The 57,671-nt window shown below is 40.0% G+C and carries 51 protein-coding genes, 1 tRNA gene and 1 pseudogene (1 of these 53 running past the window's edge); 15 read left to right on the top strand and 38 right to left on the bottom strand.

Annotated features, from left to right (window positions below):
* The 5 genes from AN389_RS04600 to AN389_RS04620 all read right to left on the bottom strand — a co-directional run bounded on the left by AN389_RS04600 (window position 1) and on the right by AN389_RS04620 (window position 4,325).
* Window positions 1-87, bottom strand: a tRNA-Ser gene (locus AN389_RS04600).
* A gap of 128 nt (window positions 88-215) precedes the next feature.
* Window positions 216-593, bottom strand: a complete 378-nt coding sequence (locus AN389_RS04605) for a hypothetical protein (RefSeq protein ID WP_055016461.1) — start codon at window positions 591-593, stop codon at window positions 216-218.
* A 204-nt stretch (window positions 594-797) separates the two neighbouring features.
* A complete protein-coding gene (locus tag AN389_RS04610) occupies window positions 798-1,346 on the bottom strand; it encodes an NAD(P)H nitroreductase (protein ID WP_055016460.1) in 549 nt (182 codons plus the stop codon).
* 243 nt (window positions 1,347-1,589) lie between these two features.
* Window positions 1,590-2,273, bottom strand: coding sequence for a DoxX family protein (locus tag AN389_RS04615; protein ID WP_055016459.1), 684 nt, complete (start codon window positions 2,271-2,273; stop codon window positions 1,590-1,592).
* Window positions 2,274-2,363: 90 nt separating this feature from the next.
* Window positions 2,364-4,325: an FAD-dependent oxidoreductase gene (locus tag AN389_RS04620; RefSeq protein ID WP_055019346.1), complete on the bottom strand. Its 1,962-nt coding sequence runs from the start codon at window positions 4,323-4,325 to the stop codon at window positions 2,364-2,366.
* A 219-nt stretch (window positions 4,326-4,544) separates the two neighbouring features.
* On the opposite strand from AN389_RS04620, the gene sppA reads away from it, so the two are divergent.
* Window positions 4,545-6,410: a signal peptide peptidase SppA gene (sppA, locus tag AN389_RS04625; protein ID WP_055019347.1), complete on the top strand. Its 1,866-nt coding sequence runs from the start codon at window positions 4,545-4,547 to the stop codon at window positions 6,408-6,410.
* Between the two features lie 81 nt (window positions 6,411-6,491).
* Window positions 6,492-7,502, top strand: coding sequence for an asparaginase (gene ansA / locus AN389_RS04630; protein ID WP_024034079.1), 1,011 nt, complete (start codon window positions 6,492-6,494; stop codon window positions 7,500-7,502).
* 66 nt (window positions 7,503-7,568) lie between these two features.
* On the opposite strand, the gene gndA is transcribed toward ansA, so the two are convergent.
* Window positions 7,569-8,942 carry an NADP-dependent phosphogluconate dehydrogenase gene (gndA, locus tag AN389_RS04635; protein WP_055019348.1) on the bottom strand — a complete coding sequence of 458 codons (1,374 nt, stop codon included), beginning with the start codon at window positions 8,940-8,942 and terminating at the stop codon, window positions 7,569-7,571.
* A 384-nt stretch (window positions 8,943-9,326) separates the two neighbouring features.
* Between gndA and pyk the strand changes: the two genes are divergently transcribed.
* Window positions 9,327-10,763, top strand: coding sequence for a pyruvate kinase (gene pyk / locus AN389_RS04640; protein WP_055018643.1), 1,437 nt, complete (start codon window positions 9,327-9,329; stop codon window positions 10,761-10,763).
* A 62-nt stretch (window positions 10,764-10,825) separates the two neighbouring features.
* Here pyk and AN389_RS04645 read toward each other — a convergent pair whose 3' ends face one another.
* The 10 genes from AN389_RS04645 to thrS all read right to left on the bottom strand — a co-directional run bounded on the left by AN389_RS04645 (window position 10,826) and on the right by thrS (window position 21,300).
* Window positions 10,826-11,650 (bottom strand): LytTR family DNA-binding domain-containing protein, encoded by an 825-nt coding sequence (locus tag AN389_RS04645; RefSeq protein WP_055016454.1) that lies wholly within the window; start codon window positions 11,648-11,650, stop codon window positions 10,826-10,828.
* Complete coding sequence (locus tag AN389_RS04650) at window positions 11,647-12,720, bottom strand: sensor histidine kinase (RefSeq protein WP_055016463.1); 1,074 nt, start codon at window positions 12,718-12,720, stop codon at window positions 11,647-11,649. The genes AN389_RS04645 and AN389_RS04650 overlap by 4 nt, the downstream gene beginning before the upstream one ends.
* A 229-nt stretch (window positions 12,721-12,949) precedes the next feature.
* Window positions 12,950-14,506 carry a SulP family inorganic anion transporter gene (locus AN389_RS04655; RefSeq protein ID WP_055016453.1) on the bottom strand — a complete coding sequence of 519 codons (1,557 nt, stop codon included), beginning with the start codon at window positions 14,504-14,506 and terminating at the stop codon, window positions 12,950-12,952.
* 129 nt (window positions 14,507-14,635) lie between these two features.
* Entirely contained in the window at window positions 14,636-15,094 is a 459-nt protein-coding gene (locus AN389_RS04660) for an Lrp/AsnC family transcriptional regulator (protein ID WP_002960703.1), read from the bottom strand.
* A 90-nt stretch (window positions 15,095-15,184) separates the two neighbouring features.
* A complete protein-coding gene (locus AN389_RS04665) occupies window positions 15,185-15,826 on the bottom strand; it encodes an MBL fold metallo-hydrolase (RefSeq protein WP_055018642.1) in 642 nt (213 codons plus the stop codon).
* Between the two features lies 1 nt (window position 15,827).
* Window positions 15,828-17,645, bottom strand: a complete 1,818-nt coding sequence (locus AN389_RS04670) for a M14 family metallopeptidase (RefSeq protein ID WP_055019349.1) — start codon at window positions 17,643-17,645, stop codon at window positions 15,828-15,830.
* A gap of 334 nt (window positions 17,646-17,979) precedes the next feature.
* The gene (gene rplT / locus AN389_RS04675; RefSeq protein ID WP_004587841.1) at window positions 17,980-18,342 is read right to left on the bottom strand and encodes a 50S ribosomal protein L20; all 363 of its coding nucleotides are present in this window, start codon (window positions 18,340-18,342) and stop codon (window positions 17,980-17,982) included.
* A gap of 15 nt (window positions 18,343-18,357) precedes the next feature.
* Window positions 18,358-18,558: a 50S ribosomal protein L35 gene (rpmI, locus tag AN389_RS04680; RefSeq protein WP_004587840.1), complete on the bottom strand. Its 201-nt coding sequence runs from the start codon at window positions 18,556-18,558 to the stop codon at window positions 18,358-18,360.
* 211 nt (window positions 18,559-18,769) lie between these two features.
* Window positions 18,770-19,330, bottom strand: coding sequence for a translation initiation factor IF-3 (gene infC / locus AN389_RS04685; RefSeq protein WP_024034072.1), 561 nt, complete (start codon window positions 19,328-19,330; stop codon window positions 18,770-18,772).
* Window positions 19,331-19,389: 59 nt separating this feature from the next.
* The gene (gene thrS, locus AN389_RS04690) at window positions 19,390-21,300 is read right to left on the bottom strand and encodes a threonine--tRNA ligase (RefSeq protein WP_004587838.1); all 1,911 of its coding nucleotides are present in this window, start codon (window positions 21,298-21,300) and stop codon (window positions 19,390-19,392) included.
* Window positions 21,301-21,683: 383 nt separating this feature from the next.
* Between thrS and AN389_RS04695 the strand changes: the two genes are divergently transcribed.
* Together AN389_RS04695 and AN389_RS04700 are read left to right on the top strand one after the other, a co-directional pair.
* Entirely contained in the window at window positions 21,684-22,130 is a 447-nt protein-coding gene (locus AN389_RS04695; protein WP_055019350.1) for a DUF3010 family protein, read from the top strand.
* A 305-nt stretch (window positions 22,131-22,435) separates the two neighbouring features.
* Window positions 22,436-24,169, top strand: a complete 1,734-nt coding sequence (locus AN389_RS04700) for an AMP-binding protein (RefSeq protein ID WP_055019351.1) — start codon at window positions 22,436-22,438, stop codon at window positions 24,167-24,169.
* A gap of 62 nt (window positions 24,170-24,231) precedes the next feature.
* Here AN389_RS04700 and AN389_RS04705 read toward each other — a convergent pair whose 3' ends face one another.
* The 5 genes from AN389_RS04705 to AN389_RS04725 form a co-directional block, all read right to left on the bottom strand.
* On the bottom strand, window positions 24,232-24,696 hold the full coding sequence (locus AN389_RS04705; protein ID WP_055019352.1) for a DUF1456 family protein: 465 nt from the start codon (window positions 24,694-24,696) through the stop codon (window positions 24,232-24,234).
* Between the two features lie 113 nt (window positions 24,697-24,809).
* The gene (locus AN389_RS04710) at window positions 24,810-26,054 is read right to left on the bottom strand and encodes a lipoprotein-releasing ABC transporter permease subunit (RefSeq protein ID WP_055019353.1); all 1,245 of its coding nucleotides are present in this window, start codon (window positions 26,052-26,054) and stop codon (window positions 24,810-24,812) included.
* Window positions 26,044-26,742, bottom strand: coding sequence for a lipoprotein-releasing ABC transporter ATP-binding protein LolD (lolD, locus tag AN389_RS04715; RefSeq protein WP_055018638.1), 699 nt, complete (start codon window positions 26,740-26,742; stop codon window positions 26,044-26,046). Before lolD ends, AN389_RS04710 begins: the two co-directional genes overlap by 11 nt.
* Window positions 26,735-27,952: a lipoprotein-releasing ABC transporter permease subunit gene (locus AN389_RS04720; protein WP_055019354.1), complete on the bottom strand. Its 1,218-nt coding sequence runs from the start codon at window positions 27,950-27,952 to the stop codon at window positions 26,735-26,737. Before AN389_RS04720 ends, lolD begins: the two co-directional genes overlap by 8 nt.
* A gap of 125 nt (window positions 27,953-28,077) precedes the next feature.
* Window positions 28,078-28,947: a LysR family transcriptional regulator gene (locus tag AN389_RS04725; RefSeq protein WP_055016462.1), complete on the bottom strand. Its 870-nt coding sequence runs from the start codon at window positions 28,945-28,947 to the stop codon at window positions 28,078-28,080.
* Window positions 28,948-29,078: 131 nt separating this feature from the next.
* Between AN389_RS04725 and AN389_RS04730 the strand changes: the two genes are divergently transcribed.
* Both AN389_RS04730 and fghA read left to right on the top strand, forming a co-directional pair.
* Window positions 29,079-30,200 (top strand): S-(hydroxymethyl)glutathione dehydrogenase/class III alcohol dehydrogenase, encoded by a 1,122-nt coding sequence (locus AN389_RS04730; protein WP_055016445.1) that lies wholly within the window; start codon window positions 29,079-29,081, stop codon window positions 30,198-30,200.
* Window positions 30,201-30,268: 68 nt separating this feature from the next.
* Window positions 30,269-31,111, top strand: a complete 843-nt coding sequence (gene fghA / locus AN389_RS04735) for an S-formylglutathione hydrolase (protein WP_055016444.1) — start codon at window positions 30,269-30,271, stop codon at window positions 31,109-31,111.
* Here fghA and AN389_RS04740 read toward each other — a convergent pair.
* Window positions 31,065-31,439, bottom strand: coding sequence for a hypothetical protein (locus AN389_RS04740; RefSeq protein ID WP_055016443.1), 375 nt, complete (start codon window positions 31,437-31,439; stop codon window positions 31,065-31,067). The two genes, fghA and AN389_RS04740, sit on opposite strands and share 47 nt — an antisense overlap.
* 73 nt (window positions 31,440-31,512) lie before the next feature.
* Window positions 31,513-32,976 (bottom strand): BCCT family transporter, encoded by a 1,464-nt coding sequence (locus AN389_RS04745; protein ID WP_235575952.1) that lies wholly within the window; start codon window positions 32,974-32,976, stop codon window positions 31,513-31,515.
* A 522-nt stretch (window positions 32,977-33,498) separates the two neighbouring features.
* Between AN389_RS04745 and AN389_RS04750 the strand changes: the two genes are divergently transcribed.
* Together AN389_RS04750 and AN389_RS04755 are read left to right on the top strand one after the other, a co-directional pair.
* Complete coding sequence (locus tag AN389_RS04750) at window positions 33,499-33,915, top strand: MgtC/SapB family protein (RefSeq protein WP_055019355.1); 417 nt, start codon at window positions 33,499-33,501, stop codon at window positions 33,913-33,915.
* 140 nt (window positions 33,916-34,055) lie between these two features.
* Window positions 34,056-35,240, top strand: a complete 1,185-nt coding sequence (locus tag AN389_RS04755; protein WP_055016440.1) for a DUF1624 domain-containing protein — start codon at window positions 34,056-34,058, stop codon at window positions 35,238-35,240.
* A gap of 62 nt (window positions 35,241-35,302) precedes the next feature.
* On the opposite strand, the gene AN389_RS04760 is transcribed toward AN389_RS04755, so the two are convergent.
* Together AN389_RS04760 and AN389_RS04765 are read right to left on the bottom strand one after the other, a co-directional pair.
* Window positions 35,303-36,328 (bottom strand): energy transducer TonB, encoded by a 1,026-nt coding sequence (locus AN389_RS04760; protein ID WP_055019356.1) that lies wholly within the window; start codon window positions 36,326-36,328, stop codon window positions 35,303-35,305.
* A gap of 314 nt (window positions 36,329-36,642) precedes the next feature.
* Complete coding sequence (locus AN389_RS04765) at window positions 36,643-38,550, bottom strand: beta-ketoacyl synthase (RefSeq protein ID WP_055019357.1); 1,908 nt, start codon at window positions 38,548-38,550, stop codon at window positions 36,643-36,645.
* A 124-nt stretch (window positions 38,551-38,674) separates the two neighbouring features.
* Here AN389_RS04765 and AN389_RS04770 point away from each other — a divergent pair, with 124 nt between their 5' ends.
* Together AN389_RS04770 and AN389_RS04775 are read left to right on the top strand one after the other, a co-directional pair.
* Window positions 38,675-39,685, top strand: a complete 1,011-nt coding sequence (locus tag AN389_RS04770; protein ID WP_055016437.1) for a GlxA family transcriptional regulator — start codon at window positions 38,675-38,677, stop codon at window positions 39,683-39,685.
* A gap of 75 nt (window positions 39,686-39,760) precedes the next feature.
* Window positions 39,761-40,987 (top strand): EAL domain-containing protein, encoded by a 1,227-nt coding sequence (locus AN389_RS04775; protein WP_055018630.1) that lies wholly within the window; start codon window positions 39,761-39,763, stop codon window positions 40,985-40,987.
* A 296-nt stretch (window positions 40,988-41,283) separates the two neighbouring features.
* Here AN389_RS04775 and AN389_RS04780 read toward each other — a convergent pair whose 3' ends face one another.
* Both AN389_RS04780 and AN389_RS04785 read right to left on the bottom strand, forming a co-directional pair.
* The gene (locus tag AN389_RS04780; RefSeq protein WP_055016434.1) at window positions 41,284-41,796 is read right to left on the bottom strand and encodes an MgtC/SapB family protein; all 513 of its coding nucleotides are present in this window, start codon (window positions 41,794-41,796) and stop codon (window positions 41,284-41,286) included.
* A gap of 17 nt (window positions 41,797-41,813) precedes the next feature.
* Window positions 41,814-42,857, bottom strand: a pseudogene (locus AN389_RS04785) (GNAT family N-acetyltransferase/peptidase C39 family protein); the annotation flags it as partial.
* A gap of 267 nt (window positions 42,858-43,124) precedes the next feature.
* On the opposite strand from AN389_RS04785, the gene AN389_RS04790 reads away from it, so the two are divergent.
* Entirely contained in the window at window positions 43,125-43,463 is a 339-nt protein-coding gene (locus AN389_RS04790; protein WP_055019358.1) for a zinc ribbon domain-containing protein YjdM, read from the top strand.
* 156 nt (window positions 43,464-43,619) lie between these two features.
* Here the strand turns inward: AN389_RS04790 and AN389_RS04795 are convergent, their stop codons facing one another.
* The 8 genes from AN389_RS04795 to AN389_RS04830 all read right to left on the bottom strand — a co-directional run bounded on the left by AN389_RS04795 (window position 43,620) and on the right by AN389_RS04830 (window position 50,420).
* Complete coding sequence (locus AN389_RS04795; RefSeq protein WP_055019359.1) at window positions 43,620-44,123, bottom strand: REP-associated tyrosine transposase; 504 nt, start codon at window positions 44,121-44,123, stop codon at window positions 43,620-43,622.
* 194 nt (window positions 44,124-44,317) lie between these two features.
* The gene (locus AN389_RS04800; RefSeq protein ID WP_055016431.1) at window positions 44,318-44,638 is read right to left on the bottom strand and encodes a hypothetical protein; all 321 of its coding nucleotides are present in this window, start codon (window positions 44,636-44,638) and stop codon (window positions 44,318-44,320) included.
* 219 nt (window positions 44,639-44,857) lie between these two features.
* Window positions 44,858-45,652 (bottom strand): DUF3800 domain-containing protein, encoded by a 795-nt coding sequence (locus AN389_RS04805; protein WP_055019360.1) that lies wholly within the window; start codon window positions 45,650-45,652, stop codon window positions 44,858-44,860.
* 117 nt (window positions 45,653-45,769) lie between these two features.
* Complete coding sequence (locus AN389_RS04810; RefSeq protein ID WP_055019361.1) at window positions 45,770-46,249, bottom strand: hypothetical protein; 480 nt, start codon at window positions 46,247-46,249, stop codon at window positions 45,770-45,772.
* A 245-nt stretch (window positions 46,250-46,494) separates the two neighbouring features.
* The gene (locus AN389_RS04815; protein WP_055019362.1) at window positions 46,495-46,971 is read right to left on the bottom strand and encodes a GreA/GreB family elongation factor; all 477 of its coding nucleotides are present in this window, start codon (window positions 46,969-46,971) and stop codon (window positions 46,495-46,497) included.
* 114 nt (window positions 46,972-47,085) lie between these two features.
* Window positions 47,086-48,018 carry a protein translocase subunit SecF gene (secF, locus tag AN389_RS04820; protein ID WP_055019406.1) on the bottom strand — a complete coding sequence of 311 codons (933 nt, stop codon included), beginning with the start codon at window positions 48,016-48,018 and terminating at the stop codon, window positions 47,086-47,088.
* A complete protein-coding gene (gene secD, locus AN389_RS04825) occupies window positions 48,011-49,849 on the bottom strand; it encodes a protein translocase subunit SecD (RefSeq protein ID WP_055019363.1) in 1,839 nt (612 codons plus the stop codon). Before secD ends, secF begins: the two co-directional genes overlap by 8 nt.
* A gap of 109 nt (window positions 49,850-49,958) precedes the next feature.
* Window positions 49,959-50,420, bottom strand: coding sequence for a hypothetical protein (locus AN389_RS04830; protein WP_055019364.1), 462 nt, complete (start codon window positions 50,418-50,420; stop codon window positions 49,959-49,961).
* 98 nt (window positions 50,421-50,518) lie between these two features.
* Here AN389_RS04830 and AN389_RS04835 point away from each other — a divergent pair, with 98 nt between their 5' ends.
* The 3 genes from AN389_RS04835 to AN389_RS04845 all read left to right on the top strand — a co-directional run bounded on the left by AN389_RS04835 (window position 50,519) and on the right by AN389_RS04845 (window position 54,497).
* Window positions 50,519-52,300: an ABC transporter ATP-binding protein/permease gene (locus AN389_RS04835; RefSeq protein ID WP_055019365.1), complete on the top strand. Its 1,782-nt coding sequence runs from the start codon at window positions 50,519-50,521 to the stop codon at window positions 52,298-52,300.
* A gap of 114 nt (window positions 52,301-52,414) precedes the next feature.
* The gene (locus AN389_RS04840; protein ID WP_055017806.1) at window positions 52,415-53,128 is read left to right on the top strand and encodes a YebC/PmpR family DNA-binding transcriptional regulator; all 714 of its coding nucleotides are present in this window, start codon (window positions 52,415-52,417) and stop codon (window positions 53,126-53,128) included.
* A gap of 73 nt (window positions 53,129-53,201) precedes the next feature.
* Window positions 53,202-54,497: a leucine-rich repeat domain-containing protein gene (locus tag AN389_RS04845; protein WP_055014982.1), complete on the top strand. Its 1,296-nt coding sequence runs from the start codon at window positions 53,202-53,204 to the stop codon at window positions 54,495-54,497.
* A gap of 69 nt (window positions 54,498-54,566) precedes the next feature.
* On the opposite strand, the gene gap is transcribed toward AN389_RS04845, so the two are convergent.
* The 3 genes in view from gap to edd are tightly spaced (at most 34 nt apart) and all read right to left on the bottom strand, a layout consistent with a single transcriptional unit that may run on beyond the window.
* Entirely contained in the window at window positions 54,567-55,571 is a 1,005-nt protein-coding gene (gap, locus tag AN389_RS04850; protein WP_055014983.1) for a type I glyceraldehyde-3-phosphate dehydrogenase, read from the bottom strand.
* Between the two features lie 10 nt (window positions 55,572-55,581).
* The gene (eda, locus tag AN389_RS04855; RefSeq protein WP_055014984.1) at window positions 55,582-56,202 is read right to left on the bottom strand and encodes a bifunctional 4-hydroxy-2-oxoglutarate aldolase/2-dehydro-3-deoxy-phosphogluconate aldolase; all 621 of its coding nucleotides are present in this window, start codon (window positions 56,200-56,202) and stop codon (window positions 55,582-55,584) included.
* A 34-nt stretch (window positions 56,203-56,236) separates the two neighbouring features.
* On the bottom strand, window positions 56,237-57,671 hold the 3' portion of the coding sequence (gene edd, locus AN389_RS04860) for a phosphogluconate dehydratase (protein ID WP_055014985.1). 416 nt of this gene lie beyond the right edge of the window; the window shows 1,435 of its 1,851 coding nt (coding positions 417-1,851); its start codon lies off the right edge, out of view; it ends in the stop codon at window positions 56,237-56,239.

Consider the following 57,671-nt stretch of genomic DNA (forward strand, 5'->3'; position numbering starts at 1 on the left):
GGAGAGATAGGGATTTGAACCCTAGATAGGCTACAAACCTATGCCGGTTTTCAAGACCGGTGCATTCGACCACTCTGCCATCTCTCCGTACGGCGCGAATAATAGGGGGTATTGAGCAACTTGTAAAGAGCTAAATATAAATAATTAACTAAAAAAGGCATTTGCTTCAAAAAAACACCAAAAACAACTAAAAACCTAGGTTGCTCATTAGTCTATTAGTAGTATTGCTTTGGTCTGCGTGCAATCCACGAGCAAATCAAACACAGTAATAAGCTAAGCGCTAAAAATGTAACGCTTTGAAATATTAGATCAAAACGGTTTAAATCATCACTTGGTACAACCACAAATAAAAACGCAGGCAATACACTTAGCAACAACACATAAAAACAAATTTTAAATGCCCGGCCAAAATCGAATCGTTTAGTCTGCTGCATCCACCATGTCAATAAAACAAGCATTCCCATGGCAGAGCCTGCAATAAAATGTGCAGTATTGGTACTCATTGCAACGTACAGTGTAACAAAAGCACCTACGATTCCCCAAATTGACCATGCCAGCCAATTCTCTTTTTCTTGTAAAAATAAATTTCCCATCGTTTTCGTCTTCTTTATCGTTATTTTTATTAAGACTTTCCATACTTTAGCAAAAAACAACCGATTAAAAAACAAACTGAAGAAGAAAAAGTTAACCTAATATTGCTTCCGTGCGCTTCTCACAGCTAAATCAAAAAGGGCGAGCTTAACAGCAGCAACCTTAATGCTATATGACTGCACGAAGCTGCACTAGTTCAATATTAATTACAAATCGGTGAAGTAGTCCTCTGGTTTATGTTTAGCTGGCTTTTTGCACTCAACCTCTGGAGTACCAAGATACAAATACCCTACAATTTCATCTTGTTCGTCTAAATTAAGAGCATTTTTTACAGCAGTGCTTTGGGCAAAATAGCCTGTTCGCCATACACCACCCAAACCTTGTGCAAAAGCGGCTTGCTGCATTGCAAGTACACTGCAACCGGCGCTTTGTACTTGCTCAATACGCGGCACTTTTGGATGGGCTTGATACTTTGCAATAGCAATGATGATCATTGGTGCGCGCAGTACAAGCTCTCTTGCGCGTTTAATCACTTTTTCTTCTTGCTGCTCAGCAACGGCACTTTGATAGTATATTTCTCCAAGCTTTTGGCGAGCATCGCCCTGCACTACAATAAACTCCCAAGGTGCTATACATCCGTGATCAGGCACCCGTAATGCAGCTTGCTTTATAATATCGAGTTGCTCTGAATTTGGCCCTGGGGCAGTTAATTTAGCGTCTGATTGGCGGGTTAGTAAAAGCTCAATAGCATCCATAGCGTACTCTCATAATTCAAAACGTTAGAGTACCATTTATGCCTTTAATAAATAAACTCTGCTTAATTATCAATTTTATTAAAATCATACTACCCCCTTCGTATTAAAGCACCCTTACTGTGTTAAATGATATTCAGATCCCCCTGTTTAAATACGAGAGAGGCGCTATACACTTAACACGCGTTACAAACAAAAAGGGCGTATAAAAAATATTTATACGCCCTTTTTAAACCAATTTGCTTGCTACTGTTTTACTACTGCACGCCTTAGCCAATAATCAACACTGACGTAGCGACCGCCACCTACAAAAAACAAGCCTAGTAACATGGCAAAATAAATAGCAGAAAATTCGATACCGTTATTTATTATGGAAGGTTTACCTTTTTCATATAAGTAATCTGTAAATCCGTGCTCTTTAACTATGTCCCTAATTTTACTTATACGCTCTTGTACTTCTAGTGAGTTTTCAAGGCTTTCTTTTGCCCCTGGTATCGCTAACCAATCAAGTACTTGAGCCGAGCTGGTCGTGGGGTTTGATGGCGCTATAGCAAACCAACCATTATGCCAATGCACAGTTGTTGCTGCCACAACCATTGTAAACATAAGCGGAATGCTCACTAAGCGAGTAAATAACCCAAATAATAAAAACCATCCGCCTAAAAATTCACTCCACCCAGCCAAAAAAGCCAGTAAATCAGGAAAGGGTAACCCCAAGCCCCATTCACTATTTCCAAACCATTGCACAACACTTGCATCAGCAAGAAAATAGCTAAAAAAACCGTCGGTTTCTCCACTTAAGGCTAATTTATTGAAGCCCGCAATAATCATTACAGGGGCTAAGATTAAACGAAATAGTAATGCGGGTAATCCGTCGGCATAGGATAGATTACCCATAATTTTATTATACAAAAAAAATAATTTACTCATGTGTGGCCTGCTTTGTCAGTATATTTTGTAATGAACTCTATACTTACCAGACCCGAGACCATTGTAAATTATTTCATTTTATTAACACTGTTAAATAGCTCTGGCCACTTGAAGCGCTTCAAAAATTGCACGCTTGGCATCAATTGCTGCAGCTAATTTTGCGCCACCAATAACATGTACTTTTGCATTTTCGCGATGTTGCTCAAGCACTTCATTATTAGAAACCTGGCCTATACACGCAATAACCGTATCGACAGGTAATACTTGTTTTTCACCTGCAACAGTAATTGTAAGGCCGTTCTTATCAAAACTATGGTATTGGCAATCAGCAATTTGTTTAACACCATGCTGCTTAGCAACCTGACGATGTATCCAACCTGTGGTTTTACCTAGTCCGCTACCAAAGCGCCCTGCACTGCGTTTTAGCATATATAACTGTCGCTCGTCTTTATGTGGCTGTGCCTCGCACTCAATACCCCACTGCTTTTTAAACTCAGGAATAGTTTGCGATTTGTGCTCGCTTAAAAAAGCAACCATATCAAAGCCAATACCGCCGGCGCCTAAAATGGCGATTGATTTACCAAGCTCTACTTCACCGCGAATCACTTCATCATAGGCAAATACGCGTTTATCATCACTACACTCAATTGATGCTTCACGGGGGCGAACACCTGTAGCAAATACGATGTCATCGTATTTTTGCAACATTGAATCATCGTAGGCTTTTCCAAGCTCAACATTTACGTTAAGCCTTTCAAGTTCATAGGTAAAATAGCTTAGCGTATGATTGAAGTCTTCTTTACCAGGTATTTGCATGGCTAAATTGAATTGGCCACCCATTTGTGTTTTTTGATCGATAAGCGTTACTGTGTGCCCTTTTTGAGCCAAATAACAACTTGCCGAAAGCCCTGCAGGACCCGCACCAACCACCAATACATTTTTAGCTTTAGAAGCTTTATCTAGAGGGTAATCAAGTTCAAAAGCAGCTTGTGGGTTGACTAAACAGGTTGCACGTTTATTTTTGAATACGTGATCTAAACAGCCTTGGTTACAGCCAATACAAATATTTATTTGTTTAGTTTGCTGATTTTGGTATTTGTTAAAAAATTCGGGATCGGCCAATAAAGGACGTGCCATTGAAATTAAATCGGCTTCATCATCGTTTAGAATTTGGTTGGCTATATCCGGTGTATTGATACGGTTTACAGCTATAACAGGTACATTCACTACCGACTTTAATCGTTTTGACGCTTCTTTAAATGCGCCTGGTGGCACCATACTGGCAATTGTCGGCACGCGTGCTTCATGCCACCCAATGCCGGTATTAAAAATATTAACACCAGCTTGCTCAAGTGCTTTAGCCTGAATAGTCACCTCATCAGGGGTTGAGCCATTCGGGATAAGATCCATAACAGATAATCTAAAAATAATTAAAAACGTATCAGATACTTTCGCTCTAACGGCTTTCACTATTTCAAGCGCTAATCGCATTCTATTTTCTAGGCTGCCGCCGAACTCGTCATCTCGCTTATTGGTGTGTGGCGCCATAAACTCGTTAATTAAGTAGCCTTCAGAGCCCATTATTTCCACACCATCGTAACCCGCTTTTTCTGCCATATAAGCAGAGTGAGCAAAGTCTTTTATCGTTTTTTTAATTGAGCTTAACGACATTTGTTTAGGCTTATACGGATTTATAGGCGCTTGGATAGCACTAGGTGCTTGGTTAAACGGGTGATAAGCGTATCGACCAGCGTGTAAAAGCTGCAAACATATTTTTCCACCATGTTTGTGAACGGCGCCTGTGTATGCACGGTGTTTAAATACATCATAATAACTATTAAATGATGAAGAAATAGGCGTTAATTTGCCACGCAAGTTAGGGCTGTACCCACCCGTAATGATCATGGCCGTGCCACCTTTAGCGCGCGCCTCATAAAAGGCACTTAATCTTTTTCGGTTATGCCACCCTTCTTCAAGGCCTGTATGCATTGAGCCCATTACTAAGCGGTTTCGTAATTGTGTGTGTTTTAATTCTAATTGTTGTTCTAACATCCTGTGCCCCGTTAACTGGTCTAACCTGTATACATTAGCTAATTTTGCTTTAATGGCAAGTAATTAGCAATATGTGCCTGCATTTAATTAAAAATACTATTAAAAACGTATATTTATGTAACCTTATAAACACTTCGTTACGATTTAGCAGTTAAAATTATTTTTATTCTAGGCTAAGATGGAACTAATGTATTAGCTGTACCAAATTAAGGAGCTATTTTGATAGCAAAGGTATTTAGAGGTATTTGGGCTGGAATCAACTTTTCTCGTCGTTTAATACTCAACATTTTGTTTTTATTACTGGTTGTTGTGTTTTTTATGTCACTTTCAAATGATGACGATACAATAATTGTAGAAGATGGCTCTGTACTTAGGCTTAATCTTAATGGGCCTATTGTAGAAGAAAAAACATACATAGACCCAGTTGAAGCAGCCATTAACGATGCAACATCAAGTTCAGAAGCACCTAGCGAAATTTTGCTTGATGATGTAGTCAAAGTAATTGATGAAGCCACTCAAGACGAGCGCATCAGCGTTATATTACTTGATTTACAAGAAATGCCTAAAGCCCACTTAAACAAGTTAAAGCGTATTACTAAATCGTTAGATGCCTTTAAGCAAGCGGGTAAAAAAGTGATTGCATCAGGCTACTATTACACTCAATCGCAATATTATATTGCCTCGCACGCCGATGAAATTGCAATGCATCCATATGGTTCGGTAGCTATTGAAGGCTATGGAATGTATCCACTTTACTTTAAAGAAGCACTCGAAAAACTTAAAGTAACACAGCATATATTCCGTGTTGGCACATTTAAGTCGGCGGTAGAGCCGTTTATTCGTAACGATATGTCTGATGCAGCTAAAGAAGCTAACCGTGTTTGGCTTGGTGCGTTATGGAGCGAATATAAGCAAGATGTTGCTGCAGTGCGCCCTTTTGATGAATCTAACTTTGACGAAACCATGGATGCTTACCTTGCTAAAATGAAGGCTGCAAATGGCGATGCAGGTAAATATGCCCTCGACCATCAATGGGTCGATTCGCTTAAAACAACTCAGCAAATTCGCCAACAACTCATTGATTTAGTTGGCGCACAAGAAGACGGTAAAACATTTAAGCAAGTGTCTTTTCGGGAGTACTTAAGCTTAGTTAAGCCCCCTATCGAATTTGATAACCCAATTACAGAAAAAGTAGCTGTGGTTGTTGCAAAAGGCACCATAGTTGACGGTGAGCGCAAAGCAGGTGAAATTGGCGGTGACTCAACCGCAGCTTTACTTCGTAAAGCACGCCTTGATGATAAAGTAAAAGCTGTTGTTTTACGTATTGATTCGGGTGGCGGCAGCATGTTTGCCTCTGAGGTTATTCGCGCTGAAGTATTAGCACTTAAAGCCGCAGGTAAACCCGTTATAGCATCAATGAGCTCAGTCGCCGCATCTGGTGGTTATTGGATTGCCTCAGCAGCTAACGAAATTTGGGCAGCTCCAAGCACCATCACCGGCTCTATAGGCGTGTTTGGCACCTTCATGACTTTTGAAGATACGTTATCTGAAATTGGTGTGTACTCAGATGGTGTTGCCACAACAGAAATGGCTGGATTTTCTATTACTCGCCCTCTTAATGAAAAAATGGCGCAAGTTATTCAAATGAGTGTCGAAGAAGCGTATGGGCGCTTTTTAGATGTGGTAGCTGACGCGCGCAATATGACACCAGAGCAAGTTGATAAAATTGCACAGGGGCGTGTATGGATAGCTTCACAAGCACAAGAGCTTGGCCTAGTTGATAAGCTTGGCGATAAACAAGATGCGATTGATGCCGCTGCAGCACTTGCAAAACTAAATCACTACGAAGTGAAAACGATTAAGCAAGACCTGAGCCCACAAGAAAAAATGCTGCAAGATATTTTTGGCAGTGCATCGGTTAAATCTATGCTTGGTTTAAATACAAATACCACCTCGGTGTTAGCCACACAAGCGAACATTAATACGGTGATAAAGCGTCTAAGTAGTGAAGTAGCTGATCTTAAAGATTATAACGATCCGCAAGGTGTATACGCACGTTGTTTAGTGTGTAGCGTTGCACAATAAAAGTGCACGTATTTACATAAGCAGCTGTATTTAAAACAACTTAACGTTATACTAAGCCCAGTTTTTTTACTGGGCTTTTTTATGAAACGTAAACGCATTTATATCGCATACACTGGCGGCACCATAGGGATGAAAAAATCGAGCCGAGGATACATTCCTGCTGAAGGTTTTTTAACAGAAACAGTGGTCAATAACGCAGAATTTAACCGTGAAGAAATGCCTCTTTTTGATATTCACGAATACTGCCCATTAATCGATTCCTCAGATATGTCACCGGCGCACTGGCAACTTATAGCTGATGACATTAAAAGCAAATACCACGATTACGATGGTTTTGTGGTACTGCATGGCACCGATACAATGGCTTATACAGCCTCAGCCCTGTCGTTCATGTTCGAAAACTTAACTAAACCCGTTATTGTTACAGGCTCGCAAATTCCTTTATCGCAATTACGCTCTGATGGCCAAGTTAACTTATTAAACGCCATGTTTTTAGCGGCTAATTACCCGATAGCTGAAGTAAGCTTATTTTTTAATAACCAATTATTTAGAGGTAACCGAGCCACTAAAGCTCATGCTGATGGCTTTAATGCGTTTGCATCGCCTAATCTAGAGCCTTTAGCGTTATCTGGTATAAATATTCAGCTAATTAAAGGTCAACTTAGTCCTTACGTAGAAAACGAACTACAGGTAACCACCATTACACCCCAGCCCATTGGTGTCCTTTATTTATACCCTGGCATTAGCAAAGACGTGGTTAAAAGTTTGGTGAATGATAATATAAAAGCACTGGTATTGCTTAGCTTTGGTGTAGGTAATGCCCCACAAGACCCTGACTTTTTAGACGTACTAAGTGAGGCAAGTAAACGCGGCATGGTTATTGTTAATTTAACGCAGTGTTTAAAAGGCCATGTAAATATGGGCGGCTATGCTACGGGTAACGCGCTATTAAATATTGGTGTAATAAGTGGCTACGACATGACACTAGAGGCGTGTTTAACAAAGCTGCATTATTTGTTTAGCCAAAACCTAGAAATTGAAACGATTCGCCATTTAATGCAAGACAATTTACGCGGTGAATTAAGCCGCTAATTTGTGTTACCAAAACCCAAAAGGCACGCTAAACAGCGTGCCTTTATTATTTTATAAACGCGGTAATTATCTTACTTTTGCGTCTATGCTCACTAAATCGGTTAAGTGACACACTTCACCTGAGTGAGTTTTAATACCATGCTCACCAAAGTAATCACGCTGAGCTTGCACTAAGTGCCCATTACTTGGTGTAGTTAATGTTGCTAAATACGTTTGAGTGGATGCAAGTACAGGGAACGCTAAACCGGTCATGATTGCTTGCCCAGTTACTTTACGTAGCGCATTGGATTCGTTTTCAAGTGTATCAATGTATTCAACACCTTGAGCAACGCTATCTAAATAATCAGCACGAATAATACAACCAGCACGCCATGTTTGCAGAGTTTTAGACAAATCGACTTTCCACTGGTGAGTGCGAGACGCCCCTTTTATTAATGCTAAACCTTGGCGATACGCTAATAAACTCGCCAATGTGAATGCATCTTTTAGCTCTTCAAGGTCGACATCAACTTTGTTGGTCGCTTTAGCAGCATACGTCATCTCTTGCGCAGCGGTAGTGTCACATACATTGGTTAAGTGACGAGCTTGCACCGCAGCAACCAATGAAGGAACTGCAATACCTAATTCAAGTGCATTTTGTGCAGTCCAAAGGCCTGTGCCTTTTGCACCTACTTTGTTATCAATTAAATCAACCAGCGGTTTTTGCTTGGTATTTTCAAGAGACAAAATATGACTAGAAATAGCAAGTAAATAGCTGTTTAAGTTACCGGTAGACCAGTCATCAAAAATTTCAGCCACTTCTTTAGGTGAGCGACCGGTGCCAATACGCAGTAATTGATACACTTCTGCAATAAGCTGCATGATTGCATACTCAATGCCGTTATGAACCATTTTTACAAAGTGACCACTGGCTGATTGACCCACGCGGGCAAAACACGACTCGCCATTGTAACTAGCTGCTACTTTTTCAAACCACGGTTCAATTCGCTCCCAACCGCCTTCTGAGCCACTTGCCATCATCGCAGGACCATGGCGTGCGCCTTCGGCACCGCCAGAAATACCCATGGTGGCAAATTCAAATTTGTTTTGATACTTAAGTTTACGGTTAATGCCGTCTTTGTAGTTACTGTTACCACAATCTACAATCATATCGTTACACTGTACGCCAGCTTCAACAAGCTCATTACATACAGCATCAACCAGTTCGCCCGCAGGCACTAATAATAAAATAGAGCGAGGTGCTTCTAAACGCCTTACCATGTCTCCTAAATCAGAAACAATATGAAGTCTATCGGCCATGCCTTGCGATTTAGCACAACTTAATAACTCTTCACCCGCATGTGGATTTTTATCATATGCGACTAATGTTATGCCTTTTTCAATCATGTTTAAGGCAAGGTTTTTGCCCATAACGCCTAACCCGACTAATGCAACTTGCATTTAGTGTCCTCCTCGGTAACAACTATTTGGTTAGTAAACTCAGTAATTCATAAAATAATACCGCGTGCATTATACTCATACCGCCATAAAATGCGAACGTTGAGCTAATACAGCATGCTTTTTTATTACGCTAATAAAAAGCACTGCAATTGTATCAAATATAAGGGCTTGGCGGTTACAAATACTCTACGCATTTTAAATTTAAGATCATTGACCTATTTTGACACCGGTGTCATAATGATGACATATTCGTTTTGTATAAAATAGTGGCAATACTAACTAGTTTGCCTATAACTAAAAATGTTTGTACATAAGTTATAAGTATTTTGAAGTCACAAAATAACCGTCAACCTGCTTATACATCTAAGCACACAGGAGAATTTGATGCTAAGACGCACAAAAATAGTCGCTACACTTGGGCCTGCAACAGATCGAGATAACAACTTAGAAAAAATTATTCGCGCTGGCGCTAATGTAGTACGTTTAAACTTCTCACATGGTGTTGCACAAGATCACAAAGACCGTGCACAAGCTGTACGCGAGATAGCCACAAAATTAGGTAAACATGTAGCTATACTTGCAGACCTTCAAGGCCCTAAAATTCGTGTTTCAACGTTTAAAGAAGGTAAAGTAAACCTTGAAGTAGGCGCTAAGTTCACCTTAGATGCAAAAATGGAAAAAGGTGAAGGCGATGTTAACGCAGTCGGTATTGATTACAAAGAATTACCACAAGATGTAAGCCCTGGGGATTTGTTACTATTAAATGATGGTCTTATTCAACTTACTGTTGAACAAGTTGACGGTCACTTAGTGCACTGCTCAGTAACTGTAGGTGGCGTTTTATCAAATAATAAAGGTATTAACCGTTTAGGTGGTGGTTTAACAGCCCCTGCATTTACAGAAAAAGACAAAGAAGATTTAATCACAGCCGCTGAAATAGATGTTGATTACATTGCAGTATCATTCCCACGCAGTGGCGATGATATGCGTTACGTACGCTCTTTAGCTGAAGCGGCTGGCTCTAAAGCACAGTTACTTGCAAAAATTGAACGTGCTGAAGCCGTAGAAACACAAGAAGCAGTAGATGACATTGTATTAGCATCAGATGCTGTTATGGTTGCCCGTGGTGACTTAGGTGTTGAAATTGGCGATGCTGCACTGATGGGTAAACAAAAACTCATTATACGTCGTGCTCGTTCATTAAACCGTACTGTTGTAACCGCAACACAAATGATGGAATCGATGATCGATAACCCAATGCCAACACGCGCAGAGGTTATGGATGTAGCAAATGCCGTGCTTGATGGCACAGATGCAGTTATGCTTTCAGCAGAAACCGCTGCCGGTGATTACCCTGAAGAAACAGTAGCCACAATGGCCCGTGTTTGTTTAGGCGCAGAATCGCAAAAAGAGACTCATGTATCTAAGCACCGTTTAGACAGCCGGTTTTCTAACAATGCAGAATCTATCGCGCTTTCGGCTATGTACGCTGCAAACCATTTAGATTCGGTAAAAGCAATTGTTACTTTAACGGAGTCAGGCAGCACCGCTAAACTTATGTCGCGTATCAGCTCTGGTTTACCTATTTACTCGCTGTCACGTCATGCTAGTACGCTAGGTCAAACTGCGCTTTATCGTGGTGTTTACCCTGTGTTTTTTGACTCGACTAAAACTGAAAAAGACGGCATGGTAAAAGCAGCCCTTGATACCCTTGTAGCACAAGGCTCTTTGAAATCAGGTGAGACAGTCATTATTACTCACGGCGACTCAATGGAAACTGTGGGCGCAACCAACACAATGAAAATTGTAACTGTTGCGTAGTTTCTGCCTTATATAAAAAATGCGAGCTAAGCTCGCATTTTTTATGTCTGTAAAATAGTAAACTAGCTGGCCAGCGCTGCTTTTACTTTATCGCGGTAGCTTCGGCTTACTTTAAGCTCTTGTCCGTTTTCAAGCACTAATAAATACTCGCCACTTACTTGTGTCACCAGCTTGCTTATTTGTTTAGTATTTACAATGGCACTGCGATGAACGCGAACAAACAAATGTGGATCGAGCTCTTGCTCAAGCTCTTTCATTGTTTTGCGCAATATATGTGTTTGCCCGTCTTGGCAATGTAAACACATATAATCGCCCGCGGCATCTACCCACTGAATTGTCGCAACCGGCACACGAATAATTTCTCCCTGCTCTTTAACAGCTAATGATTCTGGGTAACGTTTGTCGGTTAGGGTATCGCCGGTGGCCAATTTTTTAAGTATTTCTTCACAATTATTACCTGTAATACCGGCAACAAAACTCGCTAGTTTTTTCTTATGGGCGTTGTCTTGCTGTGTTTTTAAGTAACTATGCACTTTTTCTACCGCCTGTTTTAGTCTGTTATCGTCAACGGGTTTTAAAATGTAATCCAAAGCATGTATTTCAAAGGCCTTTACTGCAAATTGATCAAACGCAGTAACAAACACAATTGCGGGTAACGCTTTAGTGCTTTCGCTTAAGGCACGGGCAACTTCAAAGCCATTCATTCCTGGCATCTGTATATCTAAAAAAACTAAGTCTACTGGGTGCTCTTTACATGCTTCTATTGCATCAGAGCCAGAACTACACAGTTTAACTACTTCTATATCTGTATATTCTTCAAGTCTTACTGCTAAGCCCTTTCTTGCTAATGGTTCATCATCAACAATGATGGTTTTAATTTTAGTCATTTCTTCACAGCCTTCTCAAACGGTACTCGCAGATTAACTTTCAATCCACTTGGCGTATTATGTGATAATACAAACGAATAATTATTTTCATAGAGCGTTTTTAATCTGTCTTTGGTATTTGCTACCCCTACCCCTTGTGCATTTACAAGTTGTCCGTCTATTAGTTCGGTACCGGGGCCATTATCACCTACTTCAAGTAGTAGCTCGTTGGCAAAAACCTGTGCTTTTATGTCTATCACACCGCCTTGTGACATATGCGCAATAGCGTATTTAATTGCGTTTTCTATTATCGGTTGCAAAATTAAGCTCGGCACAAGGGCCTCTTTTGCTTGCTCGCTTACATCTATATTTACTTTTAAGCGTTCATCAAATCTGACCCGCTCTATTTCTAAATACAGCATTAGTGCGTGTAGCTCTTGCTCTAAAGGTACTTTTTTAATGGGGTCGGTATTTAGCGTATAACGCAAAAAGTCACTCAACCTTGCCACCATTAAGTTAGCATCTTTGTTTTCTTTTACCAAAACTAATGTAGAAATAGCATTAAGCGTATTAAATAAAAAATGCGGGTTAAGTTGATATCTGAGCATTTTTAATTGCGCTTCATGGGCCATTGTAGTGGCTTTAAGCGCTTTTTGTCGCTCACTTTGTAATAGCTGATAATACTTTATGCCAAAGTATAAGCCACTCCAACACAAAATTATGTAAACAGAATCTAAGCCATGCTGTAAATAGTAAAACCAATCTTCTGGACGGTAACCGTGGCGGTATATTTCCCACAAATTAAATTTTTGTACAATTGCCCACAACGTACCTGTAATGTACGAGGCACCAAATACAACCACCATTAATATCCACGGTGATGCATTCCAAGTTTTTCTGTAAATATAACGAAGTGGGACTGTCATTAAACAGCCTGCATAGGCATTTAATAATATAACGAACACATAAATGTCACGCATTTCAAATACTTTAGAGCCGATATAATTTACAAGCGCATAACCGATCCAGCCTGCAATTTGCAATAGCCAAAAAAAGCGTTGCCTGTTATCAACTAAAGATTGCCAATTCAAAATAAAATACAACTCCGTATAAGTTAGCCAATAAGTTAAATTTACGTTAGCTAATTTAACCACTGGTTTGGTTATTATATCGATTATTACAAAGTGTTAGCAGTACCAACTATCTTAATTTTTAAGAGGCTTACCGCAAAGTTAAGCCAATAAAAAAGCGAAAGGCTTTAACCTTTCGCTTTTAAAATGCCGATTCAATCAGCTCGTATATACAAAACCAGCTTGTAAACTAGGCAAGCTTATCTGAGGCTACTTTATAAGTTGGGTCTTCAATTACGTTAACCTCTACTAAATCACGTGCTTTGTGTAACAACTGCTTACAATCTTTACTTAAGTGGCGTAAGTGAAGCTGCTTACCTGCTTTTGTGTATTTATCAGCTAGGCTGTCTATGGCTTCTATAGCACTGTGATCGGCAACGCGACTGTGTTTAAACTCAATAATTACATCTTTAGGGTCACTTTTAACATCAAATAACTCAGAGAAGTTTTTCACTGAGCCGAAAAATAACGGGCCATGAAGCTCATACACTTTAGCACCTTGCTCGTCAATGTAGTTAGTTGTGTAAATATGTTTTGCATGTTGCCAAGCAAAAACTAAGGCAGAAACAATAACACCAACACACACAGCAATGGCTAAATCTGTTATTACAGTCACACCAGATACTAATACAATCACAAAGGCATCAGACAGTGGTACGCGCTTCATCATTTTAAAGCTTGCCCATTCAAACGTACCAAGCACAACCATAAACATAACACCAACAAGCGCTGCCAATGGGATCATTTCAATTAAACTTGATGCGAATATAATAAAAGCAAGTAGCATTAATGCTGCACTTATACCCGACAAGCGCGAGCGTCCGCCCGAATTAATGTTAATCATCGATTGCCCAATCATGGCACAGCCACCCATAGCGCCAAAAAAGCCACACGTTACATTGGCAGCACCTTGGCCAATACACTCTTTATTTGAGTGACCACGGGTTTCGGTAATTTCATCAATTAGGCTCAGCGTTAACAACGACTCAATTAAGCCTATAGCCGCTAAAATTAATGCATACGGAAAAATGATATAAAAAGTGTCTAAGGTAAATGGAACCATTGGTATATGAAACTCTGGTAAGCCGCCGGCAATAGTCGCCGATTCATTACCTGTCATCCCTTTTAGAAAATCAAGTACAGTGCGTGAGTCTAAATCAAGACCTATTACTAACGCGGTTACTGTTACAATAGCCACTAAAGAAGAAGGCACCGCAGTAGTTAGCTTAGGTAAAAAGTGAATGATAGCCATGGTTAACGCGACTAAGCCTAACATAATGTAAAGGGCTTCGCCCGTCATCCATTGCTGGCCGCCTGCGCCATCGGGTACTTTAAACTGGCCAAGTTGTGCTAAAAATATAACTATCGCTAATCCATTTACGAAGCCGAGCATAACAGGATGCGGAACCATACGAATAAACTTACCAAGCTTAAATACCCCCGCGAGTATTTGCAGTATCCCCATCAAGAGCACTGTGGCAAATAAATACTCAACACCGTGATCGAGTACCAAACTTACCATTACAACCGCTAATGCACCGGTAGCGCCCGAAATCATACCAGGGCGGCCACCAAAAATAGCCGTAATTAAACCAACGATAAACGCGGCATAGAGACCAACTAAAGGTTCGACATTTGCTACAAAAGCAAACGCAACAGCTTCTGGAACGAGAGCAAGTGCTACAGTTAAGCCAGATAAAATATCGTTTTTAGCAGAGCTAGGCGCTTTGCTGAGTAAGTTAAACATTGAGTTCCTCAGGGGGTTATTTGGTTAGGATCGAAAAAGCGCTAAATGTTACCAAATTAGCGCTCATTTAACAATTCGCACACAGCGTTATTAGCTTTGTTAGTATAGCTTAACTTTGTGTTGTTTATTTTATAGAGGAAGAGATGTACTGCGTTTTACACATGTCATGGTTACGTTAGAGTGAACCTCTTGAACGTATTCTAAGCTGAGTAAATTGTCACGTACAAAGTGCTCATAGCCTTCTATACCCTGTGAGATTATACGCAGCATAAAGTCCATAGTACCGGCCATTGTGTAACATTCTGTCACTTCGTCATAGCTCATAATTAGCTTTTCAAACTCAGCTAAGTTTTTCTTGCCATGGTTTGATAAGCGCACATGTGCGTATACAAGCATGTCAAAACCAAGCTTTTTCTCATCTAAAAGCGCCACTTTACTTTTGATGTAGCCATCTTGTTCAAGCTTAGCAATGCGTCGCCAACAAGGTGATTGAGATAAGCCTACTTTGTCTGCAATTTCAGCAGTTGAAAGACTTGCGTCCTGTTGTAAAAGTGCCAAAATTTGGCGATCTACGTGATTTAGAGACATTTTATTTCTTATTTATCTAATAAACTGGTTAAATTATACAGCCAATTTAAAATTCCGTCTGCAATAATTTTGCATTTTCATGGATTTTAATTAACCAAATTGGCCACTTATAAATGGATTAGTGCGTTTTTCGTGGCCTACAGTCGAATCTTCACCATGGCCGGCTAAAATACGCGTGTTATCTTCAAGCGTTAAAATATGGCTTTTAATAGACTCAATCAGCTGCTCTGTGTTGCCTTTAGGGAAATCTGTACGCCCTATAGCCCCTTTAAAAATAACATCGCCAACAATAACGCATTGCTGATCAGGTTCATAAAACACAATGTGACCAGGTGTGTGCCCCGGGCAATGCTTAACACTAAAGCTAAGTTTGCCAAGCGTTAATACATCATTATGATTAAGCCAAATATCAGGGTAAAAGGCTTTAATAGCTGGAAATCCAAACATTTGTGCTTGCATAGGCAGGTTTTCAAACCAAAATGACTCATCTTTTTGTGGGCCAATAATTTGTACATTGTAATGTGCGCGTAATTCATCAGCTGCACCTACATGGTCTAAATGCCCATGCGTAAGCCAAATAGCGCTCAATACTAATTTGTGTTCATTAAGCGTGGCTATAATTTTTTGTGTGTCGCCACCTGGGTCAATTACTACTGCTTGCTTTGTTTCTGTACAGCTAATTATTCTGCAATTTTGAGAAAAAGGAGTCACGGGTATCGTAATAACGTGCATATTAAATTTCTTTATCTTTTTGATCGGGGATAACGGCTACTTGCTCATACGACATTAAAATTGGGTATTTTAAATACGCTTCATCATAAAATGGGGTATGTGAATATAACCAGTTCAAACGTGCATTGGCATCGTGCGCAAATGCTTTATCTTTAAGTTTTTTATCAAACTCAAGGGCAAGTTTTGGGTTGTCTTTAAGCATTTTCCGTGCGTATGGGATTAACGCGTAATTTTCCATATACTCTGTTCGTTGAAAAATCGTATTAAATTCACCCCACGCAAAAAATGAATCACGAGCTTCTGGGTGTAATAAATGAACCGCTAATTCCCCAGCCTTTTGTTGCGTGTTTACTTGATACCAACCGTCTAAATCTACATTTATCGCAGGCACATAATCAAAACTTGCTGAGACTCTAAAACGCCCTTCAAACGGGGCTTTATCAAACGAATAATCCAATACTTTAGCAAGCTTTAATGGTTGTGTATTCGCGCCTTTAAGTTTATTTACAGACACCCCATGTAGCTTAAGCTTTTCTATTATATCGCTATACACGGGCGGTACAAAAAACGCCTGTGGCACATCAACAACTCGTTCAACCTGTTTTTGCCAATAAATCGGTAAGTCAGTGTAGGTATAGGCTTTTCCTAAATATTTAACTTCAGTTTGCCCCGAAAGCGCACTTACACTTGAAGTATACTCTACCCCCTTAAACTCACTAATTGTGTCTGCTTGTTTTGCATAAGATCGTTTAACAATTAGTTTATCAGGTACAAATTCTTGTTCTTTTTTTACGGCGTTAGCAAGCTCATGGCTGTACTGAGAAAGTGCGTTTATCGCCCCATCTAAAAATACATAGGTGCCTAATACGCGTTGCTGATAAGGTTTTAAAGAATGGTTTTCAACTAAAATTGTTGGTAATGATTTTAAATCGCCCCACCCGTTTGAAAATCGCGGTGTAGCCACCCAACCTACAAGGCCTTTTTTAAAGTCGCGTTTATCCATAACAAACACTAATGGCCCAGGTATATGTCCTTGCTTTTGTAATGTTGCGTCAATAACCGGCTTTATATACTGATCTAAAGCATCCGATATCGCGGGCGATTCACTGGCAAAAACGGGATTATAACCATAGGTAACATCGTATTGATAATCTGCGCCATCAGTAACATGCACATCAATATACAAGTTGGGGTTATAATCATTAATAACCTTTAAAACACTTCTTACCTCGGGTGTATCTAACTTAGTGAAATCGCGATTAAGGTTTAGATTATTTGCATTGGTTCTAAAGCCCATTTTTGCAGGGCCGCGCTGATTTATACGATTAAATGCACTGCTACGCTCATGGCCATCTACGTTTAAGATAGGAATAAAAAGTATGTTTACCTTTTTTAAAATATCACGGCGCTTACCTGTTGCAATATCGCGCAGCAACATAAACATAGCGTCTTTTCCATCTATCTCACCTGCATGAATACCGGCTTGGATAAGAATAGTTGGCTTAGTACTGTTAGCCATCTGCCCCGCTTCAAAGAACCCTTGCTCACTGGCAACCAACATTTTAATAGCTCGATTGCTATTACTGTACCCTATTGTTTGAGATTGAAACTGTGTGGGGTTTGCAGCAACTAACCTATCTACAAACGCCATTGTGTCGGCATAATTTGGCGAAGCTTTGCCCTGAGATAACTCAAAATCAGTAGTTAATGGGCCTTGTTGCTGTAATAACGAAACGCTATTACCTTGCCAAGGAATAAGAGGCGGTAAATGACTGTTATCTGCCACAATTGCAGATAAAAATAACAGACTTGCAAACATAGTTTTCTCTAACAAACGCTTTAATAAAACAAATTATACCAAGTAAACATAGCGATATTATAAAAGTGCGGTGATTCAACAAAAAAGAAAGCCCGCTGATACCCATGCACTTTATTAGATGCTCTATTTTGAGGATGGAAATACATGGTGCTATCGAAACAAAAAATTTTGCTATTTAATTGTTCTAAACGAGACATTTTTAACGCAGATAGCGACACATTTAGCCCTCAAATCAATAAAGTACTATTGATGGGAGATATTATTAGGTGAGTCTTAAATTGTAGACACAAAAAAAGGAGCCTAAGGCTCCTCTTTAATACTTATTTAAAAAAGCTTAAGCTGCCGCTAGGCCTTCTTTTGCTTTTTCAACAAGCGCTGCAAATGCAACTTGGTCGTAAACAGCGATATCTGCAAGGATCTTACGATCGATTTCTACAGAAGTCTTTTTAAGACCATTGATAAAACGGCTGTAAGACAGACCATTTTGACGTGAAGCTGCATTGATACGTGCAATCCATAATTGACGGAAAGTACGTTTCTTAGCACGACGGTCACGGTAAGCGTATTGACCCGCTTTAGTAACTGCCTGGAAAGCTACGCGGTAAACACGTGAACGTGCTCCGTAGTAACCTTTAGCTTGCTTTAAAACTTTTTTGTGACGTGCACGTGCGACAACGCCGCGTTTAACTCTTGCCATTTCTAAAAACCCCTATTAAGCGAATGGTAACATACGTGAAACTAGACCATGGTCATTTTTATGAACCATCATCTTAGGACGTAGGTGTAACTTACGCTTAGAAGTTTTCTTAGTCAGAATGTGACGAAGATGCGCTTGTTTACGCTTGAAACCGCCAGAAGCAGTTTTCTTGAAACGCTTAGCAGCGCCTCTGTGACTTTTTAGCTTATAAGCCATTGCAATAACTCCAAATGTATTGCTTAAAAATTAGTAAGCAGGCGTGAGATATATTTCTATAGCTCCACTTTTAGGCCTAACTTACTGCCATATTCCGGTGAAAACCCAGCATAAATGCCGCAATTTTACTTTAAAACCGGTTAGCACAGGTGAATATTTACATATTACTTGGGTACCTGGGCTAAATTCGGTGCGCATTATCGCTTAAAAATTATTTTTTAGCAACAGGCGCCATCATCATAACCATTTGACGGCCTTCAACACGATTTGGGAAAGACTCAACTACTGCAAGTTCTTCTAAATCAGCCTTAACACGGTTTAATAATTCGATACCAATTTCTTGGTGAGCCATTTCGCGGCCACGGAAGCGGATAGTGATCTTAGCTTTATCGCCAGCTTCTAAGAACTTACGTAAGTTGCGCAGCTTAACCTGATAGTCACCTTCATCCGTACCAGGACGGAATTTGATTTCTTTAATCTGGATTTGCTTTTGCTTCTTCTTCTGCTCTTTTAGTTCTTTGCTTTTTTCAAAGATGAACTTACCGTAGTCCATAACCTTACAAACAGGCGGCTCAGCGTTTGGGCTAATCTCTACAAGATCAACACCCGCTGCATCAGCCATAGCTTGTGCGTCTTTTAATGACTGAATTCCAGCTTGTTCGCCTTCGATGTCGATTAAACGAACTTCTTGAGCTGTAATTTCTTCGTTAATACGATTTTTTTGAGCTGTTTGTTGCCCTTTCTTGCCGCCTCTAATGGTACGTTCCTCCAAGAATATCAATAATATAAGCGTGTAGTTGGCTGTTTGTGATTGCCCTACACGCTCGATTTTTACTGTCGATTTTTAATTTCTTCGCTAATTTTAGCTACAAAATCATCAACATTAAATTTGCCTAGGTCTTCACCTGTGCGGGTACGTACTGCTACTTCCTGTTGTTCAACTTCTTTATCGCCAACAACCAGTAAGTAAGGAATACGCTTAAGTGTATGTTCTCGGATTTTAAAGCCAATCTTCTCATTTCTCAAGTCAGCAGCGGCTCTAATTCCAAGTTTATTTAATTTTTGTACAATTTCGTGCACGTAATCTGCTTGTTTATCGGTAATGTTCATAATTACCACTTGCTTTGGCGCAAGCCACGTTGGGAATAAACCAGCGTATTCTTCAGTTAAAATACCGATAAAGCGCTCAATTGAGCCTAAAATAGCACGGTGTATCATAACTGGGGTACGTCGTTCGTTGTTTTCAGCTACATAAGTAGCGCCTAAACGACCCGGTAATGCAAAGTCGAGTTGCACTGTACCACATTGCCACGCTCTGTCTAAACAATCGTACAAAGTAAATTCAATTTTAGGTCCGTAAAAGGCACCTTCACCTGGTAGGTAATCAAATTCAATGTCGTTTGCTTTAAGTGCATCGGCTAATGCAACCTCTGCTTTGTCCCAAATTTCATCGTCGCCGATGCGTTTTTCAGGGCGCGTAGAAAGCTTCACTACAATTTTGTCAAAACCGAATGTCTCATAGGTATCATAAACCATCTTAATACACGCTGACACTTCGTCCATTACTTGCTCTTCTGTACAGAACACGTGAGCATCATCTTGTGTAAAGCCACGTACACGCATTAAGCCGTGTAAAGCACCTGATGGTTCGTTACGGTGACAACAACCAAACTCAGCCATACGCAGTGGTAAATCACGGTACGATTTTAAACCTTGGTTAAAAATTTGTACGTGACCTGGGCAGTTCATTGGTTTTATAGCGTATTCGCGTTTTTCAGACTCTGTGGTAAACATGGCGTCTGAATATTTTTCCCAGTGACCTGATTTTTCCCACAAAGAGCGGTCCATCATCATTGGACCTTTAACTTCTTCGTAGCTGTATTCACGCAGTTTTTCACGAACAAACTCTTCAAGCTCGCGATAAATGCTCCAACCATCGTTATGCCAAAATACCATACCTGGCGCTTCTTCTTGCCAGTGCCATAAATCTAGCGCTTTACCAATACGGCGGTGATCGCGTTTTTCAGCCTCTTCTAAACGTTTAAGATACGCTTTGAGTTGCTTTTTATCGCCCCACGCTGTGCCGTAAATACGCTGTAGCATTTTGTTTTCAGAGTCGCCACGCCAGTATGCACCAGCCACTTTCATTATTTTGAAGTTTTGGCAGAATTTCATGTTTGGTACGTGTGGACCACGACACATGTCTACGTACTCTTCGTGATGGTATAATCCTGGTCTGTCATCTTTTGCGATGTTTTCGTCCAAAATTTCCATTTTGTACGTTTCGCCACGCGCTTCAAACGTATCGCGTGCTTCTTGCCAGCTTACATTTTTTTTCACTACGTCGTAGTTTGTTTTTGCAAGTTGTAACATACGCTTTTCAATGGCGTCTAAGTCTTCTTGAGACAGAGAATGTTCCATATCAATATCGTAGTAAAAACCGTTATCGATAGTTGGACCAATAGCCATTTTAGCGTCTGGGAAAAGCTGCTTAACTGCGTGACCGATTAAGTGAGCACACGAGTGACGAATAATTTCTAAGCCGTCGTCATCTTTTGCGGTGATGATCTCAAGGCGCGAATCTTCGTTGATCATATCGCACGCATCAACACGCTCGCCATTAACGCGTCCAGCAATGGTTGCTTTAGCAAGACCAGGGCCAATATCGTTAGCTACATCAAGAGTACTTACAGGGTTTTCAAAACTACGCTGACTGCCGTCAGGAAGAGTAATAACTGGCATTATAAATCCTTACATACAGTGGTGACACCTACAATGTATCACGTGTATTTTTAAATAAATTAAATGAGAATGACTCGACAACGCTTTTACGAATAAGCATTGACTATTTTTCGCCACAAATGACTAATGTAGATGCTGAGTCTGCTCAACTACAAAAAAGATATTGTCGCGTGATAGAGTATCAATTACAAGTTTAAAGCACGCTCATTACTTGAAATTTTACCTAAAATAGTCATTTTTTTGTTTTTCGCTCGCTAATTTAAATTAAGGATGTGACAACTTGAGTTTATTGATTATTAAAATGCACACGCAAAGCCTCGCTCTCGCAATTTATTCGATGTTGGGTATAATACCTAACAATTAAGTTATATTAGAGAACAGCAATGAGAACATGTGGTGTAGAAATTACCGGTAGCGATTTACTACTTTGTATTTTAAGTAAAGATAACGACGTATTTGATATTCGCGATGTGCGCCAAACACGCTTTACCTTAGGTAATGGTAACGACACTGAAATAATGCGTAAATTTCAATTTGATTTTGCAAAACTAATGCAAGATTACCAAATTGATTCTGTTGCCATTCGTGAGCGCCAACCTAAAGGTAAATTTGCAGGCAGTGCAAAGGGCTTTAAAATGGAAACAGCGATTCAATTAATCGAAGAGTTAGATGTTCGCGTGTTCTCAACGACCGAAATTAAAGAGCAGCTCAAACGCAACCCAATTCCTATTGCGTTTGAAGACACGGGCCTTAAAAAGTACCAAGAAAACGCTTTTGTTAATGCCTATGTATACATTATGAAAAAAACCTACCGCAGTGATGAGCTATAAGCCTTTAAGCGACTAAAACAAATTATAAAAACGCCTTTTAGTGGCGTTTTTTTTATGTCTGCATAAAACCTAGCTTTTTATAGCCCTTCTATAAAACATTTTCATTTAACTTCTCTTAACGCTTAGTACATTAGTCTACCCCCTCTTTCTTTGTCGACAATTTGTGTTTATTTTAACTACAGCTCATAACAATTCGCTTAACTATTTTAATTTTCTACACAGCTATTAGAGGCTACGTAAAATAATACTGACTCATCATCACGAATTGATATAAGTAACTGACACACATTAATACGGAGAAGCACATGATTACACCATCGCGCTCGGTAAAAGAAGTAGAACAAATAAACACATTACCGCTCACAAAAAGCTATTTTAAAGGTGCGCAAAGTACGCCGCTTACGGATAAAACAATTGGCGAATACTTTGACTTCATTGTCGACAAACACTCTGATTCGCTCGCTGTCGTTGTTAGCCATCAAAATGTACGCTTAACGTACAGAGCGTTTCAAAAAGAAGTTAATCAACTTGCTATGGGGCTATTAGCCATAGGTATTAAGCCAGGAGATCGGGTCGGAATATGGTCACCCAATAACATTGAGTGGTGTTTAACCCAATTTGCGAGCGCCAAGATAGGTGCCATTATGGTGTGCATCAACCCAGCTTATCGCCCTAACGAACTTCAATTTGCATTAAACAGTGTTGAGTGCTCAACACTCATTACCGCTTCGCAATTTAAGGGCAGTAACTATATAGATATGTTAAATAGTATAGCGCCAGAACTTAAGCAGTGTGAAAATGGGAAGCTGTCATCTCACGCTTTACCTAGCCTTAAAAATATAATACGGATTGGTGATGAAATAAGCCCTGGCATGTTTTCTTTTTCTGATATTATGAATATGGCCACGCCAGCTCATAAGCTAGAGCTCAACGCTATTGCTGCAAATTTAAGTGCCGAACAGGACATAAACATTCAATTTACCTCCGGCACCACGGGCAACCCTAAAGGTGCGACACTCACGCATAAAAACATACTTAATAATGCACTTTTTGTTGCTGATGCTATGCATTTTACAGCACAAGATAAACTATGTATTCCTGTGCCGCTGTATCATTGTTTTGGTATGGTGCTTGGCAGTCTTTTGTGTGTAACTAAAGGCGCCGCAGCTATATACCCTAGCGATGCATTTGATGCAAAAACCACGCTTGATGTAGTACAGCAAGAAGGCTGCACGGCGCTGCACGGTGTACCTACTATGTTTATTAGCCAGCTAGAGCTGCCTAGTTTTACTAACTATAACCTTAGCACGTTGCGCACCGGTGTTATGGCAGGTTCTACGTGCCCTGAGCAAGTCATGCGTAAAGTACAAACACAAATGAATATGCATCAGGTTTTAATTGCGTATGGGCAAACAGAATGCAGCCCAATCAATAATATAACCGAAACCGACTCATCTATAGAGCGTCAAGTAACAACCGTTGGCCGCGCCCTTGCTCACACTGAAGTTAAAATTATTGACGAACTAGGTAATATTCAAAAAGTAGGAGTACCCGGTGAGGTTTGTAGTAAAGGCGCCGGTATAATGCGCTGCTATTGGAATGACGAAGAAAAAACACAAGCCACTATAGATGATGAAGGTTGGTTACACTCTGGTGATTTAGGGGTAATGGACAGCGAAGGATTTGTTACTATTGTTGGCCGCATTAAAGACATGATTATTCGAGGTGGCGAAAACATTTACCCACGCGAAATTGAAGAGGTTCTTTACACTTATCCAGGTGTTCAAGATGCCGCTATATTTGGTATTAGTGATGAAAAGTACGGTGAAGAAGTGTGCGCGTGGATCCAACCAAAAGAAGATGCAGTTCTTGATGAGCAAGCAATACGTGCATTTTTAAAAGACAAACTCGCCTATTTTAAAATGCCCCGTTATATTCGCTTTGTAGAGAGTTACCCAATGACAGTAACAGGCAAACTGCAAAAGTTTAAAATGCGAGAGCAAATGCAGCAATTACTTACTGATAAGGCCTTTTCTTAGCCGCAAATATTAACTACAAAAAAGCTCAGCAATTGCTGAGCTTTTAGCGATAAATAATTTATTTATTCTGCGGGGCGGTATTGCTGCTGAACACCTGTTAAAAACAAACGCAAAATTTGGTCATTACACACACGGTAATGTTTGTTTTCTACTTTGCGAGAAAACGCACTCAGCTCATGCTTACTTAATTCAAAGTCAACCTGTGCAAGTGTTGCTATAACATCTTCTGCTTTCATGTTTAGCGCAATACGCAGTTTCATAAAAATAATATTATTGGTTAACTTAGCCTCTGGCACAGGCTGTGGGCCTTCACGCTTGCCACGCTTAGTATTAATAAAGCCATTTAAAAACGTAGCAAACTCAGTGTCTGACATTTTAACAAACCCTTGCTCGCCCTCTTTTGTTAACCATGCAACAACTTGCTCAATGGTAACTGTTGCCTCTGCGGCGGCAAAAATACTGACCATGGCAGTATCGGTTAAATTAAAGGTATAGCGAACACGGCGTAAAATATCGTTATTTGTCAAAGTAATTTCCTGAGTAGAGAGCGAGGCTAAATTAGGGCGCCCACGTTAAATGAACGCGCAGTTTAGCAGCTTAAGGCACGCTGCCCTATTGATATTTACGCTATAAAAAATTGTTAATTACCCAACACTTTTGCAGGGTCGACTCGCGTTGCTTGCCACGCGGGGTAAATAGTTGCAAGTACAGCTAAAACAAAGGTAACAATAACCGTTATGCCAATATCACTGAGTACTAATTTACTCGGTAAAAATTCAATAAAATAAACCCCTTCAAGCGGGTTAGCTGCAAATAACTGGCTAACCCATGTAAACAGCTCACTTATATTAAGCGCAAGTACAACCCCAACTAATGTACCAAGTAGTACCCCAACAAAAGCTTGCGTTAAACCTTGCATGACAAATGTAGCTAAAATAGTACTGTCTTTAGCGCCCATGGTTTTTAAAATAGCTATGTTGCCTTGCTTTTCGCGTACTTCCATTACCAAGGAGGACACAATATTAAAACTGGCTACCGCTATAATTAAAAATACCACTATATAAACAATGGTACGTACCATTTGTATATCTTGGTACAAGCTACCTTGCGTCCTAAACCAACTAGACACGTACACATAATCACTAATAGTTTGACCAACTCGCAGTGCAATTTGATGCGCCTCGAATACGTCATCAACACTTAACCTAAGCCCAGTTACTTGGCTATTATCGTAACCTAAAACGCTTTGTGCTTTTTTTAAATGAATAAACGCAGCGGTGCTATCTATTGGGCCACCCATTTCTATAATGCCCGCAAGTGTTAACGTTACGCGTTTAGGGGCTAATAGTGACTTGCCTTGCTCACTAATTTTAGGAATGAGTAAAGTAATAGTGTCGCCTATATTAGCGCCTAATTGCTTAACAATTTGCAGGCCTAAAATAACGTCATTCGTGCGCAGCTGACTAACCAGTGTGCCTTGGGTAAATTGGTTTATGGCCGATACATTTCCTTCATAGCTTGGTTCAACGCCGCGTATCTCTACCGCTTTTAGCTGGCTTTTAAATTGCGCCATACCATTTACCGCTATAAATGGCGCAGCACCAGTAACATGTGGCTGATGCTGTAGCCGTTCAACTTTTTCAGCCCAATTGGCAATTGGCCTGCTTGGCGCTACGTATTCAACTTGCGGTACCACACTTAATAAACGATGCACAAGTTGCTGCTCAAAGCCATTAATAACCGAAAGCGCAACAATTAACACCGCCACCCCTAATAAAATACCAACAGTAGAAGCTTTGGCAATAAAGCTTACAAATGCGTTTTTTTCGTCTTTATGCCCAGAATACGCTCTAAAACGTTCACTTAAAAATAAACTAAGCAACATGGTGCGACTCTTTAATGGCAAGTTTCCCATCATCTAAATACGCAATTTTACCTAGCTTGTCTGCAAGCTCTAAGTCGTGAGTGACCACTACAAAACTAGTATTTAAGCTTTTATTTAGCTCATTTATTAAATCGTAAATTTTAATTGCATTTTGCTTATCAAGGTTACCGGTAGGTTCGTCGGCTAACACTAATGCGGGTTTAGTCACCAGCGCTCGGGCAATAGCAACACGCTGGCGCTCTCCACCCGACAGTGCTGATGGTTTATGCTCACTACGATGCGCTAAACCTACTTTATCGAGCATTTCAAGCGCTTGCTCTTTCGCTTCGTTAGCGTTGAGCCCTTTAATTAACAGCGGCATAGCCACGTTTTCAACTGCACTAAATTCCATTAATAAATGGTGAAATTGATAAATAAAGCCCAAGTTTTGATTTCTAAACGCCGCTTGATCTGTTCGCGATAATTTAGCAACCTCTTGATTTTTTATTTTAGCGCTGCCCGATGTAGCCGTATCAAGGGTGCCTAAAATATGCAGTAAGGTACTTTTCCCTGAGCCCGAGCTGCCCACTATAGCCAGCATATCTCCTTGGTTAAGTGATAGGTCTACCCCTTTTAATACTTCTACTTGGTTTTGGCCATCTTGATAAACTTTACTTAAGTTTTGACAGCTAATAACTAAATCATTCATAACGCAATACCTCTGCTGGTTTTACTTTTGCGGCTTTGCGCGCAGGATATAAAGTGGCTAAAAAGCTCATTGCAATACTGCTAAGCGCAATAATAACGAGGCTTAACACATCAAACTTTACCGGAAGCTCTGCACCTGCGAGTAGGTTTAGCCCTACAGCAGCGAGTAGTTCATTAATATATATGCTAAACAATACACCTAAAAATGCCCCTATCGCGGTGCCAATAACGCCGTTATACAAGCCCTGCACCATAAATACTTTTTGTATTTGTGAAGGCGTTAAACCTAAGGTCTGTAATATCGCCACTTCCCCTTGTTTTTCACTCACCATCATTGTCAATGCTGAGACAATATTAAATACAGCCACTAATACAATCAGCCCTAACAACATAGACATAATACGTTTTTCCATGGCAACCGCGGCAAATAACGTGCCTTGGCTACTGCGCCAGTCACTTACTTGATAATCGCGTAAAATAAGTTGGCTGTCCTTTGTAAATTGCGCTAATTCAAAGGGTTCATGTAACGACACACTTAAGTTAGGCGCGGTATTTTTGTTAAGCTTTAATACCCGCTGTAAAGATGCACCGCTGGTAAATGCAAGGCCCATATCTATTTCTGAGCCGGTTTCGTATATTGCGGCTATTTTAAATAAACGCTGACTAGGTACGCGTCCAAGTGGCGTGTATGTAGAGGCATTAGGCATAATTACGCGCAATTTTTCTCCCATACCAACACCAAGTTTACGGCTTAAATAACGGCTAATAGCTATGCTGTAGCTATCATTTAAAACGTTTTGCCAATTGCCCTGCACAACTTTATCGGTAATTTTATATAACGAGCCGTTATCGCCATACAAGCCTTGCAGTAATACGCCGTGTAAGTCTTTATTGGTTTGCAAAATGGCTTCGCCATGGCGGTATAGGCTTACGTGATCTACGTAATCTGAGCGCTCTAAATCGACTTTTAACGCATTCATTTGCGCGCGGGTGTGTTTATTAGCTTGTATTTCTACGTGAGGAATGAGCCCTAACATATTAGTTTTTAAACTGTTTTCAAAGCCATTCATTACACTGCTTACAGTGAATAAGGCCATTAGACCTATGGCTATTCCGGCAATAGAAAAAAATGAAATAAACGATATAAACGCATTTCCTTTAGAGGAGCGGCTATATCTGAGCCCTATAAATAAGCTAACCGGTTGAAACATATTATTTAAAACATTTATGCTAAAAGTGTGCGGCTATAGTAGCACGAACTAAGATGAATTGAATATGACCATAAATGTAAGAAATAATTTATAAATCTTACACTTGGCTATATTTTAAGCGCACTTTATTCAAGTCCAGCCACTAAATAATCGAGTAATACTCTTACGTTAGTGGCAACAAACTGACGCGGCGGGTAAATTCCCCACACACCTTCTTGTTCCGGCTGATAAGGGGTTAATACGGGCACAAGCTCGCCTGTTCGTAGCTCATTTTCAATATAATAATTAGGTAGCTGGACTATTCCTAAGCCTTTTTTTGCGCCATCAACTAACGCCCATCCACTATTGCAGCGCAAGCGCCCTGCAATTTTAATGTGTTTATCACGGCCGTTTTCGTTTACTCGCCAGTAACTACTGTTACCAATTAAACATTGATGTTGTGTTAGCTCACCTAGGGTATGAGGCTCACCTACACGGGATAAATAATCTGGGGAGGCACACATTATAAAGCGCCGAGCACTTAAACGCCGTGCTCTGTGGCTTGAATCTTTTAAATGCCCTAACCGTATGGCTAAATCAAACCCGCCTTCGAGTAGGTTTTCTTGCTCGTTAGAAAGTGTAGCAATAACTTCAACCTCAGGGTGTTCATGCATAAAATTGTGCACAATAGGCATAATAAAAGTTTCACCATACATAACCGGAGCTGTTAATTTAATTTTACCTTTAGGCGTTGTTTGCTGCGTTGCTAAACTTTGCGTTGCATCGTCCATAGCATGTTGTAATTGCTTAGTTTGATGTAAAAAGGCTTCACCCTCTTTGGTTAATACCACTTTTCGGGTGGTACGGGTGAGTAATTGGGTATTTAAACGCTGCTCCAACGCCGTTACATGGCGACTTATATGAGCAACCGACAACCCCAGTACATTAGCCGCTGCTGTAAAACTGCCCTCTTCACCCACGGCTATAAACTCGTCTATGCCATCCCAACGTGCCATTATTACCATACTGTAAAAGTGTTTTAATAAATCAGAGATTATCATTATTTGAGAAACAAATACAATAGAGCCATCACCCAAACACTTTGGGTCTACAATTGTTATTTAAAACCACTACAAAGGATAAGCACATGTCTGAATTTATAAAATCAAAAGCAGCTATTGCATGGGGTCCAAACCAACCCTTAAGCGTTGAAGAAGTTGATGTGATGATGCCTAAAAAAGGCGAAGTAATGGTAAAAATTACTGCAACAGGTGTTTGTCACACTGATGCATTTACTTTATCAGGTGAAGATCCGGAAGGTATCTTCCCAGCAATTTTAGGCCACGAAGGTGCAGGCGTTGTGTATGCAGTGGGCGAAGGCGTAACCAGTGTTGAAGTAGGCGATCACGTTATTCCTTTATACACTGCTGAATGTGGTGAATGTAAAATGTGTACTTCGGGCAAAACTAACCTATGTTCAGCAGTGCGCGAAACACAAGGTAAAGGCCTAATGCCAGATGGCACTACACGCTTTTTTAAAGACGGCCAACCAATTTATCACTACATGGGCACGTCTACTTTTTCTGAGTACACCGTACTGCCAGAAATTTCACTTGCAAAAGTAAATAAAGAAGCGTCGCTCGAAGAGATTTGTTTATTAGGCTGTGGTGTAACCACAGGCATGGGCGCGGTAACAAACACTGCAAACGTAAAACCAGGCGATACCGTGGCTATTTTTGGCTTAGGTGGCATTGGTTTATCGGCCATTATTGGTGCAAAAATGGCCGGCGCTGGTCGCATTATTGGTGTTGATATCAATACCAGCAAATTTGACCTTGCAACAAAACTTGGCGCAACCGATTTAATTAATCCAAAAGATTTCGACAAACCAATTCAAGAAGTAATTGTTGATATGACTGATGGCGGTGTTGATTATTCGTTTGAGTGTATTGGTAACGTTGATGTAATGCGCTCAGCACTTGAGTGTTGTCATAAAGGTTGGGGTGAGTCGGTTATTATTGGTGTGGCCGGTGCTGGCCAAGAAATTTCAACCCGACCTTTCCAGCTTGTAACAGGGCGTGTATGGCGTGGTAGCGCATTTGGTGGCGTTAAAGGCCGTTCGCAATTACCTGAAATTGTTGAGCGTTACATGGCAGGCGAATTTGCGCTTAACGACTTTATTACCCATACAATGAGCCTTGAAGAAATTAACGATGCGTTTGATTTAATGCACGAAGGTAAAAGTATTCGTACAGTAATTCACTACTAATACGCTATTGGTAACTTATGTATTAAAAAGCCGTATTACTTAATTGTTTGCGGCTTTTAAGGATTTTTATGTTAGAAAATATCTCAAGTACAAAAGTAGCAGGTGGTTGGCACAAACAATATACCCACACTGCAACCAGTACCCATTGCACAATGCGTTTTGCAGTATTTTTACCACCAGGCGCAAGCGAGACTAATAAAGTGCCAGTGCTTTATTGGCTATCGGGTTTAACCTGTACAGACGAAAACTTTATGCAAAAAGCCGGCGCATTTAAAAAAGCAGCTGAGCTGGGTATTGCTATTGTAGCGCCTGATACAAGCCCACGTGGTGATAGTGTTCCTGATGACGATAACTACGACTTTGGCCAAGGCGCGGGTTTTTACGTAAACGCAACGCAAGCACCGTTCAATACACATTTTAATATGTATGACTATGTAGTTGATGAACTACCTATGCTTATTGAGCAACACTTCCCGGTAACAAGCACTAAAGCTATTAGTGGTCACTCTATGGGCGGCCACGGCGCTTTAATGGTGGCACTTAAAAACCCTAAAGCGTATGTTAGCGCATCGGCCTTTAGCCCTATTGTTAATCCAATTGACTGCCCGTGGGGCGTGAAAGCATTTACGGGTTACTTAGGCACCGACAAAGCGCTTTGGGCTCAATACGATTCGTGCGAGTTGATGAAAAAAGCGCAGCAGGCTGATTTTCTCCCTATGCTTGTAACACAGGGCGATGCCGATGGGTTTTTAGAGGAGCAACTTAAGCCGCAAAACTTAGCGGCTGTTGCTAAAAATAAAGGCTATCCGCTTAGTATTGAAATGCAAGCAGGTTATGATCATAGTTACTTTTTTATAAGCAGCTTTATTGACCAACACTTATCATTTCATAGTCAGTTTTTAACTGCGTAATCTCATTAGTGTGTAGATCAGATTTCTCTACTTCTACACACTCTTTTAATACTTTACTCACTTGCCTGCAAACTTGTACCGTATTTCCCTCACCTTTTACTAAATTGATTAGCAATGAATCTATTTTCAATCCTAAATCGGTAAAACTGAACCCGTTTTTGTTTTTAGGTATAGGTTCGAGTAGATTTTTATAAGGCTCTGAACGAGCAGGACTATTACTATATTTATTATCACGTGCATTTAACTGTGCCTGTTCATCAATTATAACACCAGCGACTGTGCAGCCACTTAGATAAATAACACATAAAAATACAGTTAGCGTTCTCATGATGTATCCTGAACAAAAATATTACTTAAATAATATACAATTTTAAAAATAGCATTGTAAAAATATGTAAGCGCTAGTGCTTAAATTCACTTAAAAACTCTTTAATAAAACCCACCAGCTGCAAGATAAAAATAACCAAAAAGGGGAGCGCACCAATAATGGCAACACTTCTATTGAGTGGCTCGTTATTTTGAGCAAGTAATATAAAGGCACATAAGCCTAAAGCAAATGACCAACCATATAAATTTACGGTGTTATTAGTATGCGCGTTTTTATTGGAAGAGCTTAATTCCTTTATTATAAGTATTGCTGAGTCTGCCGATGTTGCTACAAAAATGAGCAAAAGCAGCAAGCTTGACCAAATTAAAATACTTCCTTGCCACCCTAATTGTTCAAAAAATACAAATAACCCTTGGGTGTAATCAGCTTTAATAGCCGCTAAAATACCTGCATTATGCGTTTGATCCCACGCTATGGCCGACCCCGAAAAAACACTAAACCATATTATGGTTACTAAGGTAGGCACAAACACTACACCTATAATGTATTGCCACACAGGCCTACCTTGGCTTATTTTAGCTAAAAACACACCCACGAATGGCCCCCAAGCTAAACACCAAAAATAGTAATTATATGTCCAACCATTAGCCCATTCAGGATCTTTAAGTACGCTTTCTAATTGCCAAGTACCAGTAGTAATGAGCTGAATGTAATCCCAAGTCCCCCCTATCGCTATATCAATAATTGGTTTTAATGGCACATAAAACATTAACCATATAATCATGCCAAAAGCTAAGAGCACATTAAACTTACTCAGCGCTTGCACCCCGTTTTTCAGGCCTAGCTTTGCTGAAACCGTATACAAAACCACGATTAAACTAATTATAATTAAACCCGAAAGCAATACTGACTCAATGCCTAGCTTTAATTCCAACCCCTTACGAAGTAATAGCGTAGAGTTTGCAATAGTCCCCACGACGCCAAAAAATATTGCGAATATGGCTATAAGTTTAATACTAAAGCTCAACTTAAATTGCCAACCGCTATTTATAACCCCTTTGGTTACATTAATAACGGGCGCGGCTATATCGCCAGCCTCACCACTTTTAGTACTAAGCCCTCCTAAAACTAAGCCAAACACCGCATATAGCGCCCATGCATGTGCTCCCCAATTTACAAGTGTAAGCGCCAAGCCACTCGTTTGAGTGTTTGCATATAAACTTTGTTTTAGTACAGGATTAACTGAGTGAAGTGCAGGTTCTGCTACGCCCCAAAAAATGAGCCCCGATCCCATTCCTGCTGCAAAAAGCATAGACAGCCAACCAAATAAGCCAAATTCAACACGGGCAGCGTCCCCGCCAACTTTTCGCCTACCAAGCGGGCTTATGGCAATAACAATGACGGCAAGTAGTAAAAAATTGACTAACAAAAAAAACGGCGCCCCTAAAAAGCTTAAGGCGCTATTGATGAGCGGTTGCAAATGATCAGTAAGTAGTTGAGGAGCCAAAAATGCAATAGCACTAAGAGTAAAGCACACTAATAATGCAGTTATTTCAAGCTTGGTTATATGTAAATGCAATTAAAATACACTCTATTGAGGCCTGTTGACCTTTCAGGATTAAAATTTGTTCAATCTAGGGGCTTATTTAATCGTGGTGCGAGGTTTGTAACCTAGTGGGCTAAGTCAAAACCGAGTAAAAAAGAGTAAATGGCCCCTAGACAGAACCTGTTTGGCATTTATACGACGTTATCGCCTATTTACGGGGAGTAACCATACTACACAGGCTCTGCCTTGGCTAAATACCAAACAAACTGCTGTAAATTTAACTTCGAAAGATAAACAGGCCCTAGTCTTTAATAATAAAATAATACGCACTTTGCAAAATTAATTAAACGCATAGGTAGGATTTACTTGTAAAAGCGTTAACTAATCATGTAAATATTACCAATTAAATAATAAGCGCCCACCTATAAAATATTTAATTCACTGAATATCAACAATAAAATCATTGGCCTGTCGTTTGCTATCAATATACACCTTTTACCATTAGAGACCATTATGGAAATTGATTTACAGTGGAATGAGATCATCGATAATTTAATTCACCTTGGTATAGCCTATTTGCTTGCCCTACCTATGGCTTATGACAGAGAGAGAAGTAATGACGGAGCAGGCTTAAGAACATTTCCTCTAGTTGCTGTAGCCTCGTGTGGCTATGCTGTTATTGCAATGTCGGTGCTACAAGGTGCTGAGGCGCAATCTAAAATGTTACAAGGAATAATAACAGGCATAGGTTTTATTGGTGGCGGCGCAATTTTAAAAAATAATAAATCTACGTCGGGCACAGCAACAGCAGCAAGTATTTGGAATATGGGTTTAATTGGTATAGCTGTGGCATATAACCGTTATGAAATCGCCATAGTACTAGCTGTCATTAATTTTATAACTCTCAGATACGTTAAAAAGTTCAAGTAATACATATTTGGGGAGTTACGCTTAAGCGGTGCTAATAAACCACAGATTGTCATTTCCTAAATTTCAGACGCTCACTCTCGCGTGACGTTATTTTATAACATATAATACCGACATATTTTATCTCCCTTTTGAGCTTAGTTATGTCAATCCCAGCTACGCCTCCTCGATTACATCATATTGATTTACTTCGAGGTATTATCATTATTTTTATGGTCATAGACCACGGCATGTATTACTGCCTAAATTATTCAGTCACCGATCCGATGACGGTTCCTGGTACTGATCCCCTCACCTTTTTTACCCGTTTTGTTTCGCACTTTTGCGCTCCTTTATTTGTTTTTTTAGCGGGGCTTTCGGCAGCCATAACTGAGCATAAATACACTTCCACTAAAGCATTTTCACAAAGCTTAATTATTCGTGGTTTAGTACTTATTTTGTTTGAATTTACTATCGTCTCATGGTCGTGGAGTTTCAACCCCGCTTTCCCGATGCTATACGCGCAGGTTATTTGGGCAATTGGCTGGGGCTTTGTTATGCTTGGGTTACTTCGTTTAATTGGCTTATATGCTGTATTTATAGCAGGTTTGCTATTAGTGTTCGGCCACAATTTATTTGACGGGGTAAGTTTTGAGCCAAATACGCTGGCAAATACACTGTGGTCTATAGCACATCAAAAAAATGTACTCGAACTGCCTTTCGGTTTTAAAATAAGAACAACCTACCCTGTAGCTCCCATTATAGGCTTAATGGCAATGGCTTATTGCGCTGGCGTTTATTACAAAGCAAAAAAGTACAGTGCAAAAGCAATAAACCATGCAGCTTTACTGGGCGTTAATTGCTTAGCTTTATATACAATACTACGCGGTTTTAATTTATATGGTGATACATCAACATTTACTATTCACAGTAATACTCTTGATACCATTATGTCGTTTTTAAACCCAACCAAATATCCGCTGTCGTTACAGTTTATGTTGCTAACAGTAGGCCTTGGGCTTATCGCACTTAAATTTTTAAGCCGTCTAAAAACCGATTTTTCACGTGGTTTTTTACAGGTACTTGGCAAAACCAGTATGTTTTCATACCTTGTACATCTGTATTTATTGCATGCACTAGCGTGGTTGCTTATCCCTATTTTAGGGCTTAATTATAGCGATATGACCTACGGTGAAACCCTTGTTGGTTTACCGCCAGGATATGGAATGAGCTACGTAGCTACACTTACTTTTATAGCTGTTGTTATTGGGCTTACCACTTTACTTGCTAAGCACTACATTACTTGGAAACGGAATAACAAACACAGCTTAATTGCTAAATACATTTAAAAAAACAAAAAACCCCGCTTAATACTGCGGGGTTTTAGTTGGTAAGCATACTCAGTAATAATCTATAAAAAGCTTTTACCGCTTTGTTTAAGAGTCACAGTTTGAGCGATAGTACTTTTAATTAATAAACCGCATCGCACATCATTTTTAGAAATTTCAATTTTATCAATAGTGCTTAAATCATAATTAACTACTCTGTTTTCACACCTAAGCTGTACTTTAGATAACGGCTTGTCTGATTTGAGTTCTACTTCACTTTTAGACAATAGCGGTAAAACAGCCTGCTCAGATTCAAGTGAAATTTGCTGACTTATTTCACCCGAATTTTTATATATATCGTTCACTTGCGCTAATAGCTGTGCTTTATTTTGCTCTGAAAAGGTTATTGAATCTATATTATCTAGTGCATCAATCGCATCGTAAGCGCGCACAAAATCTTGTTTTGATATAAACCATTGCAGTGCATTTTTAATTACACGCTTTTTTATTTGATCTGGTAAGTTATCTCTAAACAAAAAAGCTTCATAAATATGCTTATCAAATTTTTCCCAGTCTTTTACAAAGTAGCTATGTTGGCTTTTAAGCCACGCCAATAAAACTATTTCAACGGTGTTTTTAGTATGCTCGCTTTCAAGTTCTGTAATATATGTTTTAGCCTCATCGTATTTTTTATCATCAATAAGCTGGCTGGCTTTTTTATAATCGTCAAAAAAGCCAGGAGATGCTTGATCATTAGAAAAACTAGCGTGCACATTTTGTGAGCTTACCTTAATTGTTTTAGCTGTAGGTACAGCATTACCATTTATGCGCGCGCTTTTATAATTGAGTTTAGAAACGTAATCGATGGCTTCTCTTTGATATTTTTTTTGTCCTGCCGTGGCCACAATTTCAATATCACTTACCTGCCCGTTTTCATCAACCACGTAGCTGCTTAAGTTAATGCCTTCTAACCTTGATGCGCGTGATGAGGTATTAGTAAGTTGATCGTAATTTTTATTTATTACCTGTGCAGGTACAAAGTCATCCGCTGATACTGGTGGTAGAGTAAAGGTTGAAACTAAAGAAAGTGCGAGTAAACGTTTTTTCATCGAGTTATCCATCCTAGATTATGTTTCTAATATAAAAACAAAGGTACTCCATAAATCCAAATAAATCCATAAAAGCACGTCATTTTTTAATCAATTTTATACCAATCCGTTTAATTAACTTCTCTATTGTGAGGTTGGAAAAACGTGTTGCTAACCAGCAAAATAATCTTATTTAGTTGTTCTAAATAATATTTTAACGCCGATAATGGGTCGTTTAGGCACGAAAAATGATTGAGTATGGCGAGTGGGTATTATAAAACTCAAGCATAAAAAAAGGCGCCTTTCATAGCGCCTTTGGATTCAAGTATGTGTGCTTAGGACATATCTTGATAGGAGTGGGTTGTATTAAACGAAATAGCTTTATCAAAGCCAGGAAGCTCTATTCCTGCTTCGCCAATTACAATGTCGTTATCGTCAATGGCGCCATCACCAAAACGATAGACTAATTCGTACTTACCAAAGTCAGCTTGCGCTTTATAGGTATTTTGCGCGGCAATAACGTTAGTGTTTTTATCAGCGTAATCACTCATCGCTTTTTCACCATGGCGTTTAGCAAGCATTTGCAGTGTTACTTTAGCGCTCAGTACAGTGGCTGTGGCATTATTTCCGCCAAAACCTTTTGAGTTTATAAAGGCTATGTCCATATCGCCACAGTCGTAGTGGCTGTTACGTATATCTAAATGATCTGCATAAACATCGTCAGCAACTTTATCTATGGTAGTAATACCCGGCATAATATTATGGCTAAATACACCCAGCGCAATCGCAAGCTGATCGCCACTGGCAGGGGCAATTGTATGCCCTACATAGGCTTTAGGCGCCGTTACTTTCCAGCTATCAATGGCAAAGGTTTGCGCTACTTTATGGTAAATAAGTGACTCTGTGACTCTATTTTGCGGTGTGCTTGATCCATGCGCTAAAATAAAGCTGCGCTTTTGCAGCGCCTCTTTACCTAATATGCTTTTTGCAAGCGCTACAGATTTAGCCATGGTAATGTAATTACCAGGGCCAGGAGAGGTGATTGATTTTTTAATGCCATCAGCATTTACAAATACATCAGGTACAGAGCCCATAATGTCTGCGCCTAGTTCAAGTGCTAACGCATCGTCCATTAAAATAGCCACTTGTGCACCTTCACCTAATGTAAAGCCGCAGTTTTCACCAAATGGGCGGCTACTTTTACGGTAATCGGGCTCTTGTTCACTGCTTAAATTATCTAAACGGCGCAGGCCTTCAACATTGGCAAGGGCGCTCATATTGCCAAAACCTTCGACCACTTCTGGCGTAATAGCGCATTCAACACTTGCTACCACCGCAACACGGGTGCGTCCTGCTTGAATATCGTTTACTGCAGCGCGTAAGTTATATAAAAATGTCGCACATGCGCCCGAGGTAGAAAACGTAGTCCCTACATTACCTGTAACGTACGCGTTTATAAAATCGGTCGACATCGTATTTAAACCAAGTGCTAATTGCTTAGTACTAACACGATCGCCCTGCTGGCGCGCTTTAACTAAACCACCTAATCCTTTATCGTCCATTTGACCAATAACAGAGGCTGAATAGGTACCAATTTTATCTGGCTCTACGCTATTCATTATGCGTTGCCAGTCAAGGCCCGTTGATTTAATGGCATCATTTGCTGCAAATATAGTCGCTTGCAAACCACGCGGCTGGTAACGGCTGTTATACATAATTGATGGATCAAACCCAGTAGGAAACTGACCTGCCGATTTAATCGGATTATCACGTGTAGAATCAAGCTTTACGTCTAAATCTGCGGCTATTGTTACTTTTACTTTTTTGCCTTCAAGCGCTTGTACTTCCCAGCTTGCAGGCACTGGGGTTGGTAAGTCGCGCGCGCGAGTTTCAAATACTATTGCGTTTTCGTCAGACGACTTTAACGTCATTTTTTGCTGCCAAGGCGTGGCATCTGCATCAAAATGCTCTTTTTCAATTTTACGAATAAGCGTGCCAGCTATAATTTGCTCACCAAAGCGTGCTTCTATGTCGCTTTGCTCAACATTATTACCGTTTGTGTCTTGTAATTGACCATCAACAACGCGTACTAAGTTCATTAATGTGGCGAGGCCTAAAAATGTTTCACTACGGGCTTGTGCGTTTAATGCATCTAACACGATACGGCGGTAACCTTGATGAAAAGAAGTTCGGCCTGCAGCGTTAATACCGCCCATGCCTACAATTACAGGTAATGCTGTCATAATTAACCTTTAAAGCGTGTTATTTGAGAAGCAAACAGTTTAAATGGATTCCCCCCCGTTCTTTGTGCTTTAATAGCCAAATGTTCAGCATTAAAGGCCAAAAACTACTGGTCGGAGCATTTGCATGCAAAACAAAACTGTCAATCCAGCATTAAATATAGCGATAGCTGTGTACCCGCACTTACTCATTACCAGCTTAACACTGCCTATAGAAATGCTTAGAGCCGGTGAAGCCTATGCTAAAGGCCACTTAAACCAGGCTGATTTTAGACCGCTTAGTATAAATTTAATTGCTAAAAATAATGAGCCAATACAAAACCGTACAGGCCTTGCCATAGTGCCCGACTGCACTACACACAACGCGCCCTACAACGATTTAATTATAGTACCCGGCATATGGCGAAATCCTCGCCCTGTCGTTCGTACTAATAAAGAAGTGGTTGAATGGCTACAAGAAAGCTTTGAAACAGGCAGCCACATAATTGGCGTAGGTACAGGTAATTGCCTAGTTGCAGAAGCAGGCTTACTTAATGGTCACCCTGCTACAACCCACTGGCATTATGCAAAACAATTTAGCCACGACTACCCATTGGTAGATTTAAAGCCCGACTTTTTTATCACCCAATCTGAGCGCATGTATACGGTGGCAAGTTTAAATGCGCTTGCGGATGTAATCGTTCATATTATTAGCCAATATTATGGCAAAGCAGCTGCGCAACACGTAGAGCGTAACTTCTCGCATGAAGTACGAAAACCCTACGAAGATCAGCGCTACCTTGAAGGCGCAGTTGACCGCCATCCAGATGAACTTATCGCGCAAATTCAGTTTTGGCTTAAAACCAATTTAGCCAGCGAGTTAAGCTTACAAGAAGTAGCCGCCCAATTTAGTTTAAGCTACCGTACCTTTACACGGCGCTTTAAACTTGCCACTAACCAAAGTCCGATAGAATATTGGCAACAATTACGGGTAGAAGGCGCTAAAGAGTTATTAGCATCGTCTAATTTAACGATTCAGGAAGTGGCGCTTGAGGTTGGCTATAACGACCAAGGGCATTTAACACGCGTATTTAAAAAAGTCCTAAGCCAAACGCCAAGCGAGTATAGAAAAGTAGTGAGAAAAAAATTATTTGGCTAACACTTCTGTGCTATTAAGTGGCTTTTATTGTTATATAAATTACACTATTACCTAAAATGTGGTTCTGGCTATTGTATGAGTGATGAAATAAAAAAACAGCTTTTTGAGCAACAAAGTGATGACTCTATCGACGGAAAATTATTGCGCCTGCTTTCGCTTGTGCGCAAACACCTAAAAATGGATGTCGCGTTTATATCGGAGTTTACAAAAACAGATCGGGTTTTTAAGGTGGTTGATAACCAAACTAACAACACCTGTGTATCAGTTGGAAATTCTGATCCAATTTGCCAAACATATTGTAAAAAAATCTCAGATAACGACCTTGAACCTATCATACCCAACACGCAAAAACACCCAATTACTAAGGCTATGCCAGTTACCAATAAGTTAAATATAGGCTCATATATCGGTGTGCCTATAGTTTTAGCATCAGGTAAAACCTATGGCACCTTTTGCTGCTACAAAACAACCTATGATGAGAACTTAAATAATAAAGATCTGGCTTTTTTAAAACTGATTTCAGAGCTTGCTAGCGAACTTATAGAGCAAAAAGCACAATCAGATACCATAAGTAATGATACAAAAATTCTCATAGAAAATATTATAAAAACAAATGCCATCACTATTTATTATCAGCCCATTTTTAACCTAGCGACTAACCGGCTATCGGGTTATGAGTCGCTTTCTCGATTTTTTACTGAACCTTACAAAACACCCGATGTATGGTTTAAAGAAGCCGACAACTTAGGGTTAGGTGAAGCGCTAGAAATACTTGCTATACAAAACACCTTGCACTGCATGGATGAACTTGCCCCACATACCTACGTAACCATTAATACATCGCCAGCGCATATATTATCGGGCGCGATTAATAATGTATTAAAAAATGTAGATTGCACCAGAATAATATTAGAAGTGACTGAGCACTCGCCTATTACAAACTACCAAGCTATGCGTGCTGCACTTGAGCCATTAAGGGCAAAAGGCGTAAAGCTGGCAATAGACGATGTAGGGGCTGGGTTTTCGTCTTTTCAGCATATATTAGAGTTAGAAGCCGATATTATAAAACTTGATATTAGCCTTACCAAAAATATAAATAACGACCGAAGAAAGTTTTTATTAGCAAAGGCGCTATGTGGTTTTGCAAAAGCAATTAACTGCTCAATTGTAGCTGAAGGCATAGAAAATGAAGATGAGCTTTTTACACTCAGAAAACTAAATGTAGATAACGTACAAGGTTATTTTATTGGTCGCCCCGCACCAATTGAAGAGGCAATAGAGTATCAAGCAGTCACGCTTTAACTAGGGCGTGTTGACCTATGCGGATTGAAATTTGTTCAATCTAGGGGCGATTAAATCGCGGCGCGAGGTTTGTAACCTAGTGGGCTAAGTAAAAATCGAGCAACAAAGAGTTTATCGCCCCTAGGAAGAACCCGAAGGGCAGCACATGTTTAGCATTTATGCTGCGTTATCGCCTATTTATGTGGAATAACCACACTTCATAGCTCTGCCTTGCCTAAAAACCAAACATACTGCTGCAAATTCAACCATCAAAGATCAACACGCCCTAATACATTTTAACGTAGTACGCCACTTAATTAGTGGCGTTCTGTGTCGTTAAACTCTTTTCGGTAGTAACGTTTTTGATAATTTTTTACTTTAGTGTGCACGCCTTTACTTAAGCTTTTAAATTTTACCTCTAGTACATCTACGCCGTATAAAATACCGACCACCAGCACCGAAAGTTTAATAGCAGCAGCCAAATTGTCAGTGGCTATCATTACGCCAATTGAGGCAAGCACCCATATTGTTGCAGCTGAGGTAACCCCTACTACGGCGCCGTCTTTTGCAAGCATAACACCAGCGCCTAAAAAGCCTATACCTGTAATTATTTGCCCCACTACACGAGAATGATCAATCACATCCCCTTGTAAGTTAAACGCAGTCGATAAAAACAAATACGTGCCCAGCGTTATTAAAGCTGAGGTACGAATACCCACAGGTTTACCGCGTAACTGGCGCTCTAACCCAATTATGGCACCGCAAAAAGCGGCGGTGCCAATGGCTGCCCACGAATAAGGGGCTACATCAATTAAATCTAAAAAATTCACTCTTTACATTAAACCTATTAATCATTAGCAATGGCCACTGCGGTTCTTAGCCGTTGGCCACCAAATGCTGACATTTTACTAAAATCACTGCGCGCTATAGGTACGTACTGGCAATCTATAGCAAGTTGTTTGTCGCTTCCTGGCTCGCAAAATGGATCGTGTACATACACGCAGTGCTCATCAAGGTGGGTAACGCACACCCAATGCGGTGATTTTTTACCATCAAAACTGTATGTGCTAATCAATAACAGTACGCTAAAGCCTTGGCTTAACCACTGTTCAATATGCTCAAGTTCAACATCTTTATAGCTAAGCGGTATATTAGCCTGTGCAATACCATCAACAAATTGTTGGTGTACTGTTGTAAGTACCACTTTTTTGTTCTCATTGCGTACGCCATCTAGAAACAAAGGCTCTGTGGTATTAACTATTACCTCGCTTTTAAAGCCGCGTTTGTTAGCGGCAAGTGCTAGACCAAACGGATGGCAACCACCATGCCCCGAGGTCATAAAAATGGTGGTGCCTTCGCGCCACAGTGCCAGCTCGTGTGTTTGGCTAAGCTCCGTTGCTGGCTTTAGTGCTCCCATTGCCATTAATAACGCCGCAGGCCCACAGGTAAACTCGGTAGTTTGCTGATACCATGGCGTTAATCGCGCTACTTTTAGCTCACTCGTTTGGCGAATATTTTTTTGCATTCACAATGCATCACTATGATCATCGTAATAATCACTGTACTGACCAAACACTCTGTAACCCAAACTTTTATAAAGCCCAATAGCACTTTTGTTATTTACGGCCACTTCTAAACGAAGGTAAATTCGCCCACGCTCGCTGGTTTGCTTTTCAAGCGCAGCTAATAGCATTTTGGCAATGCCTTTACCTTGCATTGTGGGTTTTACAGCTAGCGAATATAAACGCGCTAAACGTGTGCCTTTATGGCACCACACAAGCCCATAGCCGCATACTTGCTCGCTATTTTCTGCAACTAGCAAAATACCGTGTTTAGCACTTAACCAGCGCTTTAAGCTACGCGGGCTCAATTTATCGTTATTAAAGCATGCCTAATAAAATACTCAGCACTATAAATAGAAACACCCAGCGTACTAAGTGGGCATTGCGCGTATCACTTAATACGATGGGTGCTTTAACAAATACCTACTGTAAGTGTTAGCGCTTAAATTGCTTAAGCGACATCTGCTTTATATGCCCTTTTTAAAAACCACACAAACGAGATATTTTTAGCGTAAAGATAAAAAATATTGATTAACTATATTTTCCTCTTAATGCAGATTAAAATACGCAAAATTACTATTTTATGAGCGTTAAAAATGTCACATCCTGCCTGCCCACAGTGCCAATCTGAATATGTTTACGAAGACCAGCAACTACTTATTTGCCCTGAATGTGCCTATGAATGGAACCCAAATACGACAAGCGATGAAGACGCAATTTTAGTTAAAGATGCCAACGGCACTCTACTTAATGATGGCGATAAAGTAACCGTAGCCAAAGATTTAAAAATAAAAGGCAGCTCACAAGTGATTAAAATTGGTACCAAAGCGGTCGTTAGACGTGTGCTTAATAAAAAAGATCACGAGCTAGATTGTAAAGTAGATGGTATTGGCGAAATGATGGTAACAGCGAAGTTTGTGAAAAAGGCTAACTAGTTGAGTAGGTCGGATTAATGGCGAGACCATGCCATCCGACGCGCCATAAAGACCGAGGTTATTTCATTCAACAATAGAGTTTTATACAAGGCTAAAATGTATTATGTAGCTATGGCTTCGTCGGATGGCGCTTCGCTTATCCGACCTACAAATAATTTATATTATTTCGCCGCACCAATTATTTGTATAAACACCTTGTTTCACGGCTCTGTGAAAACTTGAATAAGGCCAATCAACTACTCGACTAACTAAACCGTGCTTTAACGGATTAAAGTGAACGTAGTTAATATGATGCCAATAATCATCATTATTTTTAATGGTGTGCTCCCAAAACCGGCGCTGCCAAATTCCGCGCTCATTTTTACGTTTTCGTGTTTGAGTTAAAAACTCTGTTTTTGGGAGAGATTTTGAAAATCGCTTTTTAATTTCTCGCCAGCGACTTGAATAATCCATATCACCATCTGGTAAGGTTAAAACCGCATGAAGGTGATCGGGTAGCACAACCCATGCATCTATATAAAATGGCCTTTGGAATTTAACAATACGGATAGACTCTCTTAATAAATCGATATGCTCAACCAACAACGATTTATTCCTATCGAGCAAATTAACGGTAAAAAAGTACGCCCCACCTTTAACATAATTAAGACGATATCGCATTACACATCCACTGCTCTATTTGTTACACATTAGCTAAATAAAGCGTAATTTTAGGATATATACAACATTGACGTAGGTCGGATAAGTGGCGGAGCCATGCCATCCGACAGTTAATTTATAAGTATAAGCGTTTATTGTATTGGTAATTTGGATCGGTGTCATGCTGATTGTTTTGTTTTGGGATGACTTGTTTGTTATACATTGCCATATTTTTCCAATATTTCAGTGCATGCAGCGTGTACTTGCGTTGAATAATAATTAATAGTTTCTTGTATTTCACTGTCAGATTTAGATAATAACTCATCGCTACAATGTTGCCTGACTTTTTTAAGTGGCAAATGATCAGTTTCTGATGTAATTAGCCCAAAAATATGAAACTCTGTTTCCCAACATTGACCATGAATATTATTTCCTAAAAATGACAAAGCTAAGACAGTATCCAAATAGTCTTCATTGCTTGTTAACAACGCCTTCGCAAGCTCACAAGACTTTCTCTTACTTGACTCATCATTCATAATCGATGCAACCTAACTCCGTAACGAAAACCAAACTTGAGAATAAAACCAAACTTGACACCCACTTTAATTTAACAGACGAACCTATGCGTAAACTGCAAAATTTAGGATGGGTGTCTTGTTTATTTTTCTCAAATCTTGACTTATTCATAATTGAACTCATAAAATAATTTCTACTACTGTGTAGAGGTTGGGAGTCCAATTATCTTGTTATACAATTTAATTTCGATGCACATATACATGGTTATGCCATTGAACATAATCATATAACTCAGAGTTAAGCTGCTCTTTAGGGACATTTATTTCTACAGAATCTAAAAAATAAAATCCCGAGTTCTGGAAACATTTTAATATTTCCCAGTCACTTTCAGTCTTATTTTCTTTTACTGCTAGCATTTGTGATTTATTAAAACAGTATGCAGCGAAATCTGCGATTTGTAGATAAATATTATTCTTTGACTCTTCAAAACTAACTGAATTATTTTTTAAGAAACTAAAAGATAAATTTACACCTGGCTTTCTAATACCCTCATCGCAATAAAAATATGCAGTGTCCAATAGGTTTTTCTTGTATAAATATTTAACACTTTTAATTAACGCTAAATAAAATGCTACATGTTCATAATTATATTTATCAAGATTTTCAAAGTCAGGTAGAGCAGATGCATTTATATTATTAAAGTCATAACTCTCTTTACTCCAAGTTTGCGCAACACACGGTATATAATACTCAGAAAACACTTCACATAAGACTTTAAACGTACCAAACCTATCAGTTTGCTCCATTACACTCCACTGGCCTTTACCATTCATAATATCTGTCAAATGAAACTCATCGATTCCATACTGGGCTTTTATTAATTTCAGCCCAGCATTTATACTATTTGTAAGTTGCTCTATTTGTTCAGAAAGCAAAATAACTGCTACATAAGTCTTTCGATTGGTTTTCAACCAATTTGAAGACGTATCAACACCGGGAGATCCTGTATCATCAAAAGCTACGATTGTTCGCATTATTCACCTAGTTGTAGAACGCCAGCTTAAGGGGCTAGTAACTAACTTGCTTTATCACTGCAAACACCTAACCACGCTAAAACTGCCTAGAGTTGATAGTCCCACTTAAAGCGTTTGCTATGTACGATCTTGAAGTATCACTTCTAACTCTTTAGTGTATTTAGCCATATTGCTAAGCTCATTCTGCATGGTTTGCTTGATGGTCTCAGGTGTTTCATTTGGTAAAAAATGATTGTCACCATCATTACACGCGTTGAGTTTTTGTTGACTAACTGAAGCTGCTGTGCCGTATGAATTGATTAAAGCCGTAAGGGAGCTGATGCGCGTTTGAACAACTTGCTCATCACCTGATTTTTTTAGCTCACTCTTGAGTTGTGAAAGCTCTTCTTTTTGAATACTGACTGAGTAAATTAACCAAATTACTGCAAAAAGAGCAATAACTACCCCAGCTGTACCACTTAAATAGCTACCAAATGCCCCCCAATCCCCAGATTCACTTGATAGTTCACCACCAAATGAAAAGAAATACATCATTGCTGCCAGCATTAAAACACCTACAACAATCAACATAGAGGCTAGCGACTTCCAATTTTTCATCAGCCACATTCTAAATATACTCCCTAAGTACATAACAACTTATCAAACACCATTTTCGCGGTTTATAACACCCCCAAACCGCGTATATTTCATCGCTCAATAATTCCACCAAACAACTCTAATGTAAACAAGTAATTAAATGGTTCTAATGATTTACACCAAAACGACTGTTGATAATGTTGTGAAAAAAATTAGCTTTGTCGGATGGCGCTTCGCTTATCCGACCTACATATAAAACCAATGTTTTATAAAATTTCTACCACTTCATATTCATGGTTATTGCCTGCAATGGTTAGGCTTACTTCATCATCAAGCTGTTTGCCTAAAAGTTGTTTGCCTAGCGGTGCTTCGGGTGTAACAACTTGAATAGTTTGCCCTTTTACTTCAACCGTTAAGCCACCTGCGGCGGGGCCTAAATAAAACCATTTTTGTACTGAGTTTTCATCTTCTAAACAAACGAGTGAGCTTATAATCACTTTATTGTAAGTGGGCTCTTTAAAAATGGCTTCAAATTGTTTAATGCTTTTGTAGCACTCGTTTACGCGCTCAGCTTGGCCTTGTGCTAGATAAGCGGCTTCGAGCCCGAGGGTATCATATTGCGTTTCTGCCACGCTTTCTTCGTGAGTTGCGGCGTCGTGCGCGGCTTTGGCAGCTTGTTTAGCGCTGTTTAATTGTGCTTCAAGTGCAAATTTAAGGTGTTCAATTACGTGGGTTTTGTTCATGAGGGAGCGCTAATAACTGATGCTGTAAACTATATGGTTAATTTTAACGTTATAAGGCGCTTAAAACCATTATTTTAAGCGCCAATAAATTTACTCAGTTATGTAAGCCCGGATTTAAGGCATATCCATTAATGCTTGGGTTTTTACATCGAGTTTTTCTTCGTAGTTTTCAGCGCTTAGCCCTAAAAGCTCAGGCAAGGTAGCGGCAATGCAAATAGATGAGAACGTACCTACTACAATGCCAGTAAATAGCGCAATAGCAAAGCCTTGTAATGGTGCGCCTGCGAGTAACCAAACGCTGGCAACCGTTGCAAGTGTGGTGCCCGATGTAATAAGTGTTCGCGTTAACGTGCTTTTAATCGCGCTATTTATAATACTTGCAGGGCTAAGTGCATTATTAGATTTAACACGTAAAAGCTCGCGTACTCTATCCCCTACTATTATAGAGTCGTTAAGTGAGTAACCTATAATGGCCAGCAAACTGGCAAGTACGGTTAAATTAAATTCAATACTTAATAGCGAAAATAGCCCCAGTACGAGTAGTAAATCATGTACTAACGCAACTACTGAGCCAACAGCTAAACGCCATTCAAACCGTACAGCTAAATAAAGCATGACTGCAACCATAGCTGAAAACAGGGCTAAACAACCTTGCTCAAACAGCTCATCACCCACTTGTGAGCCGATATACGCTGACGATAATACCTCAGCGTTTATATCTGCGTTTTGAGTAATGGCAGTTTGCCAATCATTACTATTTGCTGTTGAATCGCTAGGCGCTTCGCGTAGTTGAAAATGGCTATTGCCTTGCGCGGTTAGCTCAAACTCGCCGTTGTGATTTTTAGTAATAAACGATTGAAGCTCTTTTAGCTCAACACCTTGGCTGGTGGTAAATTCCGTTAGGTAGCCACCGGTAAAGTCGAGTCCAAAATTAAGCCCTTTTTGACTAAGCGTAAATACCGATAGCAGTACAAGTATGGCGCTTAAAAGCATGCCCGAAAAACGCAGACGTGTACCCGCCTCGCCCTTTAAAAAAGTGTTAAGCATGTGCATTTACTCCTGCTTTTTTAGCCAATTTTAAATATACCGTTTGGCTGAGTACTTTTGATACGTACACGCCAGTAAATACAGAGGTTATTAAACCAAGTGCCAATGTTATGGCAAAGCCTTTAACTGGGCCGTAACCTATTCCGTATAAAATAAGCGCGGTGATCATAGTGGTTATATTGGCATCAAATATAGTGTTAGTGGCTTGCTTGTAACCTTCTTGAATAGCTTGATAAGCAGAGCGGCCTTTTCTGCGCTCTTCTTTAATTCGCTCAAATATAATAACGTTGGTATCTACCGCCATGCCAATAGTAAGCACAAGCCCAGCAATACCCGGCAGGGTTAACACAACCCCTGGTAATAACGACATTAGGCCAACTAGCGATGTTAAATTTAATAACAGCGCTACGTTTGCAATAAGCCCTAAGCGGCGATACCACATTGCCATAAAGGCAAGTGTAATACCCATGCCCAGCATTAATGCGGCTAAACCATTACTAATGTTTTCGCTGCCAAGGCTTGGCCCAATTGTTTGCTCATGCACTATTGTTACAGGCGCGGTAAGTGAACCTGCACGCAATAATAGGGCTAAATCAGCCGCGCCTTGCTGGCTTTTCATATTAGTAATGCTAAAACGTGAACTTAAATGCTGGGCAATATTGGCTACATTTATTACTTCACTTTTTTTAACGGTTTCGCCTTTCGCGTTTTGAGAGTACTCAGAGTAAACCGTGGCCATAGGCTTACCAATATTGGCTTTTGAAAACGCCGACATAGCATCGCCACCTTGCCCATCTAGGCTAAGTTGTACAAGGGGTTTACCCCAGTCGTCGCGCCCTATGTTTGCATTATTAATGTGATCACCGGTAAAAATTGGCACAGGGTCAAGGTTTATGGTGCCACCCGACTGCATGTTAAATGTTTTACCACCCGCTTCTTTTAACTGGTAAAACCCAAGTGATGCAGTTGCACCTATGATGCGCTTAGCCTCTGTTGGGTCTTGTACGCCAGGCAGCTCTATGCGTATACGTTGTTTACCTTGGCGCTGAGTGACGGCTTCGGTAATGCCTAACTCTTCTATGCGTGAGCGAAGTGTGGTGAGTGTTTGGCTCATTACTTCTTTATCAAAGCTGCTGCGCCCTTGCTCTGAATAGCTAAATATTGCGTTTTTAACATTGCCGTTATTAGCGGTTGTAACCGCTAAATTAGCAAAGCGACTTTGTAGCTCTTCAATCACGGGGTTAAGTTTTTGCACCGCATTTGGCAACGCGCTAATTTCAAAGCCATGATCCGTTTTCAGAACTTTAAGGCCGTGCGCTTTTTGCTTTATAATAATTGATTTAGCTTGTTGATATGCACTCACTAATTGCTCATCAACGGCTTTGTCTAAATCTACGTCGAGTACAAATAGCACACCGCCATTTAAATCAAGGCCAAGCTTTATTGGTGATAAACCAAATTCTTGCAGCCAAAGTGGGCTTGTTGCATGTTCTACAATTTTAACTTGCGTATTTGGGAACTGCGCCTTTATAGCCGCTTGCGCTTGGGCGCTTTTAGTTGGCTCGTTTAATAAAATATTGATAGTTGATTGCTTATCAAGCCCTTGCTCAACGTCAAAGCCTTGGTTATTTAAAAAAGTAACTAACGCGTTAGTACTTGGCACAGCTTGAGTATCACTATGTGGTGTATTGCTTACATGCAACCACGATTTGTTAGGGTATAAGTTGGGTAATGCGCTAATAGCTAATAAAATCAGCACAATAAGCATGGCTATATAGCTCAATTTAAATTTAGCCATAAATGGCTTTTGATCTTTTTTTACACTAAACATAATTTTCCTTATTGCCAGTAAATTACTGGCAATGTGCTTTTTAAAGCACAATTAATCGCAAGGCTTAAACGTAAAACGTTAAAACCTAATAAAAATTAAATAAGAAAAATTAAGCGTGGTAAGTAGTGACGGCTCTATAGAGTAAGTTGGCATCTTTCCAGCCACTTAACCGAGACTTTTTACTATGGTACACAAGCGTATACCAAGGCTGAATAGCATTTACAGCTTGAGGGCGTATGAATATTTGTCTAACAAGGCGCTGCGCAAAAAACTCAAAAACAACATCGTATTCTGGTTCACTTTGAGCGGCATGTAAAAATAGCGAAGAATTACTAGCCGTTAACCTTGGTTGATGCGCGTCAAACCCTGTTTGGTGTGTTCTTTTGTGCTCATTTCCCTTTACCGATTTTGATATAGGCAGCGTTTTAGCTAAATCAACACTGTCAGCAAGCAGACTCAATGAGCTGGTCGCCGTGTTTAATTGATGTGTGGCGCACTGCGCACTACTTTGCACACTAAAAAGCGCACAAAACAGCAAAAAAGCAGTTATAAACACACGGACGTTAAACATGGTTACTTCAAACTAAATAAGGGATGCGTAGTATATATGGGCAAGTATTTAAAATACAATGCTAATTAATTAAGTATTTAATATAACTGAGACCCTTAATGCGCTCCAAGCACAGTACAGAAAAACGCGCCGATGCCATGACCTTAAAGCAAAGCATTAAAACACTATGGCCTTACATTACTAAATTTAAAGGGCGAGTATTTATTGCACTTTTAGCGCTTATAGGTGCTAAAGGCGCGACACTTTTAATGCCTTGGGCATTAAAAGAGATTATCGATTCGGTAGATAAATCAATTAATCCCGTTTTAGTTATCCCGGCGCTACTACTGCTAATGTATGGTGGGCTTAGGTTTGCCAGCGTTTTTTTAGGTGAAGTACGCGATGCAGTGTTCTCTCGTGTAACAGAGCACGCTATGCGTGACATTGGCTTAAAGGTATTTAAACATTTACATTCGTTAGAGCTTGCCTTTCACCTAGACAGACAAACAGGCGGAATAAGCCGTGATATAGAGCGCGGTACTAGTGGGCTAAGCTTTTTAATGCGTTTTTTAATGTTTAATATTGTACCCACCCTTTTTGAAATACTCACCGTTGCTATTATTTTCGGGTCGCTATTTTCTGTGTGGTTTGCGTTAATTACTTTATTAGCGGTTGCTATTTATATCACTTTTACCGTAACAGTTACGCAGTGGCGAAACCGATTTATACGCGAGGCAAACGCCGCCGATAATTTAAGTAATACCCGCGCCATAGACAGCCTTCTTAATTTTGAAACCGTAAAATATTTTAATAACGAAGAATTTGAGGCAAAAACATACGACTCCTTTTTAGCAAAGTGGGAAACCGCTCGTTTAAAAAATAGAATGTCATTGCTTGCGCTTAATTCTGGCCAAGCGTTGATTATTGCCAGCGCTATTACAGCGCTAATGTGGTTAGGCGCCAAAGATGTAGTAACTGGCGCTTTAACAATTGGTGAACTTGTGATGATAAATGCCTACATGATCCAATTATTTTTACCGCTTAATTTTTTAGGGTTTGTATATCGTGAAATAAGGCGCGCGCTTACCGATTTAGAAAATATGCTGGGCTTACTCAATAAAAAGCCACAAGTCACTGAGCGACCCCATGCCCAAAACCTCATCGTTACTCGCGGCGACATAGCGTTTAATAATGTAAGCTTTAGTTACAGTGCCAATCGTCCAATTTTAAAAAACATTAGCTTTAAAATAAAAGCAGGGAGTAAAGTCGCCGTTGTAGGTGCAAGTGGTGCAGGTAAAAGCTCATTAGCACGATTACTTTATCGCTTTTACGATGTGAGCTTAGGCACTATTACTATAGATAACCAAGCCATAGACTCCGTCACCCTCGATAGCCTACGCAGTGCTATTGCTATAGTGCCACAAGACACTGTGCTATTTAATACCAGCATACGAGAAAACATCGCCTATGGCAGACCCTCAGCGAGCGATGCTGAAATAGATAAAGCAATAGAAATGGCCCATTTAAAAGACTTTATTTCAACATTAGCCGAAGGCGATAAAACACTGGTTGGCGAGCGTGGTTTAAAAGTATCTGGCGGCGAAAAGCAACGTATTGCCATTGCACGCACTATTTTAAAACGCTCCCCTATTTTAATATTTGATGAAGCAACCTCAGCGCTCGACTCACATGCTGAGCAAGCTATATTGAACTCAATGCGAGCAGTTACTCAAAACCATACTAGCTTGGTGATTGCTCATAGGCTTTCTACTATTGTTGATGCCGATAACATACTGGTATTTAACAACGGTGAACTAGTTGAGCAAGGCACACATGCAGCACTTTTAGCAAAAAAAGGTCAATACGCTCAAATGTGGCAATTACAACAGCAGGAAGGTTAATTAACTTGAACTTTGGTTAATTACAGCCATTTACTGGCGATACTGCCGCTTTACCTTTAGAATACGGCCTTGAAATTTTATTCAATAATTTACATATATTAAGGCGAAACGCAGATGGGAAGAGCTTACCAAAACAAAAAAGATTCAATGGCTAAAACTGCGGGTGCTAAAACTAAAGTTTATTCTAAGTACGGTAAAGAAATATACATTTGTGCTAAAAACGGTGGCGTAGATACAGACGGCAACCTTGCACTGCGTCGTTTAATTGAACGCGCTAAAAAAGACCAAGTACCTGCACACGTTATTGAACGCGCAATAGAAAAAGCCAAAGGCGGTGGCGGTGAAGATTACGCGGCCACACGTTATGAGGGTTACGGCCCTGGTAACTGCATGATTATTGTTGACTGTTTAACTGATAACAATAAACGTACATTTGCTGATGTGCGCATTTGTTTTACCAAAGCAAACGCTAAAATAGGCGCACAAAATTCGGTATCACATTTATTTGATCACCTCGCTATTTTTGTCTTTGACGGCGACGATGATGAAGCTGTACTAGAAGCCCTTATGATGGCCGATGTTGATGTAACCGATGTAGAAGTAGAAAACGGTAAAGTGACGGTTTTTGCCCCCCATACCGAATACAACAACACACGTACAGCACTTGAAGAAATGGGTATTACAGATTTTGACGTAGACTTAATTTCGTTTGTACCTCAAGTAGAGGCCCCTATTGAAGGTGAAGACGTAGAAGTAATGGAGCGCTTTTTAGCCATGCTTGAAGATTGTGACGATGTACAGAACGTTTACCATAACGCGCAATTTTAAACTTTACTGAACGCATTTATTTTAAGCCAACAGCAATGTTGGCTTTTTTATTTTAAAAGGCTTATTAAATTTTATGAATACCCTTGCAGAGCTTAAAGCGGGTAAGTTAAATGGCGTTACACGCGTACAACTCGTTGAAGAATTAACAGAGCTCCCCTCAGAAATTTTTACGCTTGCAGACACCCTCGAAGTACTCGATTTATCAAATAACAAGTTATCAGATTTACCTGCGGAATTTGCCTGCTTGCACCGTTTAAAGCGGGTGTTTTTATCGTTTAACCAGTTTAAACATATACCTGAAGTACTCGCTAAGTGCCCTGCTTTAATTATGGTTGCATTTAAAGGCAATCAAATAACAGAGTTTGCTCTTAACAGCTTACCTAAAACTATTGAATGGTTAATATTGACCGATAACAAATTGAGCGCCTTGCCAGGTGACTTTGGCAATTACACACAGCTTAAAAAGCTTGCGCTAGCTGGCAATGAGTTAACACATTTACCAACAAGTATGGCTAATTGTACTAATTTAGAGCTTGTAAGGCTCTCTGCTAATAACTTAGCAAAAATTGATAATTGGCTACTAGAATTACCAAAACTTGCTTGGCTTGCATTTGCAGGTAACGAATTTAATAAAGCGCAGTGCTTAACAAAAAGTACTTTAAAAAATACCCCGCTTGAAAGTTTTCAGCTTAAAAAAGTAATAGGCCAAGGTGCATCGGGCGTTATACACCTAGCAAAAGCAGAAAATAACAATGTGGCGGTAAAACTTTTTAAAGGAGCAATTACAAGCGATGGTTACCCACTTGATGAAGTAAACTGCTGCTTACAGGCGGGGAATCATAAAAATTTAATTAACGTATTAAGTTACATAGAGCAAAGCACGCAGCTTGGCTTAGTGATGGAGCTAATAGGTACCAGTTATACAAATTTAGGTTTACCGCCGAGCTTACAAACCTGCACCCGCGATACATTCAATGATGATTGTAATTACCCTATTAAAGCCGTTTTTAAAATAGCAAAACAGATGGCTAATACGCTTGCTCACCTGCATGATAATCACGTAAGCCATGGCGATATTTACGCACACAACACCATGATAAATGAGCAATATGATGTTTTATTTGGCGATTTTGGTGCGGCTACTAATTTAGCCATGCTTACCCATCAAGAACAAAAATGCATAGAGCTTATAGAAGTACGTGCTTTTGGTTGCTTAATTGACGACTTACTAAGTACGGTTAGCGAAGCAGATAAGCAAACCGAACTGTTCGTTAAAATGTCCGATATAGCAGCGCGTGCTATAAACACTGCTATTGCCTCGCGCCCTAGTTTTAAAGCACTAAGCGCTTTATTAAACGAACGGCTATAAATCAATAAAACTAAAAAAGCCTGCATAATGCAGGCTTGGTTGGATAAAGCTAAACTTTTACACGGTCAATTATAAGTACTGACCTAATGCTTTAACTTGGTCTAACATGCGGTTTGAGAAACCCCACTCGTTGTCGTACCAAGCCATTACTTTAACTAGTTTGCCATCAGCTTTAGTTTGCGTTGCATCAAAAATTGACGACGCAGGGTTGTGATTAAAATCAATAGAAACAAGCGGAAGCTCGTTGTACTCTAAAATTTCTTTCATTGAACCTGTCGCTGCGGCTTTCATTACTTCGTTGATTTCTTCAGCTGTTGTGTCGCGCTTAGTGATAAACGTAAAATCAACTAAAGAAACATTGATAGTAGGTACACGTACCGACATACCGTCTAATTTACCCGCAAGCTCAGGAAGTACTAAGCCAACAGCTGCTGCAGCACCTGTTTTAGTTGGGATCATAGACTGAGTTGCACTACGTGCACGGTAAAGATCTGGGTGATAAACGTCAGATAAGTTTTGATCGTTTGTGTAAGCATGGATTGTAGTCATGCTACCTTGCTCAATACCAACTGTGTCGTTAATTGCTTTTGCAATTGGCGCTAAACAGTTTGTAGTACAAGATGCATTAGAAATAATGTTACTATCAGCGTTAATTACATCGCTGTTAACACCGTGCACTACTGTTGCATCTAGGTCTTTACCAGGCGCTGATACAATTACTTTTTTAGCACCTGCTGTAATGTGTTTAGCGGCATCTTCACGCTTAGTGAAAAAACCCGTACATTCTAAAACGATATCTACGTTTAGCTCTTTCCACGGTAAGTTTGCAGGGTCACGCTCTTGCGTCAAAGTAATTACGTCGTCACCAATTAACATGGTGTTATCTTCAAGTGTTACTTTTTGAGAAAATTGACCATGCACTGAGTCAAATTGTGTTAGATGCGCATTTACGTTAGCCGGCGCTAAATCGTTAATTGCTACAATTTTAATCTCACTGTTTTGTGCTGACTCGTAAAGTGCACGTAATACGTTGCGACCGATACGGCCATAGCCATTAATTGCTACATTAATCATTTTTAGACTCCTATTTAACTTCACTTGCTTGTCGAGCAAGCGCTTCAATGGCTTGCCAGTCTTTGTTTTCAATTAGTTGCTTATCTAGCATCCACGTACCACCAACACAAATTACGTTGTTAAGCGCTAAGTAATTAGGGGCTGTTGCTAGGCTAATGCCACCGGTTGGGCAAAAAGTAATATGTGGTAATGGGCCACCAATCGACTTAAGCATGGCTGTTCCGCCAGCAGCTTCAGCTGGGAAGAACTTTAAATACTTAAAGCCATGGCTTGCTAACTGCATTACTTCGCTTGCAGTTGCTGCACCTGGTAAAAATGGCGTATCTGAATTTTTAGCTAATGCTAATAATTCATCACTTACCCCTGGGCTTACCATAAAATCAGCGCCTGCTTCTACTGACGCATCAAAGCTTGCTTTATCAACCACTGTACCTGTACCAACGTAAGCTTCTGGAACTTCTGCTTTCATTAGTTTCACAGCTTCAACTGCAACAGGCGTACGTAGCGTAATTTCAAGTGCTTTTAGGCCACCGTTGTATAACGCTCTAGCGAGTGGTGCTGCATCTTCTAATTTTTCGATTACAACCACTGGCACCACAGGTGCCGACGCTAAGATTTTTTCAATACTCATTACTTGTTCCTCATTACCCAGTGTGTGGCAATTATTATTCAAGTCCAAAAGCACTCGCACCTAAATCGGCGCTGCTTACAATATTTCTAAATCCAGTAAATAACTCTCGGCCGGTACCAAATGTTAAACTTGGTTGACTAAGTTGTAGTTCACGCTTAGCAAGCTCTTCGTCGCTAACGTGTACTTTTAAGATTCCATTTGGCGCATCTAAGGTTACTAAATCGCCTTCTAGAATTTTTGCAATAATGCCCCCTTCAACGGCTTCTGGCGCTAAGTGAATAGCAGCTGGCACTTTACCTGATGCACCTGACATGCGGCCATCAGTTACTATAGCTACTTTAAAGCCTTCGTCTTGAAGGGTTGCCATTACTGGCGTTAATTTATGAAGCTCTGGCATACCTTTCGCTTTAGGTCCCTGCTCTTTAAGCACGGCTATAAAGTCTTGGTTTAACTCGCCTCGGGTGTAAGCTTCTTGCAGTTCGCCTTGTGAGCTAAACACTTTAGCAGGAGCTGTTACTACTTGATGCTCTGTTGCGACAGCAGACACTTTTATTACGGCTTTGCCTAAGTTACCCGTTAGAAGTTGCAGGCCACCTTGCTTACTAAACGGATTGCTAACAGGACGAAGTACTTCTTCATCAAGTGAGTTTTCTGGGCAATCTACCCATTTAACTTTTGAAGGCCCTGTTGAATCGCTCATAATTAAGCTGTCGTCTTTATCTAAACGCGGCTCCATCATGTAAGGGGCTAAGCCTTCACCAAGCATAGTTTTAACGTCAGTATGCAAATAACCAGCACCGGCTAGTTCACGCATTAAGAAACCCATACCGCCGGCAGCTTGAAAATGATTAACATCAGCCGAGCCATTAGGGTAAATACGCGTAAGTAGTGGTACAACTTCTGATAAATCAGACATGTCTTTCCACGTTATTTGTACACCTGCTGCTTTTGCGATAGCAACAATGTGGATAGCGTGGTTAGTAGAGCCACCTGTAGATAACAAGCCAACTAAACCATTAATGATGGTTTTTTCGCTAATTACCTCTGCTAAACATGGGCTTTCTTTATCGCCTGTAAGCTGTTTAAGCATAGTTTCTACAGCGTTACCTGTTAAACCATCACGAAGTTCAGTGTAAGGGTTAATAAACGAGCTACCTGGAAGGTGTAAGCCCATTATTTCCATTAACATTTGGTTTGAGTTAGCAGTACCGTAAAACGTACATGTACCAGCGCTATGGTATGACGCGCTTTCAGCCTCAAGTAATACATCACGGCTAACTAAGCCTTGTGCAAATTTTTGGCGAATACGGGCCTTTTCTTTATTAGGAATACCAGATTGCATTGGGCCAGCAGGTAAAAAGAACACTGGTAAATGACCAAACGATAAGGCACCAATTAATAAACCAGGGACAATTTTGTCACATACGCCTAAACAAAATACGCCATCAAATACGTCATGCGATAATGAA

This window comes from Pseudoalteromonas sp. P1-7a (genome assembly GCF_001401855.1).
Classification (GTDB): Bacteria; Pseudomonadota; Gammaproteobacteria; order Enterobacterales; family Alteromonadaceae; genus Pseudoalteromonas.

Coding starts and splice junctions, on each gene's coding strand:
- AN389_RS04605 (WP_055016461.1), bottom strand. CDS start 593: ATGGGAAATTTATTTTTACAAGAAAAAGAGAATTGGCTGGCATGGTCA.
- AN389_RS04610 (WP_055016460.1), bottom strand. CDS start 1,346: ATGGATGCTATTGAGCTTTTACTAACCCGCCAATCAGACGCTAAATTA.
- AN389_RS04615 (WP_055016459.1), bottom strand. CDS start 2,273: ATGAGTAAATTATTTTTTTTGTATAATAAAATTATGGGTAATCTATCC.
- AN389_RS04620 (WP_055019346.1), bottom strand. CDS start 4,325: ATGTTAGAACAACAATTAGAATTAAAACACACACAATTACGAAACCGC.
- ansA (WP_024034079.1), top strand. CDS start 6,492: ATGAAACGTAAACGCATTTATATCGCATACACTGGCGGCACCATAGGG.
- gndA (WP_055019348.1), bottom strand. CDS start 8,942: ATGCAAGTTGCATTAGTCGGGTTAGGCGTTATGGGCAAAAACCTTGCC.
- pyk (WP_055018643.1), top strand. CDS start 9,327: ATGCTAAGACGCACAAAAATAGTCGCTACACTTGGGCCTGCAACAGAT.
- AN389_RS04645 (WP_055016454.1), bottom strand. CDS start 11,650: ATGACTAAAATTAAAACCATCATTGTTGATGATGAACCATTAGCAAGA.
- AN389_RS04655 (WP_055016453.1), bottom strand. CDS start 14,506: ATGTTTAACTTACTCAGCAAAGCGCCTAGCTCTGCTAAAAACGATATT.
- AN389_RS04660 (WP_002960703.1), bottom strand. CDS start 15,094: ATGTCTCTAAATCACGTAGATCGCCAAATTTTGGCACTTTTACAACAG.
- AN389_RS04665 (WP_055018642.1), bottom strand. CDS start 15,826: ATGCACGTTATTACGATACCCGTGACTCCTTTTTCTCAAAATTGCAGA.
- AN389_RS04670 (WP_055019349.1), bottom strand. CDS start 17,645: ATGTTTGCAAGTCTGTTATTTTTATCTGCAATTGTGGCAGATAACAGT.
- rplT (WP_004587841.1), bottom strand. CDS start 18,342: ATGGCAAGAGTTAAACGCGGCGTTGTCGCACGTGCACGTCACAAAAAA.
- rpmI (WP_004587840.1), bottom strand. CDS start 18,558: ATGGCTTATAAGCTAAAAAGTCACAGAGGCGCTGCTAAGCGTTTCAAG.
- thrS (WP_004587838.1), bottom strand. CDS start 21,300: ATGCCAGTTATTACTCTTCCTGACGGCAGTCAGCGTAGTTTTGAAAAC.
- AN389_RS04695 (WP_055019350.1), top strand. CDS start 21,684: ATGAGAACATGTGGTGTAGAAATTACCGGTAGCGATTTACTACTTTGT.
- AN389_RS04700 (WP_055019351.1), top strand. CDS start 22,436: ATGATTACACCATCGCGCTCGGTAAAAGAAGTAGAACAAATAAACACA.
- AN389_RS04710 (WP_055019353.1), bottom strand. CDS start 26,054: ATGTTGCTTAGTTTATTTTTAAGTGAACGTTTTAGAGCGTATTCTGGG.
- lolD (WP_055018638.1), bottom strand. CDS start 26,742: ATGAATGATTTAGTTATTAGCTGTCAAAACTTAAGTAAAGTTTATCAA.
- AN389_RS04720 (WP_055019354.1), bottom strand. CDS start 27,952: ATGTTTCAACCGGTTAGCTTATTTATAGGGCTCAGATATAGCCGCTCC.
- AN389_RS04725 (WP_055016462.1), bottom strand. CDS start 28,947: ATGGCACGTTGGGATGGCATAGACGAGTTTATAGCCGTGGGTGAAGAG.
- AN389_RS04730 (WP_055016445.1), top strand. CDS start 29,079: ATGTCTGAATTTATAAAATCAAAAGCAGCTATTGCATGGGGTCCAAAC.
- fghA (WP_055016444.1), top strand. CDS start 30,269: ATGTTAGAAAATATCTCAAGTACAAAAGTAGCAGGTGGTTGGCACAAA.
- AN389_RS04740 (WP_055016443.1), bottom strand. CDS start 31,439: ATGAGAACGCTAACTGTATTTTTATGTGTTATTTATCTAAGTGGCTGC.
- AN389_RS04750 (WP_055019355.1), top strand. CDS start 33,499: ATGGAAATTGATTTACAGTGGAATGAGATCATCGATAATTTAATTCAC.
- AN389_RS04755 (WP_055016440.1), top strand. CDS start 34,056: ATGTCAATCCCAGCTACGCCTCCTCGATTACATCATATTGATTTACTT.
- AN389_RS04760 (WP_055019356.1), bottom strand. CDS start 36,328: ATGAAAAAACGTTTACTCGCACTTTCTTTAGTTTCAACCTTTACTCTA.
- AN389_RS04765 (WP_055019357.1), bottom strand. CDS start 38,550: ATGACAGCATTACCTGTAATTGTAGGCATGGGCGGTATTAACGCTGCA.
- AN389_RS04770 (WP_055016437.1), top strand. CDS start 38,675: ATGCAAAACAAAACTGTCAATCCAGCATTAAATATAGCGATAGCTGTG.
- AN389_RS04775 (WP_055018630.1), top strand. CDS start 39,761: ATGAGTGATGAAATAAAAAAACAGCTTTTTGAGCAACAAAGTGATGAC.
- AN389_RS04790 (WP_055019358.1), top strand. CDS start 43,125: ATGTCACATCCTGCCTGCCCACAGTGCCAATCTGAATATGTTTACGAA.
- AN389_RS04795 (WP_055019359.1), bottom strand. CDS start 44,123: ATGCGATATCGTCTTAATTATGTTAAAGGTGGGGCGTACTTTTTTACC.
- AN389_RS04800 (WP_055016431.1), bottom strand. CDS start 44,638: ATGAATGATGAGTCAAGTAAGAGAAAGTCTTGTGAGCTTGCGAAGGCG.
- AN389_RS04805 (WP_055019360.1), bottom strand. CDS start 45,652: ATGCGAACAATCGTAGCTTTTGATGATACAGGATCTCCCGGTGTTGAT.
- AN389_RS04810 (WP_055019361.1), bottom strand. CDS start 46,249: ATGAAAAATTGGAAGTCGCTAGCCTCTATGTTGATTGTTGTAGGTGTT.
- AN389_RS04815 (WP_055019362.1), bottom strand. CDS start 46,971: ATGAACAAAACCCACGTAATTGAACACCTTAAATTTGCACTTGAAGCA.
- secF (WP_055019406.1), bottom strand. CDS start 48,018: ATGCTTAACACTTTTTTAAAGGGCGAGGCGGGTACACGTCTGCGTTTT.
- secD (WP_055019363.1), bottom strand. CDS start 49,849: ATGTTTAGTGTAAAAAAAGATCAAAAGCCATTTATGGCTAAATTTAAA.
- AN389_RS04830 (WP_055019364.1), bottom strand. CDS start 50,420: ATGTTTAACGTCCGTGTGTTTATAACTGCTTTTTTGCTGTTTTGTGCG.
- AN389_RS04835 (WP_055019365.1), top strand. CDS start 50,519: ATGCGCTCCAAGCACAGTACAGAAAAACGCGCCGATGCCATGACCTTA.
- AN389_RS04840 (WP_055017806.1), top strand. CDS start 52,415: ATGGGAAGAGCTTACCAAAACAAAAAAGATTCAATGGCTAAAACTGCG.
- AN389_RS04845 (WP_055014982.1), top strand. CDS start 53,202: ATGAATACCCTTGCAGAGCTTAAAGCGGGTAAGTTAAATGGCGTTACA.
- gap (WP_055014983.1), bottom strand. CDS start 55,571: ATGATTAATGTAGCAATTAATGGCTATGGCCGTATCGGTCGCAACGTA.
- eda (WP_055014984.1), bottom strand. CDS start 56,202: ATGAGTATTGAAAAAATCTTAGCGTCGGCACCTGTGGTGCCAGTGGTT.